We start from the raw sequence: 44,614 nt of genomic DNA on the forward strand, positions 1-44,614 counted from the left end.
CAGTTGTGTTCCCAAAGGGATGTTCTGAAGCAAAATATTAATTTCTTCTGATAGATCGTCGTCTGATGTCTGGATGATAAAATCCAGTTGTATCAGGTTATCTTCGTCTAACGTAGAGAGATTACTAATTACTTTAGTCGCTTGATCATATTGCCAATTCCCCTGTCCACCATCTAGGACAATTGGTTCATCGACCACGCCTTTTAGCTTAATGTCAATGGTTGCAGATTGGCTCTCGGCGGTTTCATTAAGAGGTGCTAAGCCATCAATAGTCGACTCTGTTGAAATGGCGGTTACTTGAAGGGATAGAGATTCAGTAAATGAGCTGATATCCGATTTTGGTTGAAGTAACGCCTCTGAATTGGCTAGAGCATTGGAGGTCACTAGGTAGGTATTAATACCGATAAGCGTGATCCCAGCTCCGACAGGCAGTGTCCAACCATCTTGAACTTCTATGCGATAAGACAGAGACTCCGAGCCATCTGTGTCAGTGAGCCGCCCTAGGATGTACTCTTTTAAGTCAATCGCTTGGTCTTCAAGCCCCTGAATGTTTTTAACGGTCAACGTAGGCACATCGGCATCTGGAGATATATCGATAACAACTTGCTCAGTGATCTCCGCTGTTTTATCTTGCTCATCGGCAAACACACTACCCGATTCAGTCGTTACTGCCGTTACATCAAAAGTAAATCTTCCGGCTAAGTTTTCGTTAGATGTGATTTCAATTTGATCTAACTCGGATTGGCTATACGCTTTACCTTCCTCAATAGCACTTCCGTTAAGTGTTAATATAAGTCCATCTGGAATATTCGAAATTTGGTAGTGGAGCGTTTCAGAACCGTCTTGGTCAAACTTTTCAGCAACAATATTGAGTGAAAGTGATTCAGCGGAATCTTCAACACTTTGATAAGAAAAGTCCGAATCACGAGACCACTCTGGCAAATCTGCAACCGGTAAAACGTTAACATTTAACGTGTTATTGCCTTGTAATACAAAACCATCTGGTTCGACATCAGATACGATTAATGCAGACACTGCTAACGAAACTTTGATAGTGTTGCCCGACAGGTTTAGCGCTGGTTGATAAGTGAGATCACCATTTGGAACGGTGAATATACCCACCCCCATTAGCTCTGTACCAGAAAGACTAATAAATCCGTCATTATCATCATCTTCAAGGCGCACTCCGTCTAAAAACAGAGCCCCTCCTTGTAGAGATTCAACAGAGATCCTTATCGCTTCAACACGCTCATTATTCTCCGTATCCCCAGGAGAAACTCTAATCGGTAACGCGACTGGCGTGGGGTCTCCACTGTTATTCGCGCCATTATCTTCTAACGTATCTACATTAACGGTTCGAATAAAGCCCCTGGCATCATCAAGAATTAATTGAGCTTCACTGCTTGCTTGGTCACCGTCTGCATCCGTCACAGTTATCGTTAGATCATCAAGCAAACCACCTACAGGCGTATTAACAATAAGCTCGGTAGTTAGCGTAAATGTCCCATCTTGAGCAATAGTCAGCGTTCCATATTTTAAGTTACCATCACTACTATTGATTAAATCGATGGTCCAAGCATCATTGCTAAATACCGAACTCGCCGTATCGTATGTTTCACCTGCATAGGTCAAACTTGAAATCAACGTGCCATCTGAACTGATTAAGTCGGCATTATTGCTAAACCAGTTTCCCGAAAACTCATCCCCCTCGGTAAGTTCAATTTCTATTGGTGAGCTTGTGTCTTCAGGGATATCATCTACTACACTAACGGTATATGTCTCAGCTTCAGACTGGTCGCCATCCTTATCAACGGCATAAATTGAAAAACTGAGTTCTAATGTGTTCTCGTCCGCTGGAACACCGTCAGGTTCATCGTGTTCAAGTGCACGGTATAGATCAAACTCGACAGTCCCATCGGTATTAAATCTAATTCTAAAGACGTCTTGCTCGCTTTCATCTCTTGCATATAACCAACCATTCGAGTCCGGTGAATCAAGCGAAACCAAGCTACCACTACTTGTTTTATAGCCGAGCGCATTGAACATATCGATATTCACGCTCACACTGGCGATAGAGTCTGAACCTTGTAATAGCGTAATGGATGGTGACGAGCCCTCGATGCCAGAATCAAGCGAATCATCATTCAACCCGCTTTCATTGACTGTGATTCCCTCTGTAATTACTAGTTCCGGAAACAAGCCATCATAGACCAGTATGTTGGACTCCGTAGAGATCTCGCTTCCATCAGAATCTCTCGCCACGATGGGCATAGAGATCGACAATTGCGTCCCATCACCTAAAACATGGTCAAGCGAGTGATAAAGCTCTACAGTTATATTAACGGTAGACGTATCATTTGATGGCAAAGAGAAGTCACTAGGTAACGTGACCCTAAATACAACGTCTCCAGTGTCTGAAATTGCGTCAAAGCTTCCATCATTGTTATCGTACCAAGTGACAGCCTCTCCGTTATAAGTAACAGCATCACCAAGTGTAGTTTTGACAGTATCTCCATCATTTATGTCAACACCCAGATACACAATCGGATCGAATGATGACGTAACTATCACATCCGTATTCGCTATGGCTGAAACCCCATCAGGAGCAATGTTTGTATCGACAGGTGTTTCGGTTAACTCGACATTGCCACTATTGATTAGCGCTTGTCCATTGTCGTTATCTATAACATTAATGTCTAAAACGACCGACGTGTTATCTTGGTCTGAGTCGATTGCAGTAACAACGAGAGGTACGTTTGGATCAGTATTTTCTTGTTGGTCGAGAGCCTGAAAAAGCTCAAAGGAGTAGGTAATGTCGCTATTTGCATCAATAGGTAATGAAGCATTAAGGGTAGCTTGAAAGATGGGAATCTGAGTTTGCCCATCTTCGTCAAGAATATAACCATCAAGTGTTTTGCCATCCGCAGAGACTTGATAAAGCACAACTTGTTCACCACTCGTCAACAAGGGTTGTTCAGAGACGATGAACGACAAAGATTCGAGGTAATCACTGCCAACCTCAACTTGAAAATTCCCTGAGCTCAACACACTTCCATTTGCGAGATCAGATTCTTTTACTTCTACCCCATTCAAATTATTTAAAGTTGGGTCTGCGCCATCCTTTAGAACATAGTCAATTTCATTCTCTACAAGCGGTGTGGCATCTAAATCTACGCCACCAATGGTCAACGGGAAAGTGACCGTATCACTGCTATTGAATTGATCGATAGGGTGCTCAAGAGTAAGTGAAATTGAAGCTAATACATCGTTACCCGACTCAACGCCACTCAATGTTAACGTAAATACAGTGACACCATTCGCAAATGCTGTAATTTGCTTTCCACTGGAACTTAACGTGTAGCTAAGCTCATTATCAGAGACTGAGCTTGTAAGCCCTAATGCTTCTAACTTAGTAATAGATGACCCACCGAAATACAAACTACTCGGATCCGGATTGTCAGATCCCGCGACAATATTGACAGTTCCTTCAAAGTTCAATATCGGGCCATCCAAAGGGACTTCTGTTACGTCTATAGTCGCATTGCCTACGTAACCTGCTTGTCCATCAGTAATGTCAATGGTCGCGTTAGCCAAGCCATAGTCTTGGGAGTCATCTGCAGCTAAATAGCTGAAAGAAACACTTTGCTCGACCGAATGATCTAGGTTTCGACCTGCATCAAACTGCCAAGAGCCATCAGAAAATACGGTTAATTCGCCTTTTTCTAAACTAAAACTTACGGATCCCCCCTCTAGAATTGACTTCTGCTCCCCGCCAGCCTCTACAAATTTCACATAAAGTGTTCCATCAAGATCAATATCATTTTCAAGTAGATTGCCCGTAATTGTTTGATCTTCTAAGACTGAGTATGTGTCATCTCTAATCACCGGATCAGAGTCATAAATAGTAATCGTTAACGGTGCCACAACCGTCTCTTGTGTACCATCAGCATCACTTTGAGTGCTTTCAACCAATACGTTAGTCACCAGCTCATCTTGACCTACACCATGATCAATCGCTTCATAAAAAGTAATTTGAACCGTACCATCATCATTGACTTCTGCTGAGAAAACTAATCGGTCGTCAGTCGATGTTCCTTGTAAGCTCAACCCATCTTCTGCAACAACAACGTTAATAGATTGACCGACCGATGTAAGCGCGCTCAAACTTGGCTGCTCTGCATGCAGTGCTGGCACACCATTTTCTATGTTGATGGCTGCCGAGCTGCTTTGCTCACCAAAAAATCCAACGATGTTTTCAGAAAATACCGTTGAACCGGGTAGCACTATTGTCGGCATGGTATCGACCGCATGGTTGCCGGCGGCATCCAACACTTCAGCTTCAATGGTCCACGTGCTGTTTAGATTGAGAGTGTTTACGTCAATTCCGGTTACTGTCCACGAACCTGATGCATCAACAAGGCCAGTAAAATTCAGCGTGCTGTCTCCGTCACTTACCCGAATCGTCACTGCCAGACCTTGCTCTACACCACTGGTTGTCCCTCTCATTTCCGTGACTATACCCTCACGGAAATCATCAATGGCAAGGCCACCGCTAATATAAAAATCCGTATCGATATCAATGGTGGGAGCAGTGGCATCTATGGTCGTAGCCTCATCCATTGCTTTCGCTTGGTTGCCCGCTACATCATTCACGGAGGCAGATACGGTTAACGCCCCATCGGCTAACGTGGATAAGTTCGCCCCTTCGACTTGCCACATACCATCAACGACAACGGCATTGAACGAGAGCATCACCCCCAAGCTGTCTTGAACCGTGACAGAAACCGTCTGACCATTTTCAACATCACTGACTTGCCCTGACAAAGTGACAGATTGGCGCTCTTCAATGTTTAAATAGCCGTCTCCGCCATCGTCAACGTCCACCGTCACACTTGCAAGCGTATCTTTGATGATGGTGTTTTCACTGGTTGCAGGGTTGCCCGCTATATCTATACTCTCAGCAACAACTGTCAGCGTACCTTCAGACAACCCAGAAAGGTCAACGTCGTCCAGAGACCAACTTCCACCAGTCACCACCGTTTCTAAGTTTATGACCGCTCCTAACGAGTCGGTTACAGTAACTTGGATACGCTGGCCATCTTCAATGTTTTCAATCGTCCCTTCGAGGCGAGTAGTCGCGATTTCGTACTGATTTAAATACTCATCCCCTCCACCATCAAAATTGACGTTCACCGTTGCAAGCGTATCTTTAATGGTCGTATCGACGGCGTTCAGGTTATTGCCATAAATGTCAGAAACCACAGAAGTCACCGTAAGCGGCCCTTCAGCAAGAGAAGACAGATCAACGCCTGATAGGGTATACGCCTCATTCTCTACGGTCGTTGTAACAGTAATGGAATTATTGAGGCTGTCGGTAATGGTGATAGTAACAAGCCACTCATCGCTTATCTTGAGTGCGTCACCTTGAATCGTGACACTAGGAACTTCAAACTGGTTTTCGTATCCATCGCCGCCATCAAGAATATCCACCGTTAAAGAGGCATCATCGTTCAAACCTTCAATTGCCTCTAAGGTAATATCCAATGTTACGGAGGTGGTGTCACCGTCTGAATCTGTTGCATTAACTAACAATGGTATATCCAGGATTTGATCTTTTGACAGATCGAAAGAGCGATATAATTCAAAGGAATACTCTATTTCACTACTCGACTCTAAAGGTAATGTGGATAATAGTTTCGATTGAAAAATATTTACTTCCACCCCACCTTCTAAGATATAGCCAGTAATTGTCGTACCGTCATCAGACAGACGGTAAAGCAACTCACTTTCACTACTCACTAATGTGGGCTGGTTTAATTCGCTAAATCGAAGAGAGTCAACATAATCACTCCCGATATCGAGTTGAAGGCTCCCAGTCTTAAAGATTGCCCCACTTTCTAGATTAATCTCCTCGATTGCAACAACAGTCAAGTTGCTCAACGTAGGATCAACACCATCTTTCAACACGAAATCAATTTCATTCTCTACAAGCGGTGTGGAGTCTAGATCTGTCCCTCCAATGGTCAGCGGGAAAGTGACCGTATCACTACTATTGAATTGGTCGATAGGATGATCAAGAGTAAGCGAGATTGAAGCTAGTACATCGTTACCCGACTCAATGCCACTCAATGTTAACGTAAATACAGTCACACCATTGGCAAATGCTGTGATTTGCTTTCCACTGGAACTTAACGTGTAGCTAAGCTCATTATCAGAGACTGAGCTTGTAAGCCCTAATGCCTCTAACTTAGTAATGGATGCCCCACCAAAATACAAACTAGTCGGATCAGGGTTATCAGAGCCAGCAATCACATTAACACTGCCTTCGGTGGTTAATAATGCCTCTCCCAGAGGTACTTCTGCTGTGTTTATAGTAGCGCTGCCTACATAACCCGCTTGGCCATCTATAATGTCGATAGTTGCGGTTGCTACACCGTAATCTTTTGAATCATCGGCTGCGAGATAATCAAAAACGAGACTTTGCTCAACCGTGTGATCTAAGTTGCGACTGGCATTCAACTGCCAAGAGCCATCTGAAAATACGGTTAATTCACCCTTCTCTAGACTAAAACTTACTGAGCCACCATCAGGGACAGACTGGATCTCTCCTCCGGCTCTGACATATCGAATGTACAAGTCACCATCAATATCAATGTCATTCTCCAGTACATTGCCAGAAATGACTTGGCCTTCGGTTACACTATATGACTCATTTGCGATCACTGGATCGGCATCAAGGATGGCGATTTCTAGGGGGGCCACAACCGTTTCTTGTGTACCATCAGCATCACTTTGAGTGCTTTCAACCAATACGTTAGTCACCAGCTCATCTTGACCTACACCATGATCAATCGCTTCATAAAAAGTAATTTGAACCGTACCATCATCATTGACTTCTGCTGAGAAAACTAATCGGTCGTCAGTCGATGTTCCTTGTAAGCTCAACCCATCTTCTGCAACAACAACGTTAATAGATTGACCGACCGATGTAAGCGCGCTCAAACTTGGCTGCTCTGCATGCAGTGCTGGCACACCATTTTCTATGTTGATGGCTGCCGAGCTGCTTTGCTCACCAAAAAATCCAACGATGTTTTCAGAAAATACCGTTGAACCGGGTAGCACTATTGTCGGCATGGTATCGACCGCATGGTTGCCGGCGGCATCCAACACTTCAGCTTCAATGGTCCACGTGCTGTTTAGATTGAGAGTGTTTACGTCAATTCCGGTTACTGTCCACGAACCTGATGCATCAACAAGGCCAGTAAAATTCAGCGTGCTGTCTCCGTCACTTACCCGAATCGTCACTGCCAGACCTTGCTCTACACCACTGGTTGTCCCTCTCATTTCCGTGACTATACCCTCACGGAAATCATCAATGGCAAGGCCACCGCTAATATAAAAATCCGTATCGATATCAATGGTGGGAGCAGTGGCATCTATGGTCGTAGCCTCATCCATTGCTTTCGCTTGGTTGCCCGCTACATCATTCACGGAGGCAGATACGGTTAACGCCCCATCGGCTAACGTGGATAAGTTCGCCCCTTCGACTTGCCACATACCATCAACGACAACGGCATTGAACGAGAGCATCACCCCCAAGCTGTCTTGAACCGTGACAGAAACCGTCTGACCATTTTCAACATCACTGACTTGCCCTGACAAAGTGACAGATTGGCGCTCTTCAATGTTTAAATAGCCGTCTCCGCCATCGTCAACGTCCACCGTCACACTTGCAAGCGTATCTTTGATGATGGTGTTTTCACTGGTTGCAGGGTTGCCCGCTATATCTATACTCTCAGCAACAACTGTCAGCGTACCTTCAGACAACCCAGAAAGGTCAACGTCGTCCAGAGACCAACTTCCACCAGTCACCACCGTTTCTAAGTTTATGACCGCTCCTAACGAGTCGGTTACAGTAACTTGGATACGCTGGCCATCTTCAATGTTTTCAATCGTCCCTTCGAGGCGAGTAGTCGCGATTTCGTACTGATTTAAATACTCATCCCCTCCACCATCAAAATTGACGTTCACCGTTGCAAGCGTATCTTTAATGGTCGTATCGACGGCGTTCAGGTTATTGCCATAAATGTCAGAAACCACAGAAGTCACCGTAAGCGGCCCTTCAGCAAGAGAAGACAGATCAACGCCTGATAGGGTATACGCCTCATTCTCTACGGTCGTTGTAACAGTAATGGAATTATTGAGGCTGTCGGTAATGGTGATAGTAACAAGCCACTCATCGCTTATCTTGAGTGCGTCACCTTGAATCGTGACACTAGGAACTTCAAACTGGTTTTCGTATCCATCGCCGCCATCAAGAATATCCACCGTTAATATAGCATCGGGATTCAACCGCTCAGGAGCCTGAGTCTCAGAAGTTGGGTTCTCTCTTTCTTGCACTGCTGGCCTAGTAACATAGCCATTAGAAACGAGTTGCTCAGGTAAAACAGCGCGAATATAGGCAACAAAACTTAACCCACCAGAAGACTCACTAAAATCTCGAACGCTCTGATTAAAAGTGGATTCAATACCGTTTTGAGATGCAATTAAAAGATCATTCGAACTCGATTCATCCTCACTTGTTGTATCTTCATTAAATGCAATATCGAGAATGTCAGTATTAAGAACAACCACCTCTACTTCTGGAACTAATTGTTCGTTGGGCAACATTTGGATCCAAGAACCGTCACTTAAAACCGCCCAAAGAACATTACCGATTTGAATGTAGAGTATTGGCTGCATAATTCGCCCCATATGAAACAACGAACTTTAAGTATGGTCGACGAATATGACTGTTCAAATGAAACTAGAAAAAACATGGCCCTAAATGGCTCTAATGAGATATTGAACCAAAAACATACCTCATGTATGCGAGAAAGAGCCATTGGGGTAAACTACTTCTGGCGTAATCCATCCACTGGAAATTGATTGAAATTCCCCTTGCTACAATCGGGCTCATATCCAAATGGAGCAGGGAAAGGAATCGTATCGCAGCTTGTTGAAACGGAAGATTCAAACTTTACTCTCTTTCCTATCATGATAGGAAATAACCATGTGGCATTATTTCTTAAATCAAACTCCTCTTTAGGGTCATCAATCAAATTGTATATTTCAGGGATCTGTAATGGGCGCCCTTTCTCCGGCATGATATCTTGATCAATAAAGTGCATCTTGTAATTTTCCCACTTATAAGCGTAGGTTTCAGATCCATTGTTAACGATGAAACCATCTCGATTAGACTTTTCACTATCTCCCTTTAAAAAGGCCCACTGATCAATACTATCTATTGTTCTATCGCTTGGTAATTTGTATCCACCGACATGAGAAAGTGAGGCAAATAGATCCACAACATGGATAATTTCATCACTCACTCTGCCCGGTTTGATGTGGTTAGGCCAAGAGGCAATAAATGGTGTTCGGAGAGAGCCTTCAAGAGCCGTAAAGTACGCACCACGCCATGGTCCGCTAGAGCCTTGGTATGGCATATGCCACTCTGGACCGTTGTCAGAAAACCAAATCACTAGTGTATTGTCTTTAATTCCTGCTTTTTCTATTGCACCAATAACTTGCCCAGCTCGAAAATCTATCTCAGCTAACACATCTGAGTAATTTCCTTTGCCTGTTTTACCAATAAAATCAGGATGAGGTAGCGTCGGTAAATGTGGTTGAGTAAAAGTAATTACAGAGAAAAATGGCTTATTCTCTTTCACATTTCGATTTATAAAATCTGTGGCATGTTCAACTAGCTCACTGTCAATCGTTCTACGTGAGTCCAAATTATATTCTTTGACCCCTTTAGGATCCTGCCCTGCTCTAGCTGAAAGGATTTGAGGTTTAGGTAATATAGCTTTATAACCGGGTTGAGAGCTATATTCTGACTCATCCGTCGTATTTGCAATGCCATACCATTCATCAAAGCCTTGATCCGTTGGAAAGCGCCCTTTTTGGTCTCCCAAATGCCATTTCCCGTAAAGGCTCGTGTTATATCCTTGTTCCTTAAACTTCTCTGCAATGGTTATCTCCCAGTTCACCATACCGTAAGGCACTCCCCAAACAACCTTATCTGTCCCAGATCTAAGCGCTCGCCTCCCCGTCATGAATGAGGAGCGAGTTGGCGTGCATTGCGGTTCCACATTAAAATTAGTAAGGCGTACACCTTCTCTAGCAAGTTGATCTAAGTTTTTAGTTTCAACACCTCTGGTACTCCCATAGGAACTTAGTTCCCCCCACCCAAGGTTATCAACCAACATTACCACGACATTTGGTGTCTCTTCCGCAACCACTTCTAACGGGATACATAGAAACAGGATAGTTGCTAGTTTATTTTTCATAGTGTCGCCTTTCATTGAAATTCAATCCTGTAAGTGCTTCTTATCACACTTAAAACACACTAAAGTCTAGTCCATGTTAGTTAACATTTTTGAAAAACAGGGATTACTTGGAAGCAACAAAAAACCTCTACTATATTCAACTGACTACATTGTCTCATTTGGTGTCATCTCACTCGACTTCGCCATGATGAACACAATTAGTAACGTTATATAACGATAATGGATTCATTTATCGCGGAGGATTTTCATGCGAAACTCGATTAAAAAGGTAATGGCATTGGTCGGTACATTAGCTGCGTCCACAGCCTTTGCTGCCGATAAGCCCAACATCCTTGTGTTCTGGGGTGACGATGTAGGTGTATACAACATTAGTGCATATCACAATGGTATGATGGGAGGGAAGACTCCTAACATTGATAAAATCGCCAATGAAGGTGCCATTTTCACAGACGCTTACGCACAACAGAGTTGTACTGCCGGACGAGCCTCATTTATTCTGGGTCAACATCCGTTTCGTACCGGTCTATTGACTATTGGTATGCCCGGCGCAAAAGAGGGTATTCAATCGAAAGATCCTACTATCGCAGAGTTACTTAAAAATCACGGCTATGTGTCTGGTCAGTTTGGTAAAAACCACCTTGGTGATCAAGATGAGCACCTACCAACTAACCATGGGTTTGATGAGTTCTTTGGTAACCTATACCATTTAAACGCGGAAGAAGAGCCTGAGTCTGAGTTTTATCCAAAAGATCCAGAGTTTCGTAAAAAATTCGGACCTCGAGGCGTGTTGAAGGCGACTGCGGATGGCAAAATCGAGGACACAGGTCCCCTTACTCGTAAGCGTATGGAAAACGTAGACCGAGAGTTCATGGATGCTAGCTTGGCCTTTATGGAAAAAGCAGTAAAAGAAGACAAACCATTCTTTATTTGGCATAACTCAACCCGTATGCACGTCTGGACACATTTGAGTGAAGAATATCAAGGGAAGTCAGGTTACGGCTTATACGCCGATGGCATGATGGACCTAGATGATCAAGTAGGTGTCATGCTTGATAAACTTGAAGAGCTAGGCGTAGCAGATAACACCATTGTTGTTTTTAGTACTGATAATGGCGCTGAGAAATTTACCTGGCCAGATGGTGGTACTACACCGTTCAAGGGCGAAAAAGGTACGACTTGGGAAGGCGGATTCCGCGTTCCGATGATGGTACGCTGGCCTGGAAACATTAAACCAGGAACGGTTATCAACGATATCTTTTCACAAGAAGACTGGATGCCAACTCTACTCGCAGCTGTGGGCGAACCTGATGTGAAAGAAAAACTATTGAAGGGTCATAAAGCAGCGGGCAAAACCTTTAAAGCACATTTAGATGGCTACAACCAACTTGATCTGCTGACTGGTAAAGCTGATGAAGGCGCACGCAAAGAAATCTTTTACTTCGATGCTGGTGGTAATTTAAACGCCGTTCGTTATAAAGACTGGAAGATCCACTTCAGTATTATGGAGGGTGCCATTAATGAGGCATACCGCAAAACACCTAGTTGGCCTTTGATTGTAAACCTTCGTATGGATCCATTTGAGGTCGGTCCAGATGCAGCACTTTACGTCAGACATTTTTACGCTGATCAAATGTGGATGTTCGTTCCTGCTCAAGCTATCGTGCGTAAGTTCCTAGAGACATTTAAGGAGTTCCCTGCAACGAAAGGTAGCTCGTTAAGTATTGAAAAAGTGGTAGAAACAATGACACAGCAACCTAGAAACTAGACCCTAGGTATCGAAGCTATTGTGGAATTAACTAAGGCCTCAATTGTGAGGCCTTTTATTTCGTTGCAATTGTTTGGTTGCAGCAAGTTATGGTCAAACAAAGATTATCATTTAGTGCTCTCTTTAAACACTTGATTCCAATCTTGTTTCATATCGACAAATAGCCAACCTTGCTCTTCACCTACTTTAAACGATTTATCTAACTTACCAACATGCGAATCTTTATCATACGCCCATTCACGCTTGTCATCCGTGTGATGGATAATCGCAGAAAATCTTGGACCTGAACCTGCTTTCGTCCACTCTAACATCTGTAAATCACCATCAGAATTACCAAACGCCATTACCGGACGTTTGCCAATGAAGTTTTGAATCGTCACAGGCTTTACTGCTTTGTCATTGACAAAGTCTATTTCCGGCATGCGTTGGATGGTAGGTTTTCCATCAACACTTTGATATTCCGCCTTTAACGTCGTTCCCACGATGTTTTGCGTTGGAATGCCGTATACTTCCGGCGCCCAAACGCGCATAAATTCAATTCCGCCTCCAGAAACGATGTAGGTCTGATAGTCGTTCGCTCTTAAATAGTCGAGCAGTTCGAGCATAGGTTGATAGACCATTTCAGTGTATGGTCTACCCGTTGTTGGATGGACAGCCGTTTTCAACCATTCCTTAACTTCTTGATGAAACTGTTCAGTAGACATTCCAGAATGGGTTGCCATAACAAGCTTCATTACACCTTCGAGTCCTTGTTTACCAATCCCCTCCATGTCACCTTTTAATGCGGAAGCAAAGGGTTCGGTTGTCTTCCAATCAGGATGCTCAGAGGCCATTTCTTTTACTCTATCGATCGCAAAAAACAACTGTAGATAAACAGGCTTTTCTGCCCAAAGTGTTCCATCATTATCAAACGTCGCGATTCGTTGGCTTTCAGGAACATAGGAATCCGAACCTTGGGTCGTTGTTTTCGTAACAAACGCCACAATAGCTTGCTTAGCGTCAGTGTTGTTCCATGACGGAAGTGGATCTTGCATATCAGCAGCAACAGCGTAACTAGACAGAGCAAAACCTGTTGCTAAGACAATCGCCTTTAACTTTATAGCCATCTTAATTCCTTATATTGAGGTGCTAGGTGCGAATCCAATCAAAAGTATAGTTCAATTGAAACAGGCGCATATTGAACTGAAATATGCAACGGCTACCAAAAAGTGACAATGTCACCAATCTAGTCCACTATTTTATTAAAATAGAAACATGGAATTTAACGATTAGAGTTTAAATTCATTGGCTTCAACTGATGTAGGGGCACTTTTACGTCCCTTTTTCTGATTGAGCTCTTCAATAACATAGTCGGGAGCGACCTTCGTTAGCTCTGTTAAACAGTCATCCGTTTTAGGGTTGCCGTATCTAACATAGATGTCACACACGGCATACAATTGTTCTGGAGCACCGGATATCAAATACGCTTGCTCAAAAGCGTTGACAGACTTCTTCAAGTCTAACTCTTCTTGCAGAACACCATTTAAGTACCAAAAGTAACTGTTCGTCTTTGCCATCGTCGCAGCTTTGTCTATTTCAAACGCCGCTTCTTTCTTTTTGTCTAATCTAACCAAAGCGAGAGATTTAGAATAATGCAGCGAGGCATCTTCTGAATTTAGCTTGATACCCTCGTCAAGCACGTTGATAGCTTTTTGGTCTAGCTGTTGCGCTCGGAAGTTGTCTGCGTAGCTTAACCAAACTTGAGGGTTGTTTGGCTCAAGCTTAGTTAACTCTGGGTATATCAGCGCCGCTTTATCCCAATCACGATGCCAACGGTAAACGTCTGCAAGTAATAACTTGGAAACATTATCGTTCTTACTGGACAAGTGTGCTGTCAGCTCTGAAACAGGCCCTTCAAGTGACTGCTGTTGCTCTGAACTCAAATTGGCGTAATCTCGAACGAGGTTAATCGCTGCTGTAATTCGCACCATGGCGGCGTCATCACTCAATAATGGTGAAATCAAACGCCAACGGTGCTCAATCATATATGGCTGTGCTCCCACAATCGCAGCTTCGCGAATACCTGCATCTTCATCCTGCAACCCACGCGCAACTGCAACCAATGCATTTTGGCTTGGATAGTTGGCTAACTCACGTAAAGCATCAATACGTTTTTCTGAAGACAACTTTTTATTTTGCGAATCATAAGACAGCTTTTCGACTCGTTGCGCCGGTGTCATTTTCGCTTCTTGTGGAGTGACAACCGTTGTCGGCGATACTTGATCTGGGTCTAGCAATGTTGTTTCTTGTGCCACTGCTGCTTGACTCGCAGCAATGCCGATCGAGATCACGAGTAATGATTTAGAGAGCAGCTTAATTTTTTGCATTCAATAACCTATATTCTTTCATTTCCGGGCCTGTAGCAGGCGTAGTGACTATCTTAAAACTTCGTTTCAAACACAGTCTGTGTTTGAGTAGCTTGCTGGCGTAGAATCTGTTCACTGTATTTACCGTGAACAACTGGGTTACCTGTCGCTCGTAAGATGTACGCCATCGACTGATCAACATGGGTAAAAAACTTCTTCCAACCCGCGCAGAGATAATTAAGACCAGGCTCACCTTGCCTAGTACGGATAAAACGGTTTTTGGGACATTCTCCAAAACATGCAAATTGATAATCACATTGAAGGCACTGTTGGGGCAGCGTACGACTTTTAGCAAACCCAAATTTCTGCTGCTCAGAGCTATAAGCGAGCGTATCGAGCTTTTCGTGATGAATGTTTCCAACCTTATATTCTGGGTACACGTAATGATCACACGCAAACACATCACCATTAGGCTCCATTGCTAAGCCCTTCCCGCAGATTTCACCTAACGTACACAGTGGGTTTTTTCTGCCCATCCAGGTTTCGATACTGGCTTCAAAGTACTGCACAAACACGTTGCCGATATCGTGTAAAACCCATTCATTGAAAATCGCGATCAGAAAATTTCCCCATGCTTCATCCGCAACGCAAAAAGGCTCAACAACGGCATCTTTATGACCTGGGATCAACCGTTTATCTCCTTGCTTTAGTTGCTCGTTTGGCTCCCAAGTTTGAGGGGCGGTTGTTCTGAATGTTTTCTGCTCAACTATTGGAATAAACTGCATTTGAGGGGAGCGTACTTCATCTCGCAAGAATCGGTACACTTCAAGTGGGTTACGGCTGGTCAAGTTGTTAACACAAGTGAGCGTAGCAAACTTTACTTCGTGCTTATGTAATAGTTCAACCGCATTCATGACTTGCCGGAATGTGCCTCTACCAGCTCGGTTTGTTCGATAAGCGTTATGCATCATTTCTGGACCATCAATGCTTAAACCGACGAGAAAGTTTTTCGCCTTTAAAAACTCACACCATTCATCGTTAAGCAGTGTGCCATTAGTCTGGAGATCATTGGAGATCGTAATGCCATCGGGACGGTATTTATTCTGTAGCTCAACAATTGTCTTGAAATAATCCAAACCTAGCATTGTCGGCTCACCACCCTGCCAAGAGAAAATAATTTCAGGTGTATTTTGTCCCGCTATATATTGACGGATATAGGTCTCTAGCGTTTCCTCATCCATGACTGGTGAGCAGCCTGGCTTGTACTCAAGTAAATCTTGTTTGCTTAGGTAATAACAATAGGTGCAATCGATATTGCACACTGCACCGATAGGTTTCGCCATGACATGTAATCGCTTGGATGCTTTTCCATTGAACTGCGGACCTTGAGTTATGTGCATTCATCACCTTCTTAGTTGCTAGCCTGTGCCCAACGGCGTTAAGACTAATCATTAAGTTAATCGCCTAGTGTGATGATAATGTTCAATTATTCGTGGCGCTTGTTATAGTGTGTATAACTGTTTTTCATAGACTTGCCTGATAAAATTCTTTGATCATAAATGTTGATGGAGCTCCCCTATGAAGCATTCCAAAAGTAATACTCTTTACCTTGGTGCCGCTATTTCGATTTCGCTAATTATGACTGGATGTGCAACAACACAACCTAGCCCTCTTGCTCAAAAAATCGATCAAGATATGGTTCTTATTGAAGGTGGACAATTTATGATGGGCTCGGATAATCCATCAGCAAATAAATCCGAGCACCCGGCTCGCACCGTTCGCGTGGATGATTTCTATTTGGCAAAATTTGAGGTAACCCAAGAGTTATTCGAATCGGTTACAGGCTCTTCTCTGAGTTATTTTAGAAACCCAAATACGCCCGTGAATAACATTAGCTGGCAACAAGCCAATTATTTTATAAAGAAATTGAATGAAAAAACGGGAGAGCACTATCGTTTACCCACCGAAGCAGAATGGGAGTTTGCAGCGAAAGGGGGGAATCTAAGTCAAGGATTCACTTACGCGGGGTCTGATGATATTAACGACGTTGCCTGGTATGCCAGTAACTCAAACAATAAGGCACACAAGGTAGGTCAGAAAAAACCGAATGAGCTTGGCTTATACGATATGACGGGTAATGTTGGTGAGTTTGTTATTGATGCGTTTGATGAAGGCTATTACAAATCAGCACCAAGTGATAATCCGGTAAACGCAAAAGATGAAAAAGAAAGCCTTGCACACAAGTCTGTACGAGGTGGTAGCTTTGCCTATAATGCTGACGAATCCGAAAACTATCGTCGCGATTTTGCTAGCCAGTCAGTCATCATGTCCGACATGGGGCTGAGATTAGCGAAAGACGCTGATTAAACTAAGCAAGAAAAAAGTGGAGCGATAAAAGCTCCACTTTTGGTAATTAGCTCCTATTGACCCCGACAATAGAGGCTTTAAGCTGATCAATAGCTTGTTTAGGTGCATATTGACTAAGCTCTTGTATGCACCTATCGAAAGCAAAAGCGACAGCACCTTTTTTATGATTTCTCGCTAGAACCTCGCATTGAGCATACAAGTGCTGTGGATTGCCACCGACTTCAAATGCTGTTTGCAACGCTTTACTGGCTTCTAGAACATCGCTTTTTTCTAGAGCTAGACCGTACACGTACCAATAATGAGCATTAGTTTCACCAATTTCTGCGGCGCGTCTAAGTAGCTTTTTCGCATCATCAGCTTTGCCTTGACGCAACAAAGAAAGACCTGCGCTGTATGGTAACGTGCTGGATTTAGGTTGAGCTTTCATCCCTTGTTGTAGCACCGTGAGCGCAGCTTCTTCTTTACCTAGGTGACGATACAAATCTGCTAGGTTAACGTAGCTATTTTCGAAATAGGGTTCGATGCTGATCGCTTGTTTATACAGCTCGGCCGCTTTGTCGATTTCACCTAAGCTGCGGTACACATTCGCCAAATTGGTTCTTCCGAAACCACGATCGGCATTAAACTCTTGAATTTCCATGTACTCTTCTAAGGGCAATTTAATGATATCTTTTTGTAAAGGGGTCATTTGTTCGTAGTTCGCTACCAGCACCGAGGCAGCTTCCGCTCTCACTGAAAGCACCGGGTCACCAAGCAATGGCTCTAGAATCCGCCACCGATCATGAAATTCATAACCAGACGAGCCTGAAATTGCCCCTAATCGAACCATTTCATTCTCATTCTTAACGGCCCTAGCCAAAGATACTGTTGTATTTTGGTCAGTGTTGCCCCCCATTCTCTCCAGGGCTGAGGCGCGAATAATGTCTTTTAAAGACGAATCCTGAGCAGAGTATGCCAACGCATTTGCTGCTTCTTGATGACCAATTGAATCCGCATAAAATGCGACAGCAAAATGTTGTTGATTACGATACTTCGAATTCGGGTACCATTCTGCTATCTGTTCATCGGCCCATTGATTGCTTTTATCTTCATGGCATGACATGCAAACATTGGGCGTTCCAATGTGTTTGCTCAAATCCGGTCGTGGAATATGCCAACTGTGGTCTCTACGAGGATCGACTTGCATGTAAGTCGTTTCTGGCATGTGACAAGCCGTACATTGCGATGCTTCAGATCCAGCCTTATGAAAGGTATGCTTTTCAGGTGTATATTCCGATGCAATATGGCATTGCGAACATACTGCCTCTTCTGGGATCGTTAACTCTGCCGTGTGTGGATCATGGCAATTAGTGCACGTGACCCCCTTCTCCGCCATTTCAGATTGAAGAAACGAACCATAAACATAATCTTCGTCGTAAATCTGTCCATCATGATAGTAGAGTTCAGGTGTTATAAGACTTAAGCGATATTTATCAAAAAAAGAACCTTTAACATGATCACCTGTTTCATTTAACTGGGTTCGGCGACTATGGCATTGAGCGCATGTTTGCACTTGATTGGTTGCTTCAATTGATTTCGGCTGTAACGTACTATGGCCTTCCTCAAACACCCAATCCGACACTGCTTTAGACAAATTTCGATCAAAGCCATAATGGCTGTCATGCTCAAAAGAAGTGCCAGCATTTTTGTATTTCTTGGCCAGTTCTATGTGCTGACTAGCGGGACCATGGCATGCTTCGCATCCCACATTAATCTCTGACCATGAGCTGTTGTAAGTGTTTTTGTCAGCGTCGTAATTCTTCTTTAGGTTCGTTGAATGGCAATCAGCACACATGAAGTTCCAATTTTGCCCGGTATTGGTCCAATAGAATTCATCCGTTGTTGTCGTTTCTGGATAAAGATGAAACCAACGCTGTCCCCCTTCAACTTTAGCTCTTGTGTCCCAAGCAAAAGGAATAAGCTGCACGCGGCCATCTTCAAACTCGACCATGTACTGCTGTAGTGGCTCCCAGCCAAATGTATAGCTGATCTTATAGTCATGCCATTGCCCGTCAGAGCCTTGAATGTTGACCCAATATTCGCCGCCTTTTTTAAAAAACCGATTAGGCATTCCTTTGTGCGTTACAACATGGTTATCAAAATCACCACGTACAGAGGTTGTACTTGCATGCTTCATGGCCATATCGTGATGTGACCCCTTCCAAGCCTCCACCTCGTTTTGGTGGCACTCTGCACAAGCTTGTGTGCCAGCATATTCTGGATTTAAGCCTGAAGGAATATTTGGTTTCTCTGTGAATAACTCTTGAGAAAAAGCCATAAAACTGACAACAACGTTGACCAGCAATAAAATGCGAAACCGGCCTGCCCACTGACTCATAGATATCCTTATATTTATAATGTACAACCTAAATCAATATAGACACTAAATCACTGGTTATACAAATAATTACAAGCAATACATAACGACTTTAGTATTGCTTTAGGACCGTAAAACAAGCGAGCATCCTATTGTTTTTCATTTCCATCCCCTCTTCTACTACGCAATAAAAATAAGGCTCTTCAGTGATCTAAATCTACTTTACGAATCTCTACAAACTAACAGGACAATCCTATTTCTTCTTAATTAACAAATAGTTACCACCCAACAATAACTTATGGTTATATCGAGTATAAGAGGATTTTTCTATATACATCATTAACTTATGCAGCAACTAAGCATAAGGCTCACTTGTGCTTATCTTTACTCTCAACAATCTGGAGTTTTTATGGCAAATCAATTGAGCAAAATCGCTGTAGGCGCAGGACTGTTAGCGGCGTCCAGTGCTGCTATGGCAGCCGACAAACCGAATATTCTGGCAATTTTTGGTGACGATATCGGCTACTGGAATATCAGCGCATACAACCAAGGTATGATGAGTTACAAAACGCCAAACATCGACCGTATCGCGAATGAAGGTGCGTTGTTCACAGATCACTACGGACAACAGTCTTGTACTGCTGGTCGCGCGGCCTTTATTACGGGTGAAGAGCCATTTCGTACGGGTTTGTTAACAATTGGTATGCCAGGCTCTGACCACGGCATACCTGATTGGGCGCCAACCATTGCAGATCTGTTAAAAGAACAAGGTTACATGACGGGTCAATTTGGTAAAAACCACTTAGGTGACCAAGATAAGCACTTACCGACAAAACACGGCTTTGACGAATTCTTCGGTAACTTATATCACCTAAACGCAGAAGAAGAGCCTGAAACTTATTACTACCCTAAAGACCCAGAGTTTCGTAAAAACTATGGCCCTCGTGGTGTCATTAAGTCTTATGCCGACGGTAAGATTGAAGACACTGGCCCGATGACACGAAAACGTATGGAGCACGCAGATGAAGAGTTCCTAGAGAGCTCTTTGGCATTTATGGAAAAAGCAGTTAAGGCGGATAAACCCTTCTTTATTTGGCATAACGCCACTCGTATGCACGTTTGCACTCGCTTGCAGGAAAAATACCAAGGTAAATCAGGTGTAAGCATTTATGCCGATGGTATGCTGGAACACGATGATCATGTAGGTGTTTTACTCGACAAGCTGGATGAGCTAGGTGTTGCAGACAACACTATCGTTATCTACTCAACGGACAACGGCGCAGAAACCATGACTTGGCCAGATGGTGGCGCAACACCATTCCATGGTGAAAAAGGTACAACTTGGGAAGGCGGTATGCGTGTTCCTCAACTGGTTCGTTGGCCAGGCGTCATTAAGCCAGGAACCAAGATCAATGAAATGATGGCACACCAAGACTGGTTGCCTACATTATTGGCAGCTGCTGGCGTACCTGATGTAAAAGAAAAACTGGCAGAAGGCTACAAAGCAAATGGCAAAGAATGGCGTGTGCATTTAGATGGTTACAACTTCATGCCATACTTTGAAGGTAAGGAAGAAAAAGGCCCTCGTGAGTCGCTGCTTTACTTTACGTCTAATGGTGAATTAAACGCTGTCCGCTGGAATGACTGGAAACTTCACTTTGCAACGCTTGAAGGGAACCTAAGTAACGCAGTTCGTTTTGCTCCGAACTGGCCTAAAATCATCCACCTACGCGCTGACCCATTCGAAAAAGGCCCAAGCGAATCACAAATGTACTTGCGTTGGATGGCTGACAACATGTGGCTATTTGTACCTGTACAAGACGTTGTGGGAGAGTTCTTTAAAACACTTCCAGAATACCCAATGCAACGTGGCACAGCGATGAACCCTGCTTCACTAAACTACGACTCTCTAAAAATGCAAGAGAAGCTGCAACAACTAGACAAAGTTGAACAAGAAATCAGCAAGTTTAAGTAAACTAAGTTAACGTTAGTTAATCAGTAACATAAGCCAGCAGACCATTCTGCTGGCTTATGTGTATCGCCACATAGGAACTTACTTAAATCGCCTGTTTAGCCTATACAAAGTGGGCATTGTGAGTACAAACTGAAAAACAAAAAAAGGAGAGCTAACCTGCTCTCCTTTGTATTTTAACCGTGGATAAACTAAGCCACATTAACCGATTTAGCTACACTGCTACTTTGGAAAAACTCATCATGCAATGCGCAAATCGCGTGCTGGTATTCCTTATCACCGACAACAAATTGAACATTTACATTTCTCAATGATGAGTGCAGTGCAACTGGCGTAACGCCATTATTCATCAATGCAAGCACACCTTTCGCCAACGTCTTGTTGGTATCAATTTGAGAACCGATGGCTGAGATAAGCGCGACCATACGACCTTTAATCGAGGCATTCGGATAACGTTTCTCGGCTTTATACAATACTTTGTTTAAGCTATCAGTACTGCCACCTAGATAGTAAGTAATAGAGTTAGCGTTCATCTCTTTACCAACCAAACTTACACGAGCATCGGAGATGATTTCCATCAATTCGTAACTAACGTTATCGGCTTTTCCTACCATTGCTTGGTCAAACAAATGCAGTGCAAATACTTTTTCTTTACCTGCGATGATCTCGACTTTGTCTTCTTCTGGGCGGTAGCTTGAAGAGATCAAAGTACCTTCGTGTTCAGGTTCGAATGTATTTTTAATCTGTAGCTCAATACCACTTTCACGTAAACCCGCAGCGGCATTTGGGTGAATCGCTTCCATGCCAAGGTTAGCAAGTTGGTCTGCTACGTCATAGTTTGTACTACCAATTGGTAATACTTTTTCAGGGCCAACAACGCGTGGGTCTGCTGAGCTCAAGTGGTACTCTTTGTGAATTACTGCTAAATCCGCTTTTGTTATTGCTGCAATTCGGCTAAATGTCATCTCACTATAACCTCGGTCATAAGTGTGCATTAGGCCCTCTTTACAGTAAGCATAACCTGTCACGATTGGCAGTTCTTTTGATACATCGATATCAGCAAACGCGTCACTGATCGACTCATCAAGGCTTCTTGGCGCTTGATTATCCCAACCAGACAGGTCAACGAACTTAGCGTTAATACCCATATTTTTTAGTTTTAGTGCTGTGTTGTAAGCACTATGTGCCTCACCGATAGACGAGAGAAACTCTCGAATTTGAGGCAAGTACTGGCGCAACGAAAATTGACCGTACTGACAGGTTTCTAAAATATTCGCGATACAGTTTTTCGCTTCAGCAATGCGGGAGCGAATGAATTTATCCGCACGGATACGATTCATTGGGTCCGCAAAAATATTTTCATTGGTCAGCAACATACGGCTTTCAACGTACGCTAACGCTTCTTCCCATTTGTCGTCGCGTTTCGCGATAAGCTGATAAACGCCTGGTTTACTGGTTTTTTTACACTCGAGCAGCGCATCGGTCATACCACCGTATGCAGATACGACAAAAATACGATTGTATGGTGTTTTGGGACGAAGAATAATATTGTCGAGAACAGCATCAAATGCTGTCATTGATGTACCGCCGATTTTTTCTACGGTAAATGTCATGATAAGCCTTTTTTGATTGGTAACTTTAAAAAGAAAAAAGAAGAGATAGTAAAGTGTGGGGTGGCAAAGCACCCCACCATCATCTTTTAGTCAACGAGAGGATAAACACCGTTTTCATCGTGCACTTCAGCGCCAGTAATCGGTGGGTTAAACACACACGCCATTACCATTTCTTTATTCTTATAAGCTCTCAAGTAGTGCTCATCGTGTTTATCAAGGATATATAATGTACCTGGTTTGATTGGGTACGTTTCTCCACCTACAACTTCAATCTCACCTTCACCACTCATACAAAACACCGATTCAAGGTGGTTTTGATAGTGAATATGAGTTTCTGTATCTTCATAAATCGTTGTGATGTGGAAAGAGAAACCCATGTTGTCGTCTTTCAACAACATGCGGACACTTTCCCAGTTATCTGAAACAACACGTCGTTCGCTGTTGCGGCATTCATCTAGAGTTCTGACGATCATAATTAAAATCCTTATTAAGATGCTTGTTTGAAATGTTTCGCAGCGATAGTCTCTACTGCATTTTCAAAGATGCTTAGTCCTTGATCTAGCTCTGATTCGCTGATGGTTAGTGGACAGAAGAACTTCACAACTTCATCGTCTGGACCCGCTGTCTCTATCACCATTCCATTCTCGAAACAGTTTTTCGCGATTTCAGATGCCATGTCACCATTGATACATTCAATACCAACCATCATGCCGCGGCCTTTTTTCTGCACAAACATTTGTGGAAAGCGACGAACACAACGGTCAATCACTGCACTCACCTTGTCTGAACACTGCTTGATGTGTGTTTCAAAATCATCGTTTGCCCAGTAAATTTCTAGTGCTTTTGCAGCAGTAATAAAGGCGTGATTATTGCCACGGAACGTACCGTTATGCTCGCCTGGCTTCCACTGGTCAAGCTCAGGCTTAAGTAATACGACAGCCATCGGCAAACCGTAACCACCGATCGACTTCGATAGCGTCACGATATCCGGTTGGATACCAGACGGCTCGAAACTAAAGAAAGTACCGGTACGTCCACAACCTGCTTGAATGTCATCGACAATCACAAGAATGTCATTGGCTTTACAGATTTTGCTCAAACGTTGTAACCACTCGTTTGAAGCAGCATTTAAACCACCTTCACCCTGCACAGTTTCAAGAAGTACAGCGGCTGGTTTATCCATACCTGCAGAGTTATCATTTAGCATGGTTTCGAACAGCGCAAGACCATCTACGCCAGCGTAACCTTCAAATGGAATACGAGTGACGTTACTTAGACTAGAACCGTTACCTTGTCTGTGATGCTGGTTACCCGTTGCAGCCAGTGCGCCAGCAGTACAACCATGGAAACCGTTAGTAAACGCAACGACGCTGTCGCGGCCTTTTACTTTTTTAGCCAGCTTCAATGCCGCCTCAACAGCGTTAGTACCTGTTGGGCCCGTAAACTGAACCTTGTAATCCAAGTTTCTTGGTTTAAGGATGTAAGTATCCAACGCTTCCAGAAACGATGCTTTCGCTTCTGAGTGCATATCCAAACCGTGAGTAATACCGTCCATTTCAATGTACTCAAGCAACGCTTGTTTTAGTACTGGATTGTTATGGCCGTAATTTAGAGATCCCGCTCCAGCAAGGAAGTCTAAGTATCGTTCACCTTGTTCTGTTTCTAGCCAGCAGCCTTTCGCTTTACGAAAAACGACCGGGAAATTGTTTGAATATGAGCGTACGTTGGATTCCTGCTTTTTGAAAATATCCATGATGAGACCGTTTTTAATTCCTATTGTTTGAGGATTATTTGAGAGGAATGCGATACAAATATTCTGTATCGTGTTTGCCTTTAAAGTGGGCTTCTTCATCCAAAAATGTGCTTACTTGGCCAGAATTGCCGTTCATCGCATCTAACTTTTTGAACAGTGCCCAAGAGGCTTTATTATCTTCCGTGATGGTAGTTTCTACCGATTTAACACCGCCTAATTCCTCTCGGGTGAGAAGTTCTTTCAACATGCGGAATGCTAAACCATGACCTCTAAAGCGAGGTGAGACTGCAACTTGCCAGACAAATAAAACGTCTTGCTCGTCTGGTTTCTGATAACCGGAAATGAAACCTGCGATTTCGCCTTTTTGCTCAACCAAAATACTGGTTTTGCTGAAATGCGTAGACTGTAGGAAATTGCAATAAGATGAGTTCATGTCCAATGGAGGACAGTCTGCAATCAAGCTGTAAATGTCGTCACCATCAGAGATTTTAGGCTCACGAAAAATCCATTTTTTACTTGAGTCTTCTCCAATCTCTGGATAAAGGACCCAAGGTGCTGATGTGATCATGTGAAAATACATATCCTTTGAGGTCTAATTAAATTTCCTTTTTATTATGGGCATCCCTCGCGACTAAAAATCAAATAATCCGCCTTTTTATCGGTATTTTTGTGATTCAAATCACAAAAATAAACCTATTAACCAAAAGTTAAAATAGTTCGAGGTCTAATTTATTAAATAGTCACCTAAATGCACAGTACAAAAAACAACCAGAATAAGACCGTTTTCCATGCTGTTCATTTCTCAGAGAAAAATAGAAATCCAAAAAAAAGCGGCATGCTTTCGCATACCGCTTTTATCAATAATTTAACTGCTGATACTAGTTATTTTGATTTCTTAGAAACCGCCTTTGGACGAGGTTCATCCATCAAACCTTTTATCAAAGATACCGTTGCAACAAGTAAAACAATAGTAAACGGTAAACCAGTCGTCACCGCCATTGCTTGAGCAGCAGCTAGACCACCACCCAACATCAATGCAATCGCAACCAAACCTTCAAACGTACACCAGAACACGCGTTGTGGCGTTGGTGCATCGACCTTACCGCCCGCAGCAATAGTATCAATAACCAGTGATCCTGAGTCAGAAGAGGTAATGAAGAACACCACGACTAAGATAATGCCGACAAAAGATGTTATCTCAGCCAATGGCATAACATCTAACATGGCAAAAAGTTTTAAAGGTAGTTCTGCGTTAAACACCGCCTCGTAGCCATCATTAACGTATTGGCTAATTGCGTTACCGCCAAAAGCCGTCATCCATAACACACAAACTGAAGATGGGATAAGAATAACGCAAATAATAAACTCACGAACTGAACGACCGCGAGACACACGTGCGATGAACATACCCACAAATGGTGACCAAGAAATCCACCACGCCCAGTAAAACGCCGTCCAGCCTTGAGAGTAATTCACATCCTCTCGTCCAAATGGCATAGATAAGGCAGGGATATTAGCCACATAGGAAACGATGTTCTCGAAGAAACCAGTTAAAATCGCAATCGTCGGGCCAACAACAATAACAAATAGCAATAGCAGCGCTGCAAGACCCATGTTGATTTCAGATAAGATTTTCACGCCCTTATCGAGTCCAGCCACAACAGAGATTAAAGCGAGCGCAGTAATACCAATAATCAATATAACCTGCGTGGTATTGGTCATTGGGACATCAAACAGGAAGTTCAAACCCGTTGCGGCTTGAGACGCACCGTAGCCTAGCGATGTTGCTAAACCAAAAACCGTCGCTACCACTGCAAGAATATCGATAATATGACCAGTCCAACCCCATACACGCTCACCAAACAAAGGGTAAAAAATTGAGCGCATGGTGAGTGGCAAACCTTTGTTAAATGAAAAGATAGCCAGCCCAAGAGCCAAGAGCGCGTATATTGACCACGGATGAAGTGCCCAGTGGTAAATCGTCGCAGCCATCCCTAATGCCGAAGCTGCAGTTGCATCGCCCTCTGCACCACCTAGCGGTGCCCAGTCAGTACGTACACCATTCTCAACGTTCACGCCACCAATCGCAGAACTAAAATGGGACATCGGTTCTGATACACCGAAGAATACGAGACCAATGCCCATACCCGCAGCAAATAGCATTGCCAACCATCCAGCATAGGAGTAATCCGGTGTTGCTTCAGTACCACCGATTCGTACACGGCCTAATGGTGTGAAGATCAATCCGACACAGACAATGACAAAAATATTACCTGAAGCGAGAAAAAACCAGTCTAAATTGTGTAACAAACCCGCTCGTAGGTCTGAAAAAAACGGCTCTACCTGTTCTCGGAATAATAGTGTTATCACAACAAACATGACGATTGCTAAGCCAGAAATTGCAAAAACACGGTTGTGAATATCAAGGCCAAATGGGCCTACCTTTAGCGCAACGTTATCCTGACCAATTTGATAGTCAGTATCTATTGCGTTTACTTTTCCATCGGGGCGTTGAATGCCACCGTTATTATCGGTGCTCACGGATAATCTCCTTAAAAATACGTGACCAAGTTTAAATTACTTTCGTCGGAGTTCGAGTAATGAAACGTCTTCATCACTACCAAGCACATGTTCATAAAACATTGTTCTTATAAGCGGTTACTCAATCCGCCATCATAATCTTAAAGCCCCCTATCTCTCATTGCATTTTATTGTTTTCACCATAAATAACGCCTATTGCCAAACCGAAGATATTGGCATGTTTCGATTAAAGTGATACTGCAGTTGTGCTTGAAACAGCTCCGCAGTTGCTAACGCATCCGTCAGGGCATGGTGAGGTTGATAAGCAGGGAGGCCATATCTTTCACGAGCGTGCCCTAATCGTACAGAACCGGGTTTCTTGCCTTTCAACTTATTGATAAAACCTCTGCATTCACGGCGTTGTATCGCATACTCAATATCTAACGTATCAACAACAGGAAACTGTATCCCCTCTCCGATGCTATTTAGCAAGGCGTTATTAAAGAACTGCCTTTCAATGTTCTTGTAGTGAACAAGTACCACTTTGCCTGACAACGCATCCAATATTTCACCCAAGATCTGAGACAGCTGCGGCGCGTTTTTAACCTCAGAGTCAGTGATACCGTGAATAATGACAGACTCGTGGTTTAACTCTCTGTTTGGGTTAACGACCCAATGGGCAGAACCATTACATTGAACACGATCAATAGTGAACGGCACAAGTCCGATCGTGAGAATGACATCCTCTTCCGAGTTCAATCCTGTTGTCTCAAAGTCTACCGAGACAAATGGCACTTGTTCAATTGGTGTTTCCCCATTAACCATCGGTGTCGAATAGTAGCGTTTGAGCCTCTCGTCTTTCGCTTCTTTAGCTAGTTGTTTGAACAACATTGACCACTCTGGCGTCTGGGATGTATCCAACAACGGCTGTTCTTTTTCTACTTTTTTTGAGAACCACATTATTTGCTACTTCTCTGGTATCGAAACTTAATGAAGTTCTGAGCGTTACTTAGAATTTGAAATGCTGCTTTTAAGTTTCGACGTTCAAATTCAGACATGTTCTCCGGCTCAATATTGTTGTCTGGCTCTTCTCCATTTTCTATATCAAGGGCTTGGTGACGAATTCGAACCATGTAGATTAGCTCCATCGCATCCCTTAAATCCAAACCTCGACCTTTCGGTAAAATGCCAGCATCATTAATGTCATCTAAACGGTCGAAAGAGTTTTGCGATCGCGAACCGATTGCCAGAGAATGCACCCGTATTAAATCGGCCAACGGAGCCGTCCCCCTTCGCTTCAAGTTAATCGAGTTGCGATGACGACCATCTTTCTCCATCACAAAGTCTTTGAAAAAGCCCAGTGGAGGCGTCCTACGTATTGCGTTATACGCCATACAAGCAAGAAAGCGGTTATTTCTTTTCGCTCGTCTCACAATAAAGCTGCTTAATTGCTCCGCCCATTTCACTCGCCCATGCACACCGAGGAGATCAAAAAAGATATTACTATTTAACAATCTCTCAGGGGTTGGATTGTCTATCCAGTTTCCAAAGCATTCTTCCCATTCTGCACGAGTTTTTCGCCATTCTGGGTTGGTAGCCATAATGTCTCCAGTACAATAAGCATAGCCGCATGCCGCTAAACCATCACAAACAAATTTAGCAAACTTTTCAAAGTACTCTCCGTGAATCTCAACGTCATAACTGTTATCGAGAATAAGGGCGTTATCTTGATCCGTTACAATTAGCTGCTCATCCCTCGCCATTGAACCCATTGCGACTAAACAATAAGGAATGGGCGCTGCGCCGAACTCTTGCTCAGCTAATTCAGCGAGGCGTTGTTTGAAACTACTGCCTATAACCGACATGGCTCGACCAATCATGTGCGCGTTGGCATCTTCATTGACCATTCTTACGAAACAGTCTTTTACTTGTTCAGAAACCTGCTTGAGATCCTCGACACTGGTTTGCTGAAAAATAGAGCTCACTAGCAATAGGCTGTTCTGAGATTCGTAACGAACGATGTCCGTCATGCCAATAATTCCTATCGGCTTTTTATCTTTTAAAATTGGTAAATGATGCACGTTGTAACGCAACATGGTTAACATGGCCTCAAACACATAGGCGTTATAATCCAATGAAACCACGTCATAACTCATGACCTCACTCACTGGAATATTGGTATCAATACCTTGAGCTAGTACGCGAATGCAAAGATCGCGATCAGTCAATATTCCAAGCAGCTGTTCATCATCTTCTTCTGTGAGCTCCTCTGTCGGGCGAATAATGAGCAGAGAGGTGACATTTTCCTCTGCCATTAGTATCGCAGCTTCCTGAATTGAAGCCGTTGCCTCCAGAGTTACTGGATCTCTTGCTAAGATTTTACGTGCCTTAGCGGTGGTAAAGTCATTGCTTTCGGAGCGGCTAGATATTGCGCTTCGCAAACGCGCGCTATCTTCCAGTTCCATGTAGTCCGCAAAGTTTTCAAACTCATCACAAAGTTCATTGAAGATGTTTTCCGGAATACAGTAAACGAGAGTGTCTTCTATCGCTTTGGCTGGCATACGTACGCGGTTGTTCATCAACAACCCCATCTGACCAAACAGTCCACCAGCATCAATCCTGTTGTAAAGTTCACCTTTACGTCGATAAATCTCTACCGCCCCACTTCTCACCATATACAAGTCGCGGATCGTATCTCCGAAGTTAAGGATTTTTGTTCCTTGCCGAAAGTATGCAACCTCGGCATTGAGAGCAATTTTTCTAAGCTGCTCTTCAGGTAGGTCATCAAAAGGTGGGTACTGGCTAATGAAATTGAGCACTTCTAACTGTTCGGCTTCCATTTTTTATTCCATACGTTGCCTAAACTACAGCGATAAATATCACCCTGAGTGAAATCAAGCAATAAATAAATCTAAGGATAACAGTACCTAACCGATTTCACAGGACCAAGCCTTAACCAAAAATTAGAGCTCTAACCTTTTTATATGTAGAGTTCTAAGCTATCACAGCTTATATCTATGCAAGCGAGTTGAGTTGAAATGTACAAAAAAATTCAAAATAAATTCAACCCTACGTCAGGGCAACGTTATGGCGAATAAAAACACATCACAAGCAATTGTTTTAAATATAAAAAAGAAGAATTGAACATACCTTGCTCAACGAATTCTCTATGCACGGCAGAACTAGTTAACCAACCCCCTTTCGTTGAAAGTTGAACTAAAATTAATTAGAGTACAAATCGTTAAACAGTTATAAACACACGAAAAAGGACAGATAACATGGATCCCATACTGGAAGTTAAGGGACTGTATAAAGTGTTTGGAGAAGACCCAGAGAGAGCCTTCTCGCTTATCGACAAAGGCGTCGATAAAGACGGTATTTTTGAACAGACAGGTTTAACAGTCGGCGTAAACGATGTATCTCTCACCATAAATGAAGGGGAAATTTTCGTAATCATGGGCCTTTCTGGCTCCGGGAAATCCACCCTTGTTCGACTTCTTAACCGGCTCATTGAGCCGACTAAAGGTAGTGTTTATCTCAAAGGAAGAGATATCGCCCACATCTCCGAGAATGAACTTCGAGAAGTTCGTCGTAATAATATCTCAATGGTGTTTCAAAGTTTCGCACTCATGCCACACATGACGGTGATTGAAAATGCCGCCTTTGGTTTAGAACTTGCCGGCATCGATGTTAATGAGCGTCAGAAAAGTGCCCTTTCCGCCTTAGAAAGAGTGGGTTTAGACCCTTATGCAGAATCTTTCCCTGACGAATTATCCGGTGGTATGAAACAGCGCGTTGGTTTAGCGAGAGCGTTAGCCTGTGATCCTGACATCCTATTAATGGACGAGGCGTTTTCCGCTTTAGACCCATTGATCCGTTCTGAGATGCAAGATGAGCTTATTCGTCTACAGAACGATGACAAACGCACAATTGTCTTCATTTCTCATGATTTGGATGAAGCAATGCGCATTGGCGACCGTATCGCCATCATGCAAAACGGTGAGGTTGTTCAGGTTGGTACACCTGATGAAATATTACACAGTCCAGCAAATGATTATGTCGAAGCCTTTTTCCGCGGCGTAAACATCGCAAGTGTCTTGACAGCAAAAGATATCGCGCGCAAGAAGCCAGCGGCTGTTTTTAAGAAATCGGAAAATGACGGTCCAGGCTCTGCGATGCAGATTCTGATGGATCACGACCGTGATTACGGTATTGTCGTCGATAAATCTAGCCGATATTCCGGCATCGTATCTCTTGATTCACTACGTTTGGCTCATAAAGAAAACCGTTCGTTAGCCAGTGCTCAATTACCGGATGAAGTTACTCTTCAGCCTGATCAGTCAATTAATGACATTTTGGGTCTGGTTGCTGGTGTTCCTTATGCCGTGCCTGTCGTAGATGAGCAAGGAACTTACTTTGGTGTCGTGACTAAATCACGTCTTCTACAAACACTAGATAAGGATTAACACGATGTCTTCAGAGCAAACTAACAATGATCCCTGGTCAAATACTGCTCCTGCGCAAGATGATCCTTGGTCGCAAGGTACAGAGGCCGCGCCAAGTAATGATTGGCTCAACTCAGAAACTGTAGAGCAAGCGCCATTCGATATTATGAACCCATTCCAAGATGCGGTTTTACCCCTCGATAGCTGGGTAGAATCCGGTTTGAACTGGCTGGTGGAACATGGTCGACCTGTTTTCCAAGCAATACGAGTTCCAATCGACTTTATTCTAACGTCGTTTGAAACTGCTTTGGTGTCTACACCTGCGCCTATAATGGTACTCATTTTATTTTTGCTAGCGTGGCAGTTTTCCAATGTAAAACTTGGTTTTTCTACTCTTGTATCCCTTGTTTTCATCGGCCTAATTGGTGCGTGGTCACAAGCGATGACAACGCTAGCACTGGTGTTAACCGCCGTTTTCTTCTGTTTGCTTATAGGGCTACCAATGGGGATATGGTTGGCAAGGAGCCAAACCGCTGCCAAATTTGTTAGGCCAATATTAGATGCAATGCAAACGACTCCCGCGTTCGTTTACCTTGTGCCAATTGTTATGTTGTTTGGTATTGGTAACGTTCCTGGCGTAGTAGTAACGATCATTTTCGCCCTGCCTCCCGTTGTGCGCCTGACTATTTTAGGTATTCAGCAAGTACCTGAAGAGCTTATCGAAGCTGGCCACTCTTTCGGGGCAAACAAAAAACAGATGCTTTATCGCATCCAGTTACCGTTGGCGTTACCAACCATCATGGCAGGTGTAAACCAAACCTTAATGCTGTCACTTTCTATGGTAGTGATTGCTTCAATGATTGCTGTTGGCGGCTTAGGCCAAATGGTACTTCGTGGTATTGGCCGACTTGATATGGGTCTTGCTGCCGTTGGTGGCTTAGGCATCGTTATTCTTGCGATTTTGTTAGACCGTATCACCCAGGTGTTAGGGGTTAATGCGGGCAACACTAAACTTCGCTGGTATCACACAGGTCCTGTTTCATACCTATTAAAACTGAAAACAAAGACGAACCAAGACGATCTAAAACTTAGGAGAAACATCAATGAATAATTCATGGAAGAAAGCGCTCTCTGTTGGAGCTCTAAGTACTATCGCATTTTCAACTTATGGTGTGGCAAGTGAACTACCGGGTGAAGGTGTCACTGTTCAGCCTGTTCAATCAACCGTTGCAGAAGAAACATTTCAAACGTTGATCGTAAACCGCGCACTTGAAGAGCTTGGTTACGATGTTAAACCGACCAAAGAAGTGGACTACAACGTAGGCTACACCTCTATTGCTAAAGGTGATGCTACTTTCTTAGCGGTTGGTTGGTTCCCTCTTCACGCCGATAAGTACACGATGTCGGGCGGTGATGATAAGTTCTTCCGTAAAGGCCAATACGTAAGTGGTGCTGCGCAAGGTTATTTGATCGATAAGAAAACAGCGGAAAAATATAACATCACTAACATTGGTCAGTTAAAAGATCCAAAATTGGCGAAGCTATTCGATGCAAACGGCGATGGCAAAGCGGACTTAACTGGTTGTAACCCAGGTTGGGGTTGTGAAATGGTTGTTGAGCATCAGTTGGATGCTTTCAAACTCCGTGACACAGTAACACACAACCAAGGTAACTACGCAGCGATTATCGCTGATACGATCTCACGTTACAAAAAAGGCGATCCGATTCTTTACTACACTTGGACACCGTACTGGGTAAGTGGCGTTTTAGTTCCAGGGAAAGATGTTGTGTGGTTAGAAGTGCCATTCTCTTCACTTCCTGGTGAGCGTAAGGACATTGATACGACACTAGAGAACGGTAAGAACTACGGCTTCGAGATGAACTCTATGCGCATCGTTGCCAATAAAGAGTTTACAGAAAACAACCCTGCTGCTGCAAAGCTGTTTGAAATCATCAAACTAAATATCAATGATGTTAGTGCTCAGAATATGATGATGAGCCAAGGTAAGAACAGCTCAGCGGACATCGAGTCTCATGTAAATGGCTGGATCAAAGCGAACCAGAAAAAGTTCGACGCATGGGTCGAAGAAGCGAAGAAAGCCGCAATGTAATCATGCCTTTATCAATATCTAGAGCCAGTTGGTGTTATCAACTGGCTCTTTTTTTACACAAACGCCCCTCCCCCTTACATAGACATACCAACACTTACACTACTCGACCATAAACCCACATTATAATTCACGTTTATTTCACGCTTGCTTTGCTAAAAACAACACAACATAACAATTAAACTATTCGAATAAATATGAAAAACTTATCAAAGAGCTCTGTGTGGGGGCCTTTGCAGCCAATTGCTGCCTTTTCTTTGTTTTCGCTTCTATTTCTGTCTATCTCAAGAGTTTTGCTAGCTTTTTGGCAGATTGACCGTATTGACTCTCTAAACGACTTAATTTACATCCTAGGTCAAGGTTTGCGCGTAGATATTGCAACGCTTTGCTGGTTATTTATTCTTCCAGCACTGTTTTCAACCTTCATGCCATTAACCGGTAAGATGGGAGAGTGTTGGAAGCGAATATTACGCATATGGATGGTTTTAGGGCTTTGGGTGCTTGTATACATGGAGCTAGCAACAGCGCCATTCATTCAGGAATACGACCTACGTCCAAACCGCCTGTTTGTGGAATACTTAATCTACCCAAAAGAAGTCTTGAGTATGCTCTGGACTGGCTACAAATTAGAACTGTTTATTGGTGCGTTAGGTACAGTTTTAACCATCACTTTAGGTTGGAAGTGGAGTAAGAAACTGACCGATAAGGCGCAGCAGGTCAACTGGAAATGGCGACCACTATTGGCACTTTTCGTTGTTCTTTTTGGGGTTGCAGGTGCTCGCTCATCTTTAGGGCACCGCCCGCTAAATCCTGCTATGGTCGCCTTTTCTAACGATCCACTGCTTAACGACTTAGCACTGAACTCATCTTACTCATTGTTGTTTGCGGTTAATAGCATGAAGCCAGAAAAGAATGCTGAGCAGTTCTACGGAAAAATGGACACTCAAAAGATGTTGGAATTAGTTCGCACTTCATCAACAAAGTCCGACTTCACCCCTTCATTACTCCCAACCATGAACAGTAACCCCGCGACTTACCAGGGTAAACATAAAAACTTAGTGATTTTGCTACAAGAAAGCTTAGGCGCCCAATTTGTCGGTGCTTTGGGTGGTTTGCCTCTAACACCAAACCTTGATGAACTCATGAAGGAAGGTTGGCAGTTCACACAAATGTACGCCACTGGTACTCGTTCTGTTCGTGGAATTGAAGCCGTAACCACGGGCTTTCCTCCATCTCCGTCTCGCGCGGTAGTGAAGCTGAGTAAAAGCCAAACGGGTTTCTTTACCATCGCGGACTTACTGAAAGCTCAAGGCTATCACACGCAATTTATTTACGGCGGTGAAGCCAACTTTGACAACATGAAAACTTTCTTCTTTGGTAACGGTTTTGATCAAATAGTAGAAGAAGACGATTATAACAACCCAAGCTTTGTTGGCTCTTGGGGTGTTAGTGATGAAGATCTATATAACAAAGCAAACGAAGAGTTTGAACGCCTTTCAAAAAGCGACAAACCTTTTTTTAGCTTAGTTTTTACGTCAAGTAATCATAGCCCTTATGAGTATCCAAAAGGCAAAATTGAGCCATACGATTCAGAATATATGACGCGTAACAACGCCGTTAAATATTCCGATTACGCTTTGGGCACTTTCTTTGAAAAGGCGAAAAAGTCATCTTATTGGGATGATACCATTTTCATTGTAATTGCAGATCATGATGCACGTGTTTCTGGCGCTAACCTTGTTCCAGTTAAGCACTTTCACATTCCAGCATTGATCCTTGGTAAAGGCATTCAACCACGTAAAGATGACCGCATAGCAAACAACATAGACATGCCGCCTACACTGTTATCTCTGATTGGGGTAGATGCTAAAACACCGATGATTGGTCGTGATTTAACGAAGCCACTGGCTCGCGAAGATGAACGCGCAATGATGCAATACGACAAAAACTTTGGTTATTTAACGCGCGACAATCTCGTTGTGCTTTCCCCTGGTGAAAAGATATCGACCCTGGCGTACGACTTTAAAGACCAAACCATGAAGCCGCTAGAGGTGGACGAGTCTATTATCGAGCGTGCAAAAGCAAACGCATTATTTGCATCTAAAGCGTATCAAAACAACTGGTATTCTTCCAAACACACTCATTAATACCAATGATTCCGCTGATAAAAAGGAGCTAAACGGCTCCTTTTTCTTATTCTGTCACTTACCTTCGAGAATGTTCTACTGACAACTCCTGTCGTTCCTTTCCGTTAGATTGCCCCTACTATTTCTAATTGATTAAGGAACAAACCATGCTGACTATCAATTCATTCGTTCTCTACGTTGAGGACATCCACATAAGCCAAGTTTTTTATTCGAAACTGTTCGAACGCAAAGTCACGCAGTTGTCTCCAACCTTCGCCGCTATTCCACTGACCGAAGGCTTAACGTTGACACTCAAGCAAAGAGATAATCTTTCACCCTACAGCGGAATTAGAGGTGGTGGCACCGAGTTGTCTTTATCGGTGCCCAATAGTCATATGCTAGAGCGCATTTACAAGCGCTGGAAAGACCTAGGTGTTGAGTTTGTTCAACCACCAGCGACATCAGTGTATGGGTTAAATTTTATGGCTATCGATCCAGATAAGCATCGCATTCGTGTTTTCATAAATGAATAAAAATGCGTTAAAAATGCTTTTTACCCATTCCCAATGTGACTTCAATAAATTAGACTCAAGGAAACATCAAAAGCGGCGTAGTAATAAGAAGGAATGCCCATGAGCGCAAGTATGATCCTTAGCGAATCCCTAATCGAGAGCGGAAGAGATATCCCCCTCAAAGAACTGCTTTATGCAAAGCGCGTGCTGGATAACTACATGGCAGTAGCCAAAGAAAGTAGCCCGCTTGAGCTATTAACTGAGATGAAATCGGCAGCAAAGCAAGTAGAATACTTTACAACGACGAGTAACCCGTGTGAGGCTCGTAATGTCATCAGTCAGATGATTGATAAAATCGACACCGCGGAATCTTTTGCTTCGTTCAAAGCATTAGCAGGTAAGCCATCTCAAGCACTCAATGAACTAATTGAAGATCGAGCTCAGCTGATTAAACACGAACGAGAGCTCCTGCTCGCCTCAGGCTATGACGCCTCACGAATCTAATATACGCGACAGGCTAAAAGTCATAGCTAACAACGAAAAAGGAGCTCTTAAAGAGCTCCTTTTGCTTTTCAAAACCGGATACAAAAGACTTAAAGGCCGATATCTTCCGTTATTGCTTTGATTTGTTTGAGGTCCATTTTATAGACTTCAATCATTTGATCGACCTGACTTAGTCGTGAATTAGCTTCATCATGTTTATCACACGCGTCCGACTTCACGTCCCAAGATTTGCCTTCTAAAAATACGTCACACTCTTTCTTGAGTTTCTCAATCTTAGGTAATAATTTCGACCGTTCTTTCTCGAGAGACTCTAATTCTTGCGAAATTTTTAGCTCTTTCTGGAATACTTCGCGGGACCGCTCAAACATAGTCGCTTGCATATCCGCTTGACGACTCAACTTCTCATTTTCTGACTTCGTCGTGTTGATCTTATCTGCCTGCTGCTTCAATTGAGACTCTAGTGACAAGTTGACCTTCTCGACCTCAGTCAACTGCTTTTGCAACTTCTTAAGTGCTTTCTGATGAGCTTCATCTTTCGCGGCGAGTAACTCACTAACTTGGTTTTGTATTTCTTGGTCGATCGCCTCTTCACGCACTTTTACTTGAGATGCCAACTGGGTTTTATCTTGCGTTAGTGCTTGATACTTTTCTTCTAATACGTGGTAAGTCGATTCCCACTTGTTCGCAGTGACAACCGATCCAACAAGGCCACCAAATGCCAAGCCTAACACCGCAGCGATTGCGATATAGATATGCGTACGTTTGTCACGCTCTTCAATGACAACTACGTCGTCTTGCTCTTCCATTTTGTTCTGAGAACTCACCGTATACTACTCCAAGGACTCTTTTACTTTGCTAGCGGATCAATTCCGCAAACATAATTGATGCTGTATAAATCAGAAATGCGCCAATTAATGTTATAACGGTCGCTTTTTGGACTTTTTCATTGGTTCGATAACGAAACAACACAAATGCTACTGCAATCAACACCGCAATGGCTAATAACCTGGTCATACCGCCTCCTTGTCCACTCATGAAAAACTGCCTAGGTCCGTAGACTGTTTCACAAAGATTCATTGTAACCCATTTATACGTACCATAAGGTCAACTTAGCGTAGATTTTAAAACAAGTGCTCCGATTTTAATCAATTTTGTGTCCTTAATTGAATAACTTATGTCGTAACGATCGAAACACATTTATCGTTCTGAAGTGTTTTGGGTTCCATTCCCTAACCCAATAAATTTTATTTATGCCGTGACTCGCACAAAAAGATTGGCAAACATACCTTCATGAAAATTGATGAGGTTATTTCATTGAAAATAAATTGACATAGGGTGTTGAAATGGACCAAAAACATGATAGAGTTCACACGTTAATGATGACCAGCATCATTAACTAACCTTTACTCATTTAATTGAGTAATTGTTCCGATGAAGACTGCAGGAGAGTGGTTATTAATCAAATTTTAACATTTGATTAGCATAACTCGCCGAAGAATTAACTATTTCAGGTGCTACCTAGGTAGCGGGGACTGTAGTTGGAGGAACCTCTGGAGATTTAAATTTCTAGAGTTACCTATCTGATATTATTAACTTTCTTAGATGTTACCCACATTTTGGGGTACATTTAAATGAGACATCTCACCAAACGAAACAACACCTTTTACTATCAGAGACGAATCCCCTCCCACCTTCAACATCACTATCAAAATGCTAAAGTTGTACGGTTTTCTCTTCATACAACCAACCCTCGTGAGGCTGTAATACTAGCAACGAAACATACTGCAAATTACGATAGAGAATTCTTTCAACTCCAATACATAACGTTGTCACAGACTCCTGTTGTAACTAATCAATTTATAGCCGAACGACCCCAAGTTAAGCTTCAGCAGCAAGCAAAGAAGAAAGAGCCGAAACTCTCCGAATGCATAGAATTATTTATGACAGCTAAAACAGTAGATAGGGTATCTCCAAAAGCCCTAGCTCGGTATCGGTCTAGACTTGAACTACTACTACGCATTGTTAAAGATAAAGGGATTAACTCATTCACCCGTGATGATGCCTTATCATTTAAACACCAACTTGTGCAGCTACCGCCCAATATCAACAACAACCCACGTTACAAAGGGAAAACGATTAAACAAATTATTGCTTTTGGTGATAAACCTATCGGTATTCATACGATTAACGACACGTTGAAGGTGGTTAGCGGTTTCTTTGACTGGTTGGTTTTGAATGAAAAATCAGATAAAAACCCGTTTACTAAGTTGCAAGTACGTAAAGAAATCAAAGCAAGTGAAGAAAGGAGAGTTTTCACACGTTCAGACATTAAAAAGTTATTCACTATAGAACCATACAAAACGCCCCCCAAAGAAGCTTGGCACTATTGGATACCACTACTAGGTTTGTACACGGGAGCTAGAATTAATGAGTTGTGTCAATTATATACCGACAACATCAAGCAAATAGATGGAGTTTGGTGTATCTCCATCAATGCAGATAGACCGGATCAAAAGCTCAAAACCAAAGCTGCATTTAGGAATATCCCGATACACAGTAAACTAATTAAGTTAGGGTTTATCGACTACGTTAAAAGCTTACCTTTAGGGCTAGTGTTCCCTACTCTCAAATACTTACCAGAAGATGGTTACGGTAAGTACCCTTCTAAGTGGTTCAGTATTCAGCGTGATAAAGTTCTAAACAAGAATGAACGTTACAAAAAGACATTCCACTCTTTCCGACACACTGTAGCCAATGAGTTCAAACAGTTGGGTGTTGAATATAGTCCAGCTTCTTACCTGTTGGGTCATACAGATGAAACAATGACATATGGTCGATATGGTAAGGACTACAAGCCTAGGTTGTTACAGGAAGTAATAGAGAGGTTAGATTTTGATATAGGGAAACCATAACTGAAAGCGTTTAACCTCACGCCCTTATAAACGCTTTAAATGAGTAAGTGACATACCCAACACTTTGTAAAGATGGAATATTTACGTTAGTTCGCATTGATACTAAGGTTAAGTACGAACACTACTAGGTTATCAATAAATGCGTAAATACTATTTAATATCACTTATGGTTGCTTCCGCCAGCTTGGAAGCGGCTAATTCATACTTACCATACGAGTTCAATTCTGGAGGAGAAGTAATTGTTTCGCTCAATGCACAGGGAAGAATGATTAAGTCAAGTGTAGATAACTTCTGTTCGGTGTTTAGCGGAAATGAACCTCATATAATGAAAGAATATCAAGATAGTTTTGGACAAGTTAGATCAGGTAATCTTCAGATTGAGTGTAGAACTGCATTAAAAGATACAATCAATAACTTAAAGTCTATTGGTTCTACTCGTTGCATCGAGAATCCATTCAATAACGATCAAATTGCAGAACTTTGTAAAGAATTTAAAGGGGAAATCAGCAAATACAAACCGCAATTGAACTTTTTTAGTGATGAGTATGCTCGAATAAAACTCGAACAACATCAACAGGAATTGGAGTCAATAGAACAAAGTAACGCTGCTCTATTGGCTTCAATAGAAAAACAACAGAGTGAACGTCTATCTTTCTGTGACCAAAATTACCAAAAAGTTAAAGATAATGATTTGAAGGGCGTGACGCTAACTAAATCACTGTTAGACCTAGATTCTGAACTTGATCAATTAAAAGAAGTTTCAAAATTTAAATATCTATCTCCGAGTATGGACACATTTTGCCTGAAGCAAGATAGGTATAAAAACGTTCTGAGTCAGGTTAATAGCTCTAAAACCCTACTACAAAGTAGAATTAATCAATTCGAGAAAAAGCAAAGAGAAATAGTGATTGTTCAGCAAGCAGAGACCGAGCGCAAACCAGCAAGGACGACATATAATAACTCAATGAACCTGCTTGAATCTGGAGTGAACCTACCAAAAGGAGTTGAAGAGCACCCAGAAGTAATCCCACAAATGGTGCGTATGATTCAACTCACAGGATATAAATGCGACTCAATTTCAGCAATTAGAGAAATGATGGTATCTAGAGGGTTTACGGTGGTGTGTAACAACTTTTACTATGAATATGAAATTGAAGATAAAGGCGGTAACTGGGTGGTGACACTTCAGTAGTAAGAGCAAGGATATTACACTGCACCAAACGTAATAACACATTTCTCATCACCCAAAGAGGGGATCACATGCTGTTCCACATGTTCCCAAGCGGCTTGTAACGTCCCTTCTTCTACATCATCATATAAACACCCTACTTTATCGCTACAAGCTGTACAGAACTCTTGAAGGACGTATAAAAGGTATTTAACACCGTAATCTTCATTGTTGATTAGAACGACTTGTAATACCTCTTGATGCTGCAGAATCGACCGCCATAGCGTAGCTTTCGTTTCTGGTGAGGATAACGTAATCAGTGGTTGATAGATGTGATGTTGATTAAGGGTTTCTTCATCATATCCCCATACAGATAGTAAGCTGTGACAAAGTTCTGCATGAACACCGAAGTAATTAACGTGCATTATTTCATGCCTCCATACATTGGGGTATCTAATGGGATCCTAGGTAGTGAAATTTTTTGTTTTGAAGAAGATTTACTTGGAGTGTGTTTAGCCTCTTCTTCATCTTGGTAGATACGAACCTTTTTAATCAACTCCTCAATATCCGCTACCACTTTGTTAAGGTGCTTATGTTCTGCTAGTAAGATCTTGATGCAATCTAACTGTGATTTATTGATTTCTTCTTTTCCTTGGGCGGCGGAAATAAGAGATTTGATTAATCCGCTATAAGCTTTATTAATGGCTTGCAGGTTCTTATCCTGTGCCGATGCTACATCAAGAAGCGTATCGAGGTGGTTTTGTAAAGAGTGACGGTTTCCGATGTTTGTTACAACGGGTAAAGGCTTACTATTCATTATTATTATCCTTATTAGTTAATACCGTTAATACTGTAAAGATTGGCTGTTTCTTCTTGTAGGCAATCTACAACCTGTTTGTGTACAGATTTGATTTTTCTTAGGTAGGATTGTTTAAATCCAGTTGTTTCTTCAATGTATGAATAAGGTAGATTTAAACCTAATAGGTATATTACATGCTTAATTTCTGGTGAAATTTTAGTACTGCTTAATAAACTGGAATTTAGGCTTAAGATCTCCCCTTGAACATACAAAATCTTTTGATTTCGGTTCATTGTCGGAAGTCCTGATTGTTGTCAAAAAGGTGTGCTGCTTATTTATAAATCAATAACTTACATAACTTTCAGTAATTATATTTTCAATAAAATGTGCGTTAAAATGGTAAAAACTCTCAGCAATCTTATGATGAAAATATCTAGAATTGGGTGTACTGCTTATTTAGAGGTGTTATTAAGAGGATTAATCAAAAATCTTATCTTAATACATGTAACAATTATATCATAAGTAGCAATATTTATATACTTACCTAAAATTTTTGTTACACATAAAATTAAATTTTTCAATGCTTGTTTATTAGTGGCGAAATATCCATTGTTACAGGAAAACATCATAAACAGAGGTTTGGAAATTCAAAATTGAGAGATCGACTCGCTTAGCCCCACACTCACCCCCAGATTTGAAATTCGTAGAAATCGGGAAATATTTATGCACCTCTTCTGCATACAAACAACACTCTATTTATCTCACCAATCACTGCCCTTTTCCGTGGACATTTTAAGAATCATTTAAGTAACAAATGATAGTGGTGATACTAGAGAACCAATCACTATCTTTTAGGTTTGGTCTTGTGACTTACTGATAACAATCTATCATTTAGATCATTGACAACTTATAAGATAGATTTTATCATTTAGAACCCTTATGATAGACAGGAAATAGTAAGATGATTTACGGATACGTTAGAGTTAGTACCAATACCCAGCAATCAGATCCACAGATAACTGAAATTAAGAATAAGTACCCAGACGCTACGATATACAAAGACATAGCTAGTGGTAAGAGTTTAGAGCGTCCAGAGCTAACAACACTGTTAAGTAAGGTTAAGAAAGGAGATAAGATTGTTATTCGTGAATTAAGCCGTCTAGGACGCTCTCAGGGCGAATTAATGACACTTATAGAGGAATATCAACGTAGAGGTGTAGAGTTCGAAATCCTTAATATTGGTGTTGATACATCTAGTGTTAGTGGAAAAATGATATTAGGAATCTTAGCCAGTGTTGCCCAAATGGAACGTGAGTTAATGTTAGAACGTCAAGCTCTAGGTATCGCCAAAGCTAAAGCAGAAGGTAAATATAAAGGCAAACAGCAATCTCAGAAGACGCTAGACAAGTGTAGAGAAGCTCTCAAGTATGTTGATACCGGAATGAGCAAAGAGAAAGCTGCTAAGGCTGCTGGAATCGGAATCGCAACACTTTATCGTTACATCAAAGAGAATAACTAACCGTTCGATCTATCCCCTGTCCTATCATATAGCCGCCTATCATGGGCGGTTTTTTATTGTCTGAAATAACTCCTCAAAGCCTCTCACAACGTTTCAATCAACATTAATACAATCACACCAATTCATCGCTAAAACCTTTCTATGGACTATATACGCTCATTCTTGAGTAGTCCTACCCCCACACTCCCACATCCAGTGCACAAATCGACTTAATATCGGAGTATTTGCATTTATATTGCACAAATGGGTTATATGCATTTATTGAATTATTATTCAGCCTGAATTTATGCAATTTAATGAAAAATCGTTTCATTTATGAAAGTTTGGTCTGAATGATAGAGATCGATAACGCAGTTTGTTTAGCAAGTAATAAGAAACCTATCGTTAATAGGTGTACTACTTAATTTCACTAGTAATGACCTCTTTATCATCCACTATCGACTACTTTACAGAACCAACAACGGGTCAAGAATACGCCTAGTTACTGCACTTACATCGGCACAATCTCGGATAGATTTTACTTTTAAGGCTTCTTGATAATGTGGAAATACATGATCGTAAAAGTCATTCAAAGATGGTGCATTATTCAAATCTGTAATAACCCCATTATAAACTACGGTTTTCATCTGCTTATAAGTTTCATCCCAGTTTTTACTTCTACCACTAGATTGGAATTAGCGATAATACTAAAAGCAGTTTCTGCGTTTTCTAGATAACTTCGATCTTCAATCGGTGAACCGATATCATTTGAATATCTGCTGATAGCAGCACATGTCAGGTTAGACGCTGTTACTCCCAAGAGCACTTGGTTTTGTTCTTCCGATAGCTCTAAGCTCGGTATAGATACCGATTCGTAATCACCACAGCCTGATATTGCTATTACCAACAACGTTGTAACGTATTTTCTTTTCATCATAAGCCTCATCTATTAATCTGTGCATCTTACGGCACCGTGGGGATCTTTCTTACAGATTGATCCGTCCGACCCCCTCAAGTTTCCGTGAGCATCTTCTCGCCACGTATTACCCTTGTTATCTCTAATGATTCCGTTTACATCAGTCTTATATATTGAGCCGTCTGAGCCTCGTATAGCTCCATGAGCGTCAACCTTATACGTTGTTCCGTCCGATGATCTAACAGTGCCTTGAGTGTCCGTCCTGTACCTTGTCTCTACTCCATTGGAGTCCTTACAACGTGTTATTCCTATCGCATCGGTTTTACAGATGGTTTCTGCTTGTCCAGTAGCCGTAAGTAAGCACATAGCAGCCAGCAATAAACGTTTCATGGTGATGTCTCAGCGTTGAACAGAGTTAACGATATTGAGTATAGCAATTAGTAGGTAAAGTAAACGCTTCAAAAAACGTGGGGGCTTATTTCTCAAGAATGTAGATATATCAATAGTTATAGATTAACAGTTAGACTGGCTTTGTTGCGTAATTCGATGGAACTAAATCAGGAAGTTACGATCTGATCGGTTACATCAGTTAATCATCGTAGCC

The 44,614-nt window shown here is 42.3% G+C and carries 30 protein-coding genes (1 of these 30 only partly in view); 12 read left to right on the forward strand and 18 right to left on the reverse strand.

Annotated features, from left to right (window positions below; genetic code table 11):
* Both R7Z49_RS11095 and R7Z49_RS11100 read right to left on the reverse strand, forming a co-directional pair.
* A protein-coding gene (locus R7Z49_RS11095; RefSeq protein WP_318111657.1) for an Ig-like domain-containing protein crosses the window boundary here: on the reverse strand, positions 1–8,742 show its 5' portion. It extends 3,399 nt beyond the left edge of the window; 8,742 of the gene's 12,141 nt are visible here — the first part of the coding sequence; its start codon is at positions 8,740–8,742; the stop codon falls past the left edge of the window.
* Positions 8,743–8,894: 152 nt separating this feature from the next.
* Positions 8,895–10,331 (reverse strand): arylsulfatase, encoded by a 1,437-nt coding sequence (locus tag R7Z49_RS11100; protein ID WP_225478180.1) that lies wholly within the window; start codon positions 10,329–10,331, stop codon positions 8,895–8,897.
* 247 nt (positions 10,332–10,578) lie between these two features.
* Between R7Z49_RS11100 and R7Z49_RS11105 the strand changes: the two genes are divergently transcribed.
* Positions 10,579–12,096 carry an arylsulfatase gene (locus R7Z49_RS11105; protein ID WP_005377761.1) on the forward strand — a complete coding sequence of 506 codons (1,518 nt, stop codon included), beginning with the start codon at positions 10,579–10,581 and terminating at the stop codon, positions 12,094–12,096.
* 107 nt (positions 12,097–12,203) lie between these two features.
* Here the strand turns inward: R7Z49_RS11105 and R7Z49_RS11110 are convergent, their stop codons facing one another.
* The 3 genes from R7Z49_RS11110 to R7Z49_RS11120 form a co-directional block, all read right to left on the reverse strand.
* Positions 12,204–13,202 carry an HAD family hydrolase gene (locus R7Z49_RS11110; RefSeq protein ID WP_054579698.1) on the reverse strand — a complete coding sequence of 333 codons (999 nt, stop codon included), beginning with the start codon at positions 13,200–13,202 and terminating at the stop codon, positions 12,204–12,206.
* Between the two features lie 162 nt (positions 13,203–13,364).
* Positions 13,365–14,462 (reverse strand): hypothetical protein, encoded by a 1,098-nt coding sequence (locus R7Z49_RS11115; RefSeq protein ID WP_186584297.1) that lies wholly within the window; start codon positions 14,460–14,462, stop codon positions 13,365–13,367.
* Positions 14,463–14,515: 53 nt separating this feature from the next.
* Positions 14,516–15,841, reverse strand: a complete 1,326-nt coding sequence (locus R7Z49_RS11120) for an anaerobic sulfatase maturase (RefSeq protein ID WP_186584298.1) — start codon at positions 15,839–15,841, stop codon at positions 14,516–14,518.
* Positions 15,842–16,079: 238 nt separating this feature from the next.
* Between R7Z49_RS11120 and R7Z49_RS11125 the strand changes: the two genes are divergently transcribed.
* On the forward strand, positions 16,080–16,808 hold the full coding sequence (locus R7Z49_RS11125; RefSeq protein ID WP_372009301.1) for a formylglycine-generating enzyme family protein: 729 nt from the start codon (positions 16,080–16,082) through the stop codon (positions 16,806–16,808).
* Between the two features lie 46 nt (positions 16,809–16,854).
* Here R7Z49_RS11125 and R7Z49_RS11130 read toward each other — a convergent pair whose 3' ends face one another.
* On the reverse strand, positions 16,855–19,185 hold the full coding sequence (locus R7Z49_RS11130) for a tetratricopeptide repeat protein (protein ID WP_258490066.1): 2,331 nt from the start codon (positions 19,183–19,185) through the stop codon (positions 16,855–16,857).
* 388 nt (positions 19,186–19,573) lie between these two features.
* Between R7Z49_RS11130 and R7Z49_RS11135 the strand changes: the two genes are divergently transcribed.
* Positions 19,574–21,139, forward strand: coding sequence for an arylsulfatase (locus tag R7Z49_RS11135; RefSeq protein ID WP_318111659.1), 1,566 nt, complete (start codon positions 19,574–19,576; stop codon positions 21,137–21,139).
* Between the two features lie 188 nt (positions 21,140–21,327).
* Here R7Z49_RS11135 and R7Z49_RS11140 read toward each other — a convergent pair whose 3' ends face one another.
* The 7 genes from R7Z49_RS11140 to R7Z49_RS11170 form a co-directional block, all read right to left on the reverse strand.
* A complete protein-coding gene (locus R7Z49_RS11140; protein ID WP_017820940.1) occupies positions 21,328–22,749 on the reverse strand; it encodes an aspartate kinase in 1,422 nt (473 codons plus the stop codon).
* Between the two features lie 86 nt (positions 22,750–22,835).
* Positions 22,836–23,222: an ectoine synthase gene (locus tag R7Z49_RS11145; protein ID WP_005377769.1), complete on the reverse strand. Its 387-nt coding sequence runs from the start codon at positions 23,220–23,222 to the stop codon at positions 22,836–22,838.
* A gap of 14 nt (positions 23,223–23,236) precedes the next feature.
* Entirely contained in the window at positions 23,237–24,502 is a 1,266-nt protein-coding gene (ectB, locus tag R7Z49_RS11150; RefSeq protein WP_017820939.1) for a diaminobutyrate--2-oxoglutarate transaminase, read from the reverse strand.
* 34 nt (positions 24,503–24,536) lie between these two features.
* Positions 24,537–25,070 (reverse strand): diaminobutyrate acetyltransferase, encoded by a 534-nt coding sequence (gene ectA, locus R7Z49_RS11155; RefSeq protein WP_005393379.1) that lies wholly within the window; start codon positions 25,068–25,070, stop codon positions 24,537–24,539.
* 314 nt (positions 25,071–25,384) lie between these two features.
* Positions 25,385–27,043: a BCCT family transporter gene (locus tag R7Z49_RS11160; RefSeq protein ID WP_170893819.1), complete on the reverse strand. Its 1,659-nt coding sequence runs from the start codon at positions 27,041–27,043 to the stop codon at positions 25,385–25,387.
* A 192-nt stretch (positions 27,044–27,235) separates the two neighbouring features.
* Positions 27,236–27,982 (reverse strand): 3'-5' exonuclease, encoded by a 747-nt coding sequence (locus R7Z49_RS11165; protein ID WP_017820938.1) that lies wholly within the window; start codon positions 27,980–27,982, stop codon positions 27,236–27,238.
* Entirely contained in the window at positions 27,982–29,862 is a 1,881-nt protein-coding gene (locus R7Z49_RS11170; protein ID WP_318111663.1) for a DUF294 nucleotidyltransferase-like domain-containing protein, read from the reverse strand. The genes R7Z49_RS11165 and R7Z49_RS11170 overlap by 1 nt, the downstream gene beginning before the upstream one ends.
* Before the next feature lie 438 nt (positions 29,863–30,300).
* Here R7Z49_RS11170 and proV point away from each other — a divergent pair, with 438 nt between their 5' ends.
* The 6 genes from proV to R7Z49_RS11200 all read left to right on the forward strand — a co-directional run bounded on the left by proV (position 30,301) and on the right by R7Z49_RS11200 (position 36,717).
* A complete protein-coding gene (proV, locus tag R7Z49_RS11175) occupies positions 30,301–31,488 on the forward strand; it encodes a glycine betaine/L-proline ABC transporter ATP-binding protein ProV (RefSeq protein WP_017633996.1) in 1,188 nt (395 codons plus the stop codon).
* Positions 31,489–31,492: 4 nt separating this feature from the next.
* A complete protein-coding gene (gene proW / locus R7Z49_RS11180; RefSeq protein ID WP_005377778.1) occupies positions 31,493–32,578 on the forward strand; it encodes a glycine betaine/L-proline ABC transporter permease ProW in 1,086 nt (361 codons plus the stop codon).
* Positions 32,571–33,578, forward strand: a complete 1,008-nt coding sequence (proX, locus tag R7Z49_RS11185) for a glycine betaine/L-proline ABC transporter substrate-binding protein ProX (protein ID WP_005385703.1) — start codon at positions 32,571–32,573, stop codon at positions 33,576–33,578. The genes proW and proX overlap by 8 nt, the downstream gene beginning before the upstream one ends.
* A 194-nt stretch (positions 33,579–33,772) precedes the next feature.
* Entirely contained in the window at positions 33,773–35,722 is a 1,950-nt protein-coding gene (locus R7Z49_RS11190) for an LTA synthase family protein (protein WP_318111664.1), read from the forward strand.
* A 146-nt stretch (positions 35,723–35,868) separates the two neighbouring features.
* Entirely contained in the window at positions 35,869–36,234 is a 366-nt protein-coding gene (locus R7Z49_RS11195; RefSeq protein ID WP_005377781.1) for a VOC family protein, read from the forward strand.
* Positions 36,235–36,333: 99 nt separating this feature from the next.
* Positions 36,334–36,717 (forward strand): hypothetical protein, encoded by a 384-nt coding sequence (locus tag R7Z49_RS11200; RefSeq protein ID WP_318111665.1) that lies wholly within the window; start codon positions 36,334–36,336, stop codon positions 36,715–36,717.
* 89 nt (positions 36,718–36,806) lie between these two features.
* Here the strand turns inward: R7Z49_RS11200 and R7Z49_RS11205 are convergent, their stop codons facing one another.
* Both R7Z49_RS11205 and R7Z49_RS11210 read right to left on the reverse strand, forming a co-directional pair.
* Positions 36,807–37,541 (reverse strand): chromosome partitioning protein ParA, encoded by a 735-nt coding sequence (locus tag R7Z49_RS11205; RefSeq protein WP_025998562.1) that lies wholly within the window; start codon positions 37,539–37,541, stop codon positions 36,807–36,809.
* Positions 37,542–37,572: 31 nt separating this feature from the next.
* The gene (locus R7Z49_RS11210; RefSeq protein WP_005377784.1) at positions 37,573–37,731 is read right to left on the reverse strand and encodes a hypothetical protein; all 159 of its coding nucleotides are present in this window, start codon (positions 37,729–37,731) and stop codon (positions 37,573–37,575) included.
* 617 nt (positions 37,732–38,348) lie between these two features.
* On the opposite strand from R7Z49_RS11210, the gene R7Z49_RS11215 reads away from it, so the two are divergent.
* Positions 38,349–39,629, forward strand: coding sequence for a site-specific integrase (locus R7Z49_RS11215; RefSeq protein WP_169628980.1), 1,281 nt, complete (start codon positions 38,349–38,351; stop codon positions 39,627–39,629).
* Positions 39,630–39,768: 139 nt separating this feature from the next.
* Positions 39,769–40,821 (forward strand): hypothetical protein, encoded by a 1,053-nt coding sequence (locus R7Z49_RS11220; RefSeq protein ID WP_169628979.1) that lies wholly within the window; start codon positions 39,769–39,771, stop codon positions 40,819–40,821.
* Positions 40,822–40,835: 14 nt separating this feature from the next.
* On the opposite strand, the gene R7Z49_RS11225 is transcribed toward R7Z49_RS11220, so the two are convergent.
* On the reverse strand, positions 40,836–41,222 hold the full coding sequence (locus tag R7Z49_RS11225) for a hypothetical protein (RefSeq protein ID WP_169628978.1): 387 nt from the start codon (positions 41,220–41,222) through the stop codon (positions 40,836–40,838).
* Complete coding sequence (locus tag R7Z49_RS11230; protein ID WP_169628977.1) at positions 41,222–41,614, reverse strand: hypothetical protein; 393 nt, start codon at positions 41,612–41,614, stop codon at positions 41,222–41,224. Before R7Z49_RS11230 ends, R7Z49_RS11225 begins: the two co-directional genes overlap by 1 nt.
* Positions 41,615–42,557: 943 nt before the next feature.
* Between R7Z49_RS11230 and R7Z49_RS11235 the strand changes: the two genes are divergently transcribed.
* Positions 42,558–43,115: a recombinase family protein gene (locus R7Z49_RS11235; RefSeq protein WP_318111666.1), complete on the forward strand. Its 558-nt coding sequence runs from the start codon at positions 42,558–42,560 to the stop codon at positions 43,113–43,115.
* Between the two features lie 622 nt (positions 43,116–43,737).
* On the opposite strand, the gene R7Z49_RS11240 is transcribed toward R7Z49_RS11235, so the two are convergent.
* Positions 43,738–44,031 (reverse strand): hypothetical protein, encoded by a 294-nt coding sequence (locus tag R7Z49_RS11240; protein WP_318111667.1) that lies wholly within the window; start codon positions 44,029–44,031, stop codon positions 43,738–43,740.
* Positions 44,032–44,614 lie beyond the last annotated feature (583 nt).

Origin of the sequence: Vibrio sp. 1562, from assembly GCF_033340155.1 — a bacterium.
In the GTDB taxonomy this organism is placed as follows: Bacteria; Pseudomonadota; Gammaproteobacteria; order Enterobacterales; family Vibrionaceae; genus Vibrio; species Vibrio alginolyticus.

Excerpts from the sequence above, each read along its gene's own strand:
- R7Z49_RS11100 (WP_225478180.1), bottom strand. The coding sequence starts at position 10,331 with ATGAAAAATAAACTAGCAACTATCCTGTTTCTATGTATCCCGTTAGAA.
- R7Z49_RS11105 (WP_005377761.1), top strand. The coding sequence starts at position 10,579 with ATGCGAAACTCGATTAAAAAGGTAATGGCATTGGTCGGTACATTAGCT.
- R7Z49_RS11110 (WP_054579698.1), bottom strand. The coding sequence starts at position 13,202 with ATGGCTATAAAGTTAAAGGCGATTGTCTTAGCAACAGGTTTTGCTCTG.
- R7Z49_RS11115 (WP_186584297.1), bottom strand. The coding sequence starts at position 14,462 with ATGCAAAAAATTAAGCTGCTCTCTAAATCATTACTCGTGATCTCGATC.
- R7Z49_RS11120 (WP_186584298.1), bottom strand. The coding sequence starts at position 15,841 with ATGCACATAACTCAAGGTCCGCAGTTCAATGGAAAAGCATCCAAGCGA.
- R7Z49_RS11125 (WP_372009301.1), top strand. The coding sequence starts at position 16,080 with ATGACTGGATGTGCAACAACACAACCTAGCCCTCTTGCTCAAAAAATC.
- R7Z49_RS11130 (WP_258490066.1), bottom strand. The coding sequence starts at position 19,185 with ATGAGTCAGTGGGCAGGCCGGTTTCGCATTTTATTGCTGGTCAACGTT.
- R7Z49_RS11135 (WP_318111659.1), top strand. The coding sequence starts at position 19,574 with ATGGCAAATCAATTGAGCAAAATCGCTGTAGGCGCAGGACTGTTAGCG.
- R7Z49_RS11140 (WP_017820940.1), bottom strand. The coding sequence starts at position 22,749 with ATGACATTTACCGTAGAAAAAATCGGCGGTACATCAATGACAGCATTT.
- R7Z49_RS11145 (WP_005377769.1), bottom strand. The coding sequence starts at position 23,222 with ATGATCGTCAGAACTCTAGATGAATGCCGCAACAGCGAACGACGTGTT.
- ectB (WP_017820939.1), bottom strand. The coding sequence starts at position 24,502 with ATGGATATTTTCAAAAAGCAGGAATCCAACGTACGCTCATATTCAAAC.
- ectA (WP_005393379.1), bottom strand. The coding sequence starts at position 25,070 with ATGATCACATCAGCACCTTGGGTCCTTTATCCAGAGATTGGAGAAGAC.
- R7Z49_RS11165 (WP_017820938.1), bottom strand. The coding sequence starts at position 27,982 with ATGTGGTTCTCAAAAAAAGTAGAAAAAGAACAGCCGTTGTTGGATACA.
- R7Z49_RS11170 (WP_318111663.1), bottom strand. The coding sequence starts at position 29,862 with ATGGAAGCCGAACAGTTAGAAGTGCTCAATTTCATTAGCCAGTACCCA.
- proV (WP_017633996.1), top strand. The coding sequence starts at position 30,301 with ATGGATCCCATACTGGAAGTTAAGGGACTGTATAAAGTGTTTGGAGAA.
- proW (WP_005377778.1), top strand. The coding sequence starts at position 31,493 with ATGTCTTCAGAGCAAACTAACAATGATCCCTGGTCAAATACTGCTCCT.
- proX (WP_005385703.1), top strand. The coding sequence starts at position 32,571 with ATGAATAATTCATGGAAGAAAGCGCTCTCTGTTGGAGCTCTAAGTACT.
- R7Z49_RS11190 (WP_318111664.1), top strand. The coding sequence starts at position 33,773 with ATGAAAAACTTATCAAAGAGCTCTGTGTGGGGGCCTTTGCAGCCAATT.
- R7Z49_RS11195 (WP_005377781.1), top strand. The coding sequence starts at position 35,869 with ATGCTGACTATCAATTCATTCGTTCTCTACGTTGAGGACATCCACATA.
- R7Z49_RS11200 (WP_318111665.1), top strand. The coding sequence starts at position 36,334 with ATGAGCGCAAGTATGATCCTTAGCGAATCCCTAATCGAGAGCGGAAGA.
- R7Z49_RS11210 (WP_005377784.1), bottom strand. The coding sequence starts at position 37,731 with ATGACCAGGTTATTAGCCATTGCGGTGTTGATTGCAGTAGCATTTGTG.
- R7Z49_RS11215 (WP_169628980.1), top strand. The coding sequence starts at position 38,349 with ATGAGACATCTCACCAAACGAAACAACACCTTTTACTATCAGAGACGA.
- R7Z49_RS11220 (WP_169628979.1), top strand. The coding sequence starts at position 39,769 with ATGCGTAAATACTATTTAATATCACTTATGGTTGCTTCCGCCAGCTTG.
- R7Z49_RS11225 (WP_169628978.1), bottom strand. The coding sequence starts at position 41,222 with ATGCACGTTAATTACTTCGGTGTTCATGCAGAACTTTGTCACAGCTTA.
- R7Z49_RS11230 (WP_169628977.1), bottom strand. The coding sequence starts at position 41,614 with ATGAATAGTAAGCCTTTACCCGTTGTAACAAACATCGGAAACCGTCAC.
- R7Z49_RS11235 (WP_318111666.1), top strand. The coding sequence starts at position 42,558 with ATGATTTACGGATACGTTAGAGTTAGTACCAATACCCAGCAATCAGAT.
- R7Z49_RS11240 (WP_318111667.1), bottom strand. The coding sequence starts at position 44,031 with ATGATGAAAAGAAAATACGTTACAACGTTGTTGGTAATAGCAATATCA.